Source organism: Cytobacillus dafuensis (assembly GCF_007995155.1).
GTDB lineage: Bacteria > Bacillota > Bacilli > Bacillales > Cytobacillaceae > Cytobacillus > Cytobacillus dafuensis.
This window is the reverse complement of sequence record NZ_CP042593.1, coordinates 4610078-4667748: the sequence shown is the minus strand read 5'-3', so window position 1 is coordinate 4667748 and position 57671 is coordinate 4610078. Positions and strand designations below refer to the sequence as shown.

General features: G+C 39.9%; 57 protein-coding genes (2 of these 57 running past the window's edge). 55 read left to right on the top strand and 2 right to left on the bottom strand.

The genetic code is table 11. The features are described from left to right. Positions 1-260 carry the beginning of a DUF2529 domain-containing protein gene (locus FSZ17_RS22110; protein WP_057772792.1) on the bottom strand. 268 nt of this gene lie to the left of the window's left edge, so only the first 260 of its 528 coding nucleotides appear in the window; the start codon lies at positions 258-260; its stop codon lies off the left edge, out of view. Between the two features lie 227 nt (positions 261-487). On the opposite strand from FSZ17_RS22110, the gene FSZ17_RS22105 reads away from it, so the two are divergent. From FSZ17_RS22105 to FSZ17_RS21850, 51 genes are all read left to right on the top strand, one after another. Continuing rightward, positions 488-862, top strand: coding sequence for a response regulator (locus FSZ17_RS22105; RefSeq protein WP_057772793.1), 375 nt, complete (start codon positions 488-490; stop codon positions 860-862). A gap of 312 nt (positions 863-1174) precedes the next feature. Next, positions 1175-2032: a class II fructose-bisphosphate aldolase gene (locus FSZ17_RS22100; RefSeq protein WP_057772794.1), complete on the top strand. Its 858-nt coding sequence runs from the start codon at positions 1175-1177 to the stop codon at positions 2030-2032. 425 nt (positions 2033-2457) lie between these two features. Beyond that, positions 2458-3102, top strand: coding sequence for a fructose-6-phosphate aldolase (gene fsa / locus FSZ17_RS22095; RefSeq protein ID WP_057772799.1), 645 nt, complete (start codon positions 2458-2460; stop codon positions 3100-3102). Between the two features lie 339 nt (positions 3103-3441). Beyond that, positions 3442-4728 (top strand): UDP-N-acetylglucosamine 1-carboxyvinyltransferase, encoded by a 1287-nt coding sequence (locus tag FSZ17_RS22090; RefSeq protein ID WP_057772801.1) that lies wholly within the window; start codon positions 3442-3444, stop codon positions 4726-4728. A gap of 121 nt (positions 4729-4849) precedes the next feature. Further along, positions 4850-5812 (top strand): class II fructose-bisphosphatase, encoded by a 963-nt coding sequence (gene glpX, locus FSZ17_RS22085; protein WP_057772803.1) that lies wholly within the window; start codon positions 4850-4852, stop codon positions 5810-5812. Between the two features lie 563 nt (positions 5813-6375). Next, positions 6376-7644, top strand: coding sequence for a transcription termination factor Rho (gene rho / locus FSZ17_RS22080; RefSeq protein ID WP_057772805.1), 1269 nt, complete (start codon positions 6376-6378; stop codon positions 7642-7644). A gap of 215 nt (positions 7645-7859) precedes the next feature. Next, on the top strand, positions 7860-8069 hold the full coding sequence (rpmE, locus tag FSZ17_RS22075; protein WP_057772807.1) for a 50S ribosomal protein L31: 210 nt from the start codon (positions 7860-7862) through the stop codon (positions 8067-8069). Between the two features lie 69 nt (positions 8070-8138). Then, positions 8139-8756, top strand: a complete 618-nt coding sequence (locus FSZ17_RS22070) for a thymidine kinase (RefSeq protein WP_057772809.1) — start codon at positions 8139-8141, stop codon at positions 8754-8756. 259 nt (positions 8757-9015) lie between these two features. After that, on the top strand, positions 9016-9453 hold the full coding sequence (locus FSZ17_RS22060; RefSeq protein WP_057772812.1) for a hypothetical protein: 438 nt from the start codon (positions 9016-9018) through the stop codon (positions 9451-9453). 127 nt (positions 9454-9580) lie between these two features. After that, positions 9581-10618 carry a DMT family transporter gene (locus tag FSZ17_RS22055; protein ID WP_057772814.1) on the top strand — a complete coding sequence of 346 codons (1038 nt, stop codon included), beginning with the start codon at positions 9581-9583 and terminating at the stop codon, positions 10616-10618. Positions 10619-10659: 41 nt separating this feature from the next. Beyond that, entirely contained in the window at positions 10660-11322 is a 663-nt protein-coding gene (locus tag FSZ17_RS22050; protein ID WP_057772816.1) for a GntR family transcriptional regulator, read from the top strand. Positions 11323-11648: 326 nt separating this feature from the next. Next, the gene (gene prfA / locus FSZ17_RS22045) at positions 11649-12722 is read left to right on the top strand and encodes a peptide chain release factor 1 (RefSeq protein WP_057772819.1); all 1074 of its coding nucleotides are present in this window, start codon (positions 11649-11651) and stop codon (positions 12720-12722) included. Beyond that, on the top strand, positions 12715-13590 hold the full coding sequence (prmC, locus tag FSZ17_RS22040) for a peptide chain release factor N(5)-glutamine methyltransferase (RefSeq protein ID WP_322107592.1): 876 nt from the start codon (positions 12715-12717) through the stop codon (positions 13588-13590). Before prfA ends, prmC begins: the two co-directional genes overlap by 8 nt. Before the next feature lie 344 nt (positions 13591-13934). Further along, entirely contained in the window at positions 13935-14486 is a 552-nt protein-coding gene (locus tag FSZ17_RS22035; RefSeq protein ID WP_057772821.1) for a manganese efflux pump MntP, read from the top strand. A 467-nt stretch (positions 14487-14953) separates the two neighbouring features. After that, on the top strand, positions 14954-15682 hold the full coding sequence (gene spoIIR / locus FSZ17_RS22030) for a stage II sporulation protein R (protein ID WP_146846570.1): 729 nt from the start codon (positions 14954-14956) through the stop codon (positions 15680-15682). Between the two features lie 128 nt (positions 15683-15810). Next, positions 15811-16251, top strand: coding sequence for a GNAT family N-acetyltransferase (locus tag FSZ17_RS22025; RefSeq protein WP_057772822.1), 441 nt, complete (start codon positions 15811-15813; stop codon positions 16249-16251). A gap of 176 nt (positions 16252-16427) precedes the next feature. Beyond that, positions 16428-17474: an L-threonylcarbamoyladenylate synthase gene (locus FSZ17_RS22020; protein ID WP_057772825.1), complete on the top strand. Its 1047-nt coding sequence runs from the start codon at positions 16428-16430 to the stop codon at positions 17472-17474. Between the two features lie 301 nt (positions 17475-17775). Continuing rightward, positions 17776-18225, top strand: a complete 450-nt coding sequence (locus tag FSZ17_RS22015; RefSeq protein WP_057772827.1) for a low molecular weight protein arginine phosphatase — start codon at positions 17776-17778, stop codon at positions 18223-18225. 14 nt (positions 18226-18239) lie between these two features. Beyond that, positions 18240-19535 carry a methyl-accepting chemotaxis protein gene (locus tag FSZ17_RS22010; RefSeq protein WP_057772829.1) on the top strand — a complete coding sequence of 432 codons (1296 nt, stop codon included), beginning with the start codon at positions 18240-18242 and terminating at the stop codon, positions 19533-19535. A gap of 248 nt (positions 19536-19783) precedes the next feature. Further along, a complete protein-coding gene (gene rpiB / locus FSZ17_RS22005; protein ID WP_057772831.1) occupies positions 19784-20224 on the top strand; it encodes a ribose 5-phosphate isomerase B in 441 nt (146 codons plus the stop codon). Between the two features lie 143 nt (positions 20225-20367). After that, positions 20368-20901, top strand: a complete 534-nt coding sequence (locus tag FSZ17_RS22000; protein ID WP_057773195.1) for a TIGR01440 family protein — start codon at positions 20368-20370, stop codon at positions 20899-20901. Between the two features lie 163 nt (positions 20902-21064). Further along, on the top strand, positions 21065-22306 hold the full coding sequence (locus FSZ17_RS21995) for a serine hydroxymethyltransferase (RefSeq protein ID WP_057772833.1): 1242 nt from the start codon (positions 21065-21067) through the stop codon (positions 22304-22306). Between the two features lie 487 nt (positions 22307-22793). Further along, positions 22794-23423 (top strand): uracil phosphoribosyltransferase, encoded by a 630-nt coding sequence (gene upp / locus FSZ17_RS21990; protein WP_057772835.1) that lies wholly within the window; start codon positions 22794-22796, stop codon positions 23421-23423. Positions 23424-23948: 525 nt separating this feature from the next. Beyond that, the gene (locus FSZ17_RS21985) at positions 23949-26189 is read left to right on the top strand and encodes a S8 family serine peptidase (RefSeq protein WP_057772837.1); all 2241 of its coding nucleotides are present in this window, start codon (positions 23949-23951) and stop codon (positions 26187-26189) included. A gap of 570 nt (positions 26190-26759) precedes the next feature. Next, positions 26760-26981 (top strand): AtpZ/AtpI family protein, encoded by a 222-nt coding sequence (locus tag FSZ17_RS21980; protein WP_057772839.1) that lies wholly within the window; start codon positions 26760-26762, stop codon positions 26979-26981. A 6-nt stretch (positions 26982-26987) separates the two neighbouring features. Beyond that, the gene (locus tag FSZ17_RS21975; protein ID WP_057772841.1) at positions 26988-27359 is read left to right on the top strand and encodes an ATP synthase subunit I; all 372 of its coding nucleotides are present in this window, start codon (positions 26988-26990) and stop codon (positions 27357-27359) included. A 20-nt stretch (positions 27360-27379) separates the two neighbouring features. Beyond that, positions 27380-28093, top strand: a complete 714-nt coding sequence (atpB, locus tag FSZ17_RS21970) for a F0F1 ATP synthase subunit A (RefSeq protein WP_057772842.1) — start codon at positions 27380-27382, stop codon at positions 28091-28093. 77 nt (positions 28094-28170) lie between these two features. Then, the gene (gene atpE / locus FSZ17_RS21965) at positions 28171-28383 is read left to right on the top strand and encodes a F0F1 ATP synthase subunit C (protein WP_057773197.1); all 213 of its coding nucleotides are present in this window, start codon (positions 28171-28173) and stop codon (positions 28381-28383) included. A gap of 138 nt (positions 28384-28521) precedes the next feature. Beyond that, positions 28522-29040 (top strand): F0F1 ATP synthase subunit B, encoded by a 519-nt coding sequence (locus FSZ17_RS21960; RefSeq protein ID WP_057772844.1) that lies wholly within the window; start codon positions 28522-28524, stop codon positions 29038-29040. Continuing rightward, positions 29037-29573, top strand: coding sequence for a F0F1 ATP synthase subunit delta (locus FSZ17_RS21955; RefSeq protein WP_057772846.1), 537 nt, complete (start codon positions 29037-29039; stop codon positions 29571-29573). Before FSZ17_RS21960 ends, FSZ17_RS21955 begins: the two co-directional genes overlap by 4 nt. 24 nt (positions 29574-29597) lie before the next feature. Next, complete coding sequence (atpA, locus tag FSZ17_RS21950; RefSeq protein ID WP_057772848.1) at positions 29598-31109, top strand: F0F1 ATP synthase subunit alpha; 1512 nt, start codon at positions 29598-29600, stop codon at positions 31107-31109. Between the two features lie 193 nt (positions 31110-31302). Then, positions 31303-32160 (top strand): F0F1 ATP synthase subunit gamma, encoded by an 858-nt coding sequence (locus FSZ17_RS21945; protein ID WP_057772850.1) that lies wholly within the window; start codon positions 31303-31305, stop codon positions 32158-32160. Positions 32161-32346: 186 nt separating this feature from the next. Then, complete coding sequence (gene atpD / locus FSZ17_RS21940) at positions 32347-33768, top strand: F0F1 ATP synthase subunit beta (protein WP_057772852.1); 1422 nt, start codon at positions 32347-32349, stop codon at positions 33766-33768. Positions 33769-33790: 22 nt separating this feature from the next. Next, positions 33791-34198, top strand: coding sequence for a F0F1 ATP synthase subunit epsilon (locus FSZ17_RS21935; protein ID WP_057772854.1), 408 nt, complete (start codon positions 33791-33793; stop codon positions 34196-34198). A gap of 458 nt (positions 34199-34656) precedes the next feature. After that, a complete protein-coding gene (locus tag FSZ17_RS21930) occupies positions 34657-35364 on the top strand; it encodes a DNA alkylation repair protein (RefSeq protein ID WP_057772856.1) in 708 nt (235 codons plus the stop codon). Between the two features lie 415 nt (positions 35365-35779). Continuing rightward, entirely contained in the window at positions 35780-36154 is a 375-nt protein-coding gene (locus tag FSZ17_RS21925) for an NADH-quinone oxidoreductase subunit A (protein WP_057772858.1), read from the top strand. Continuing rightward, a complete protein-coding gene (locus tag FSZ17_RS21920; protein ID WP_057772860.1) occupies positions 36145-36657 on the top strand; it encodes a NuoB/complex I 20 kDa subunit family protein in 513 nt (170 codons plus the stop codon). The genes FSZ17_RS21925 and FSZ17_RS21920 overlap by 10 nt, the downstream gene beginning before the upstream one ends. Before the next feature lie 3 nt (positions 36658-36660). Next, entirely contained in the window at positions 36661-37935 is a 1275-nt protein-coding gene (locus FSZ17_RS21915) for an NADH-quinone oxidoreductase subunit C (RefSeq protein WP_146846564.1), read from the top strand. 2 nt (positions 37936-37937) lie between these two features. Next, a complete protein-coding gene (locus FSZ17_RS21910; RefSeq protein WP_057772862.1) occupies positions 37938-39038 on the top strand; it encodes an NADH-quinone oxidoreductase subunit D in 1101 nt (366 codons plus the stop codon). Further along, positions 39038-40045 carry an NADH-quinone oxidoreductase subunit NuoH gene (gene nuoH, locus FSZ17_RS21905; RefSeq protein WP_057772864.1) on the top strand — a complete coding sequence of 336 codons (1008 nt, stop codon included), beginning with the start codon at positions 39038-39040 and terminating at the stop codon, positions 40043-40045. Before FSZ17_RS21910 ends, nuoH begins: the two co-directional genes overlap by 1 nt. A 40-nt stretch (positions 40046-40085) precedes the next feature. Beyond that, positions 40086-40505 carry an NADH-quinone oxidoreductase subunit NuoI gene (nuoI, locus tag FSZ17_RS21900; RefSeq protein WP_057772866.1) on the top strand — a complete coding sequence of 140 codons (420 nt, stop codon included), beginning with the start codon at positions 40086-40088 and terminating at the stop codon, positions 40503-40505. Next, entirely contained in the window at positions 40502-41023 is a 522-nt protein-coding gene (locus FSZ17_RS21895) for an NADH-quinone oxidoreductase subunit J (RefSeq protein WP_057772868.1), read from the top strand. The genes nuoI and FSZ17_RS21895 overlap by 4 nt, the downstream gene beginning before the upstream one ends. Then, complete coding sequence (gene nuoK / locus FSZ17_RS21890) at positions 41020-41334, top strand: NADH-quinone oxidoreductase subunit NuoK (RefSeq protein WP_057772869.1); 315 nt, start codon at positions 41020-41022, stop codon at positions 41332-41334. The genes FSZ17_RS21895 and nuoK overlap by 4 nt, the downstream gene beginning before the upstream one ends. 88 nt (positions 41335-41422) lie before the next feature. Beyond that, the gene (nuoL, locus tag FSZ17_RS21885; protein ID WP_057772871.1) at positions 41423-43285 is read left to right on the top strand and encodes an NADH-quinone oxidoreductase subunit L; all 1863 of its coding nucleotides are present in this window, start codon (positions 41423-41425) and stop codon (positions 43283-43285) included. Continuing rightward, positions 43282-44793 (top strand): complex I subunit 4 family protein, encoded by a 1512-nt coding sequence (locus FSZ17_RS21880; protein ID WP_057772873.1) that lies wholly within the window; start codon positions 43282-43284, stop codon positions 44791-44793. The genes nuoL and FSZ17_RS21880 overlap by 4 nt, the downstream gene beginning before the upstream one ends. A 6-nt stretch (positions 44794-44799) precedes the next feature. After that, positions 44800-46317 carry an NADH-quinone oxidoreductase subunit NuoN gene (gene nuoN / locus FSZ17_RS21875; protein ID WP_057772875.1) on the top strand — a complete coding sequence of 506 codons (1518 nt, stop codon included), beginning with the start codon at positions 44800-44802 and terminating at the stop codon, positions 46315-46317. Between the two features lie 942 nt (positions 46318-47259). Further along, complete coding sequence (locus tag FSZ17_RS21870) at positions 47260-47505, top strand: DUF1146 family protein (RefSeq protein ID WP_057772877.1); 246 nt, start codon at positions 47260-47262, stop codon at positions 47503-47505. Between the two features lie 315 nt (positions 47506-47820). Then, entirely contained in the window at positions 47821-48564 is a 744-nt protein-coding gene (locus FSZ17_RS21865) for a YwmB family TATA-box binding protein (protein WP_057772879.1), read from the top strand. A 33-nt stretch (positions 48565-48597) separates the two neighbouring features. Next, on the top strand, positions 48598-49911 hold the full coding sequence (murA, locus tag FSZ17_RS21860; protein ID WP_057772881.1) for a UDP-N-acetylglucosamine 1-carboxyvinyltransferase: 1314 nt from the start codon (positions 48598-48600) through the stop codon (positions 49909-49911). 273 nt (positions 49912-50184) lie between these two features. Further along, on the top strand, positions 50185-51216 hold the full coding sequence (gene spoIID, locus FSZ17_RS21855) for a stage II sporulation protein D (protein ID WP_057772883.1): 1032 nt from the start codon (positions 50185-50187) through the stop codon (positions 51214-51216). Positions 51217-51680: 464 nt separating this feature from the next. Next, positions 51681-52568: a stage II sporulation protein SpoIIQ gene (locus FSZ17_RS21850; protein ID WP_057772885.1), complete on the top strand. Its 888-nt coding sequence runs from the start codon at positions 51681-51683 to the stop codon at positions 52566-52568. Positions 52569-52812: 244 nt separating this feature from the next. Here FSZ17_RS21850 and FSZ17_RS21845 read toward each other — a convergent pair whose 3' ends face one another. Beyond that, positions 52813-53457 (bottom strand): LysM peptidoglycan-binding domain-containing protein, encoded by a 645-nt coding sequence (locus FSZ17_RS21845; protein WP_228460254.1) that lies wholly within the window; start codon positions 53455-53457, stop codon positions 52813-52815. A gap of 762 nt (positions 53458-54219) precedes the next feature. Between FSZ17_RS21845 and spoIIID the strand changes: the two genes are divergently transcribed. The 4 genes from spoIIID to FSZ17_RS21825 all read left to right on the top strand — a co-directional run. After that, complete coding sequence (spoIIID, locus tag FSZ17_RS21840) at positions 54220-54492, top strand: sporulation transcriptional regulator SpoIIID (protein ID WP_057772888.1); 273 nt, start codon at positions 54220-54222, stop codon at positions 54490-54492. Between the two features lie 420 nt (positions 54493-54912). Further along, positions 54913-55914, top strand: coding sequence for a rod shape-determining protein (gene mreB / locus FSZ17_RS21835; protein ID WP_057772890.1), 1002 nt, complete (start codon positions 54913-54915; stop codon positions 55912-55914). Positions 55915-56122: 208 nt separating this feature from the next. Next, positions 56123-56944, top strand: coding sequence for a flagellar hook-basal body protein (locus tag FSZ17_RS21830; RefSeq protein WP_057772892.1), 822 nt, complete (start codon positions 56123-56125; stop codon positions 56942-56944). 54 nt (positions 56945-56998) lie between these two features. Beyond that, positions 56999-57671 carry the 5' portion of a flagellar hook-basal body protein gene (locus FSZ17_RS21825; protein WP_057772894.1) on the top strand. Its footprint extends 170 nt past the window's final position, so 673 of the gene's 843 nt are visible here — the first part of the coding sequence; the start codon lies at positions 56999-57001; the stop codon falls past the right edge of the window.

Here is a 57671-nt window from a genome sequence, read left to right as displayed (position 1 = left end):
ACAATAAGAAATCGGTCTGTTTCAGATATTTCTTCCAGTGGTTTATCAATCGACCAAATGGAGGCGTTTTTTAAGGGCTCTTGACTTTCTGTTGCTTCATATCCAACAGCCTTCATTTCCTTTGTTGCAAAAATGTAGATCCTTCCACTTCCGATAGCAGCCTGTGCAAGAAGCCTAGCCCCATCCTCCATCGCAAAATCTTCTTTTTCCTGTATGCGATTAAATAGCCCAGTTAGCTGAGTTGAAAACATTTTTAACATCATTCTTCCCCTTTACTAGATTCTAAAATAATTAGCAATGTTAATGATCATCGTTTAACACTTCCTAATAATTAACTCAATTATATGGAAAGTGGACAAAAAGGTAAAATTAAGGATAGCAAATTTAAATGACGGCAGGATTTTATAGGTGGAAAATAGAATTAATGAGAGGGGGAAAAATAAAAATATGATTGAATTTTTTTATACGAAGGGAAGAGGTGGGTCGATTGAAGGGGAAAATTTTAATTGTAGATGATCAGTTCGGAATCCGTATTTTACTTAATGAAGTGTTACAGAAAGAAGGGTACGAAACATACCAGGCTGCTAATGGCGTCCAGGCGCTTGAAATTGTCTCCAAACATTCACCTGATTTAGTTCTGCTCGATATGAAAATCCCAGGCATGGACGGGATTGAAATATTAAAAAGAATGAGAGTGATTGATAAGGAAATTCGTGTCATCATTATGACAGCTTATGGAGAACTAGATATGATTCAGGAGGCTCGGGATTTAGGAGCATTAACACATTTTGCGAAACCTTTTGATATTGATGATATCCGAGCGGCTGTGAAGAAGTATTTGCCGTTAACAAACTCCTATTAATCGTCATTTATATTGAAAAAAAGCTAATGGATAATGGCATTTCTTTTTTCATTTTGGTATGATACAAATGAATTCCAAAGGATCGATTTCGTTTGAACAGGATGGTACATATTCAAATTTATAAAAGGAAAGACTTTAATTGAAACAATTTCAGTCTTTCAAATCTCTGAAAAGAAGGTATATTGGACCGCCATATTAAATAGATGGCGGAACGGATGCTTCTTTAGCTTTTTTGCTAAAGAGAATTATCCATATCCTTCACAAAAGAATCCTGTGAGAATAAGAAACGATGATGATTAAGGAGGAAGAAAGATGCCTTTAGTTTCAATGACTGAAATGCTTAATAAAGGAAAATCCGAAGGCTATGCGGTAGGTCAATTCAACTTAAATAACCTTGAGTTCACTCAGGCCATTCTTCAAGCAGCAGAGGAGGAGAAATCCCCTGTTATTCTTGGTGTGTCCGAAGGTGCTGCCCGTTATATGGGTGGATTTAAAACGGTTGTAAAAATGGTAGAAGGCCTGCTTGAAGATTATAAAATTACAGTACCAGTTGCGATTCATTTAGATCATGGGTCTAGCTTTGATAAATGTAAAGAAGCAATAGATGCCGGCTTTACTTCCGTTATGATTGATGCTTCACATGATCCTTTTGAAGAAAATGTGGCTATCACTTCAAAGGTAGTCGAATATGCACATGCAAAAGGAGTATCTGTTGAAGCGGAATTAGGAACTGTTGGTGGACAGGAAGATGATGTTGTCGCTGATGGGGTTATTTATGCAGATGCAAAAGAATGCGATGAGCTTGTCAAACGTACGAAAATTGACTGTTTAGCTCCTGCTTTAGGTTCTGTACATGGTCCATACAAAGGGGAGCCAAAACTTGGCTTTGCTGAAATGGAAGAGATCGGAAAGCTTACAGGGGTGCCACTTGTTCTTCATGGCGGCACTGGAATTCCAACAAAGGATATTCAAAGAGCAGTTTCTTTAGGAACTGCAAAAATTAATGTAAATACGGAGAACCAAATTGCTTCTGCCAAGCGTGTGCGTGAAGTATTAGCGGAAAATCCAAATATGTACGATCCACGCAAATACCTAGGTCCTGCTAGGGATGCCATTAAAGAAACAGTCATTGGCAAAATGCGTGAGTTTGGTTCTTCTGGTAAAGCTTAATAAGAGCAAATATTTTAAGGAAACCGCCTTCGATCACAGAGGCGGTTTCCATTCATTATTAGAAAAGTGGAAGCGCCTTGATCACCCCCGACAAGCACAAGACGAGCCTCCCGGAAAGGTGTTCTTTACCTTTTTGGGAGGATTGGCTTGTGACCTCGAGGGGGTAGGCGCTGGAACTAGACATTTCTCAAACTTAGAAGAGTTATACATTATTTTTAAACAAACAAACCGGAAATAACGAATTATTGTTACCGATCAAATGAAGGCCTTTTAAAATAATGAAGCCAAACCCATACTATATGGTGGCACGAGCAGAGCAAAGCATTATCACATATTTACACAAACTAAATATGTTCATCCATTAATTTTGAATATAAATGAACTTTGCGGCGCTCCGACCCCATTTCCACAAGGAGGAAATCATTATGAAATTTTTTATTGATACAGCAAATATGGAAGAAATTAAAGAAGCATATTCATTAGGCATTGTGGCAGGGGTAACAACAAACCCATCTTTAGTTGCTAAAGAAAAAAATGTTTCTTTCCCCGATCGTCTTCGTGAAATCACGGATCTAGTCCCTGGTTCTGTAAGTGCGGAAGTTATCGCTCTTGATGCAGAAGGCATGATTAAAGAAGGTAAAGAATTAGCAGCGATTGCTCCAAATATAACAATTAAAGTTCCAATGACACCTGATGGTTTGAAAGCTGTCCATGCTTTTTCAAAAGAAGGTATCAAAACAAATGTCACTTTAATTTTTAGTGCTAATCAAGCATTGCTTGCAGCAAGAGCTGGTGCAACGTATGTATCTCCTTTCTTAGGAAGACTAGATGATATTGGCCATAATGGGCTTGATTTAATTTCAACCATTGCAGAAATATTTGCGATTCATGATATCAAAACTGAAATTATTGCTGCATCCATTCGCCATCCGCAGCATGTGACGGATTCAGCATTACGAGGAGCTCATATTGCTACGATTCCGTTCAAAGTTATTAAGCAGTTATTCAATCACCCGCTTACAGATAAGGGAATTGAAGCCTTTCTTGCTGACTGGAATTCACGTTCATAAAAAAACCTCATCGTTCTTCGTGCCTATTACTAAAAAAATAAATTAGTTTAAAAAGGTTTTATACAAGTTTGAGTTTTACTCATCGTCTATTTAGGGTAAAGTGTTAATGAGTAAATATTGGAATTCTGACTTAATTTTAACTTTTTCTAATATCATGACATGAGAATTGTTTTTTCGTGTAAACTAGAAGATAAGGATTATAGTCGGAATTTTTATGAGTGTTTAATAAAAGGACAAGCTTATGACCAGAAATGGCAATCTCGTCGATTTCTACTATTTAAATATCTAACAAGCACGCATTGTTTTCTTATTTTTTTACGGCGTAGAAGGGAGAAAAAAATGGAAAAGCTTATGATTGCAGGCGGTTACCCTTTAAAAGGAACTGTTCGAATTAGCGGGGCAAAAAATAGTGCAGTGGCATTGATTCCGGCTACAATTCTGGCTGATTCGCCTGTTATAATTGAGGGACTGCCAAATATTTCGGATGTTCAAATTTTAAAAGGACTGCTTGAAGAACTTGGAGGAACGGTTCATTTTGATGGAAATGATATGAACGTTGATCCGTCCTCTATGATTTCCATGCCTATGCCGAATGGAAAAGTGAAAAAACTGCGTGCCTCTTATTATTTAATGGGTGCCATGCTAGGAAGGTTCAAAAAAGCAGTCATTGGCCTGCCAGGAGGTTGTCATCTTGGTCCAAGACCTATTGATCAGCATATTAAAGGCTTCGAGGCCCTTGGTGCAAGTGTGACAAATGAACAAGGTGCGATTTACCTTCGAGCAGATGAGCTTATAGGAGCTCGAATATATCTTGATGTTGTCAGTGTCGGAGCTACAATCAACATAATGCTCGCTGCTGTAAAAGCAAAGGGAAGAACGATTATTGAGAATGCGGCGAAGGAACCGGAGATCATAGATGTTGCAACTTTGCTCACAAATATGGGAGCAAAGATCAAAGGAGCGGGAACGGATGTAATTCGAATTGATGGTGTCGAGAATCTTCATGGATGCCAGCATACGATTATTCCGGACCGAATCGAGGCGGGAACTTATATGCTTCTAGGCGCCGCAGCAGGAGAAGGAATTACGATTGATAATGTTATCCCTCAGCATTTAGAATCCCTTATTGCTAAGCTGAGAGAAATGGGTGCTCATATTGAAGATGGGGATGATCAAATATATATTAAGCCAGCTGACAAAATGAAATCAGTTGATATTAAAACACTTGTTTACCCAGGGTTCCCAACAGACCTTCAGCAGCCGTTTACTTCTTTATTAACTAGTGCGGTCGGGACCAGTATGGTGACAGACACTATTTATGGTGCCCGATTTAAACATATTGATGAATTACGAAGAATGAATGCTAATATTAAAGTTGAGGGCCGTTCAGCCATTATTAATGGCCCTGTCAAACTCCAAGGTGCTAAAGTAAAAGCAAGTGACTTACGTGCAGGTGCAGCATTAGTGATTGCTGGCTTAATGGCTGAGGGTATTACAGAAGTTACCGGGCTAGAGCATATTGACCGGGGATATAGCCACCTTGTCGAAAAACTAAATGGACTAGGTGCAACGGTTTGGCGTGAAAATTTAACAAAAGAAGAACTAGAACAAATGAAAAATGCTTAGTTGAAAGAAATTATTGGATTTTTTTGGAATCTAAAAAATGGTTTCCTATCCACTTAAACATTCAACAAATGACATTCAAGCATGAAATCTAAACAGCATAGAATTAGAGGGGGAAGTTAGGATGGAACGAAGTCTAACAATGGAGCTTGTCCGTGTAACAGAAGGAGCAGCATTGGCATCTGCCCGCTGGATGGGAAGAGGAAAAAAGGACGAGGCAGATGATGCGGCAACAACTGCTATGCGAAATGTGTTTGATACTGTGCCAATGAAAGGAACAGTCGTTATTGGCGAAGGTGAAATGGATGAAGCACCAATGCTTTACATAGGCGAAAAGCTTGGTACAGGCTACGGTCCACGAGTAGATGTGGCGGTTGACCCACTCGAAGGAACGAATATCGTTGCATCAGGCAGCTGGAATGCATTGGCGGTACTTGCTGTTGCAGATCATGGCAATTTGCTTCATGCTCCGGATATGTATATGGATAAAATCGCCGTTGGCCCAGAAGCCGTTGGCAAAATTGATATTAATGCATCCGTATTAGATAATTTGAAAGCAGTGGCAAAAGCGAAAAATAAAGATATCGCTGATGTTGTGGCAACCGTATTGAATCGCGACAGACATGAACATATTATTCGTCAGCTTCGAGAAGCCGGAGCAAGAATTAAACTAATTAATGACGGTGATGTTGCAGGTGCAATCAATACGGCATTTGATCATACTGGAGTCGATATTTTATTCGGATCTGGTGGTGCGCCAGAAGGAGTTATAGCTGCTGTTGCACTTAAGTGCCTTGGGGGAGAACTACAAGGAAAGCTTATACCTCAGAATGATGCTGAAATCGAGCGTTGCAAAAAGATGGGATTAGATGTAAACAAAATTCTTCTAATGGAAGACTTAGTTAAAGGTGATGACGCTATTTTTGCAGCTACTGGTGTGACGGACGGTGAACTTCTTCGCGGTGTGCAATTTAAAGGATCATATGGTTCCACACATTCAGTCGTTATGCGAGCGAAGTCAGGAACAGTACGCTTCATTGATGGTCGCCATAGTCTTCAGAAAAAACCAAATCTAGTCATTGGTTAACTTTTTTCAAAGTCTATTGGAAAATGGATTCTAAGAACAATAATAAGAGGATCATAAATAGATAAGAGGTTGTCCCAAAGCAAAGGTGTCAGGCACCACGAACAATATCTAGTGTCAATAAGCGAGCGAGATTCTAGATATTATGAATAATGTGGATGCCAGACAGCTTATGGGACACCCTCAACCCACTTCTTCCTGCCAAAAATACTTGTTTCCGATGTAAAAAAATCTAGTTGATTAAAACTTCTATTAAAGGGTAAAATAGAGATTGTTTTTGATTAGAAAAGATCGGCGTTCGTAAGCATTCTTGGCGAATGCCTTAGTTTTAGTATGCTAATATACTTTAATATTCCGATTAGATAAGAAAGGAAACCTCGATTACTAACCATTCAAATGGTTGGATTAGAAGTATGGCTCCTTATTACTTATCCTCAGGTTATATGTAAATATATAATAATAGTTTTGCCTCAAAAATTTATTTTCCTGTTTTTGTATTTATTAGTAAGTCTGAGTATTAGTGTAAATAAAAAAGATGTTTGAAAATTCAAAAGTGTGGTGTCAATATGGGATTAAATATTTCAAGTTTAGAAAATATGAAATTAAAAGAGCTTTACGAGCTTGCCCGCGAATATAAAGTTTCTTATTACAGTAAATTAACAAAGAAAGAATTGATTTTTTCCATTTTAAAGGCGAGAGCTGAAAAAGAAGGATATTTCTTTATGGAGGGTGTTCTCGAGATCATCCAATCAGAGGGCTTTGGCTTCCTCAGACCAATTAATTATTCTCCTAGCTCAGAAGATATTTATATTTCCGCTTCCCAAATTCGTCGTTTTGACTTAAGGAATGGAGATAAAGTTTCTGGTAAGGTTCGCCCTCCAAAGGAAAATGAACGCTATTTTGGCCTGCTGCAAGTCGAAGCCGTGAATGGGGATGACCCAGAATCTGCAAAGGAACGGGTGCATTTCCCTGGCTTAACACCTTTATATCCAGATAGCCAGATGAAATTAGAAACAACACAAAAGCATCTTTCCACTCGAATTATGGATGTGCTTGCTCCCGTTGGCTTTGGCCAGCGTGGTTTAATTGTTGCCCCGCCAAAAGCAGGTAAAACAATGCTTTTAAAGGAAATTGCGAATAGCATTACAACGAATCACCCTGAAGTAGAGCTTATCGTTCTATTAATTGATGAGCGTCCAGAAGAGGTAACAGATATTGAGCGATCTGTTGCAGGAGATGTTGTCAGCTCAACCTTTGACGAGGTTCCTGAAAATCATATTAAGGTGGCAGAGCTTGTTCTGGAGCGTGCGATGCGTTTAGTTGAGCATAAGCGTGATGTTGTCATCTTAATGGATAGCATAACAAGATTAGCGAGAGCCTATAACCTTGTCATTCCACCGAGCGGCAGAACATTGTCAGGGGGGATTGACCCAGCTGCATTCCATCGTCCAAAGCGCTTCTTCGGTGCAGCTCGTAATATTGAAGAGGGCGGCAGCTTGACGATTCTAGCTACTGCTCTAGTGGATACAGGTTCACGGATGGATGACGTCATTTACGAGGAATTCAAAGGAACGGGAAATATGGAGCTTCACCTTGACCGTTCACTTGCTGAGAGAAGAATCTTCCCAGCGATTGATATCCGTCGCTCAGGTACGCGTAAAGAAGAGCTTCTTATTCAGAAGGAGCAGCTTGATATGCTTTGGGCAATTCGAAAATCAATGTCTGATTCACCTGATTTTGCGGAGAAGTTTTTGCGTAAACTAAGACAAACAAAATCAAATGAGGATTTCTTTGCTAATCTTGCAGAGGAAATGAAGGCAAAGCGATCGCACTAAAAAATTGGAAGCAAAGGCGATCTCGATTCTATAAAAGCTAAGTTAGGGAAAACAAGAAATTTCCTTTTCTAGAATTGAATCAAATATTGCAAAATGGGATTTGCCTTGTTATAATAATTCCAGTGTGTTTTTATAATTATACGGTTATCAATTTTGATTACCGGTAATAGATAACTCTGTTTCAGAATGATTCAGGGCGGAAGGAGATGAAAAGAATGAAAGCAGGAATTCATCCAAATTATAATAGAGCAATGGTGAAATGTGCATGTGGTAATGAGTTTGAAACGGGTTCTGTTCAACAAGAAATCCGTGTTGAAACTTGCTCTGAGTGCCATCCATTCTATACAGGACGTCAAAAATTCGCTGAAGCTGGCGGACGTGTTGATCGTTTCAACAAAAAATACGGCCTTAAGCAACAACAATAATAAAAACCAAGACAGGCAAGTTTACTTTCTTGCCTGTTTTTTATTGTCTAAAAGGAGGACAGGCCTTCTATGTATGTTATGAAACATCACGGGTGGGTAGAGGTTATTTGCGGAAGTATGTTTTCGGGTAAATCTGAAGAATTAATTCGTCGTGTGCGCAGAGCACAATTTGCGAAGCAGCAAATGGTTGTTTTTAAACCACAAATTGATAATCGATATAGTGATGAAGAGGTTGTTTCTCATAATGGAACCGCCTTTACTGCTATACCTATTTCACAATCCACAGAGATTTTTGAACATATTCATTCTGAAATTGATGTCATTGCGATTGACGAGGTTCAATTTTTTGACTCTGAAATCGTTAAGGTAATTCAGCATCTTGCTGATAGTGGTCATCGCGTTATTGCCGCGGGACTTGATCAGGATTTTCGCGGAGAACCGTTTAGTCATATGCCTGATTTAATGGCGATCGCGGAATTAGTTACTAAGCTTCAGGCTGTTTGCGCGGTTTGTGGGTCACCTGCCAGCCGTACACAAAGATTAATTAATGGGGAGCCTGCGTCATATGATGATCCAGTCATATTAGTTGGAGCTTCAGAAGCATATGAGCCTCGCTGCCGCCACCATCATGAAGTGCCAAAATCACCAAATATTTTAGATGGAAAAAAGAAAACTCAATCTTTATAATTTCCACCTATATTCCTTGAAAAATCTGTCTGAAATTATTCAGGCAGTTTTTTTATTTTTTGATGAAGTGGCGGATATATTACTAAAACTCGCGGAAATAGTCATAGTATTGGCGGATAAAACACCTGAAGTGGCGGATATATTCTCAGAACTAGCGGATAAACCTTTTAAAATGGGCACAGAAGAGATCCGTTGGTTGAAATTGGTAGGAACAAACTCCTGTTATAGCGGAAAAGCTATATAAAGGAGGTGTTTAGAAATGAAAAGATTTGGTGTTTTTATTCTGCTTCTTGCTTTTTTGGCAGGCTGTACTAACTTTAATCGTGGAGTTGAAGAGTTTTCTGGCACAAATGAGGACAATGACGGGATGACCAATGTTACTAATCGGCTTGACAGAGAAGATACACAGGAATGGACGATGGATTCACAAAATCCGAATTTCCTTCCATTAGATAGAAAAGATAATGTTAATAACCAATCAGATATTAATAAAGCTCGTCAGGTTATCGAGGAAACGGGTGCCTATCGTGCTGGCCAAGTGTGGATAAATGGGGATGATATGTGGGTAACTGCTTATAAAAAAGGAATGATGACTGAAAGTGAAAAAGTAGATGCTGCCTCCAAGCTCCGAAAACAATTACTAAAAGCCTTGCCGCGTTATCATATCGAAGTAAAAATTCAAGAAGACCGTACGTAAAACGCCTTGCGCTATAGCAGGGCGTTTTTTCTTAGGCTAAAGAAAAAATTGTTGATAAAAAACCGAAATGCGATATATTAGTTATATGAATTAACACAATTTTTACACAATTAAGGGAGTGAACAATATGCGCCCGATCATTATTGGTATATTTGCGGCCTTCTTTTTTGCTTTTACATTCGTACTCAATCGATTTATGGAGCTTTCCGGGGGAAGCTGGATTTGGAGCGCTTCATTACGCTATATATTTATGATTCCCTTTTTGTTTGTACTTGTTCTAGGCAGGCGCAACTTAAAACCCCTTTTGATAGAAATGAAAAGGAATCCAGGAAAATGGTTTTTATGGAGTTTTGTCGGATTTGGCTTGTTCTATGCTCCTTTATGCTTTGCAGCAGCTTATGGTCCCGGATGGCTGATTGCTGGAACATGGCAAGTGACAATTATATCTGGGTCGCTTCTTGCTCCATTATTTTTTGAGACAAAACAAACAGTGAAAGGACCTATTAAAGTTAAAGGGAAAATTCCATTAATGGGCCTCGCGATGTCCCTGATTATTCTCCTTGGTGTAGGGCTAATGCAGCTCGAGCAAGCAAACGTATTATCCATAAAAACATTTATGTTAGGAGTTTTACCAGTGCTCCTTGCGTCCTTTGCGTATCCGTTAGGAAATCGTAAAATGATGGAGATTTGCGATAATCGGTTAGATGCCTATCAACGAGTACTTGGTATGACAATGGCAAGTTTTCCATTTTGGCTTCTTCTAGCTTTTTATGGTGTAGCTACGGTTGGGCTTCCTAGCACTGGCCAAACGGTGCAATCTCTCTTTGTCGCGCTTTTCTCTGGGGTGATTGCAACGGTACTCTTTTTTAAAGCAACTGATTTAGTAAAAGGGGATATGCAAAAGTTAGCAGCTGTGGAAGCTACTCAATCCTTTGAGGTTTTATTTGCGGTATTGGGAGAGCTGCTCATTCTATCAGCGCCTGCACCAACCTACGTAGCGTGGATTGGCATTCTTTTAGTCATCGTGGGAATGGTACTGCATAGCTATGTTTCAAATAAAGAAAAAGGTGAATGGAAAAAAAGCCGATATACTGCTGAAAGTGACCGATATACTGAAAAGGAAGCTGATAATATGCTAAAAGTAGCGGATACACCGAAAAAATAGAGCGAATTGACAGTCTTAATCAATATCGATATATTGGTTTTATGAAAATTATAAAAACGATTGCGCGTCCAGCGTTAAGAGATCAAGTATATGAATCATTGAAGAAAGCAATCATTACATTGGAGCTAGAACCTGGCCAACGGATTATGGATAAAGACTTGGCATCTGAATTTGGTGTCAGCAGGACCCCAGTAAGGGAAGCTCTTAAAAGGCTTGAAGATGAGGGGCTTGTTGAGTCTTTACCAGGTTCACAAACCCGAATTACTCAAATCCATTTAGAGGAGGCGAAAAATGCATTCACGGTTGTCGCTGCATTACATAGATTAGCAGCACGACTTGCCGTACCAATTATTTTAGAGGAACATATTCATCTAATGGAAGAAATGAATGCAAAATTAAAGAAAGCATTAGATAATAAGGATGTCTTCGGTGCGGTAGAAGCTGATGATCAATTTCATGAAATCCTATTATCTGCCTCTGGCAATCAAGAGATCCGTTTAGCCTTGGAACGGATTATGTCAAAGGTACGCAGACTTGAATTTTCAAAATTTAGTTCTCTTGATGGGATGAAATCAGTTGATCAGCATAACGAAATCATTTCGGCCTGCAGGAAGAAAGACGCCAGCTTAGCATGCTCCCTCGTAGAGGAAAACTGGCTAAGCTTAGGGAGGATTTTAGTCGGAGATTCAGAATCAAATAAATAAATTATCTAATCGTACGGTTTATTAAAAAATCCATTATGACATCGTCTAAGTATTCAAGCGTAAAGCCTTCTGAATCAAATCAGGAGGCTTTTTTCGTTCTCACTATCTGCAATAAAAACAGAACATCCAACATTTATAAATATTTGGGAGCACATCCTTTCACAACTATTTTTGTTTTTAAACTCCTAATTTATTTTGACTGAGCTTTACACCTATACTATAATTATAATGTTATGGACATGAATGATTAATATTTGTTTTACTTGGCGATCGCCAAGTTTTTCTAATATATATAGCTCGGAAAAAATAATTAGAGGTGAACTGCTGTGTTTGATCGTCTTCAATCTGTAGAAGATCGCTATGAAAGATTAAATGAGCTTTTGAGTGATCCAGATATCGTAAATGACCCAAAAAAGCTGAGAGAATATTCGAAGGAACAATCAGATATACAAGAGACTGTTGATACGTATCGTGAGTATAAGGATGTTCGTGAACAACATCAAGACGCGAAAGCGATGCTTGAGGAAAAATTAGATCCAGATATGCGTGAAATGGTAAAAGAAGAGCTTGAAGAGCTTGGAGAAAAAGTAGAGGAACTAGAAGATCGCTTAAAGGTTCTTCTCATTCCGAAAGACCCGAATGATGACAAAAACGTTATTATGGAGATCCGCGGGGCTGCTGGCGGTGATGAAGCTGCTCTTTTTGCTGGTGACTTATATCGTATGTACAGCCGCTTTGCTGAGACGCAAGGCTGGAAGACGGAAGTCATGGATGCTAGTACAACTGGAGTCGGCGGATATAAAGAAATTATTTTCATGATCAACGGAAAAGGTGCTTATTCAAAGCTGAAATTTGAAAATGGTGCCCATCGTGTTCAGCGTGTACCAGAAACAGAATCTGGCGGTCGTATTCATACGTCAACGTCGACGGTTGCTGTTTTGCCTGAATCGGAAGAAGTGGAAATTGATATCCATGAAAAAGATATTCGTGTCGATACATTTGCTTCAAGCGGACCAGGTGGACAGAGCGTTAACACGACAATGTCGGCAGTTCGTTTAACACATCTTCCAACAGGTATAGTTGCATCCTGTCAGGATGAAAAGTCGCAAATTAAGAATAAAGAAAAAGCAATGAAGGTTTTACGTGCTCGTATCTATGATAAGTTCCAACAGGAAGCTCAGGCAGAATATGATCAAGCGCGTAAATCTGCTGTTGGTACAGGTGACCGCTCTGAACGAATTCGTACGTATAACTTCCCGCAAAATCGTGTAACAGATCACCGAATTGGTTTAACAATTCAAAAGCTTGATCAAATTCTCTCTGGAAAACTAGATGAGGTTATCGATGCTTTAATTCTTGAAGAACAATCTGCAAAGCTAGAAAGTGCTTCAAATGAGTAATCCTAAACTGAAAGTATATGAAGCCCTCCAGTGGGCTTCTTCTTTTTTAAAGGAAAAAGAACGTGACGATAATGCGGGCGAGTTATTATTACGACATTTAATGGGAATAGATAGGGCAAAATTTTTAGCAAGTTTGCGTGAGGAACTTGAAGCTGCTACTTTTGAAGCTTTTCAAAAAGCAGTCATTCTTCATGCGGATGGGAAGCCAGTCCAATATATTATTGGGTTCGAATCCTTCTACGGGCGCGATTTCAAAGTGAATGAGGACGTTCTTATTCCACGTCAGGAAACAGAGGAATTGGTCTATCATGTTTTGCAGCGGATCGATCAGCTTTTTGGAAAAGGGGACCGGCTCGAGCTAGCAGATATAGGAACGGGAAGCGGGGCCATTGCGATTACGCTCAAGCTAGAGAAGCCAGATTTAAATGTAACAGCAACAGATATTTATAAACCGACGCTTCTTTTAGCACAGGAAAATGCACGAACACTTGGAGCGTCGATTCAGTTTGTACATGGCGACCTGTTAAAGCCGTTTATCGAGGGCGGCAAACAATTTGATGTCGTTATCTCGAATCCACCATATATACCTGATGGAGATATGGAGTGGATGTCAGAGGTCGTGACAGAGCACGAACCGCACCGGGCACTGTTCGCAGGTGTAGATGGTTTAGCCATTTATAGAAGACTTGCAGAAGAACTGTCATTCGTTATAAGGGATCAGGCTTTAATCGGTTTTGAAGTAGGAGCAGGCCAAAGCGGTGCAGTGGCAAGGCTCCTTGAACAAGCATTTCCTCATGCGAAAATTGATATTGCTTATGATATAAATGGGAAGGATCGAATGGTATTTGCCGAAATTGGTTTTGAATAAGTAAAAAGGTCAAACGTAAGAAGCCGCATTCGCGGCTTTCTTTTTACACGTTAAGAAAGTATAAATTGCCAGCGCAGAAGATGACCCGACGTATTTGCCAATTTTAGGAATTAAGTACGAAGGACAGGACAAGGAAGGCTTCGAAAGCGATTAACATCGCACGACCAAAAGAGAAGCTTTTGGGAGGACGTGGTATGTAAGAGCGCGATAAGTGCAACTACGCCTTTGTCTTCGTCTTCCAAGGCTCACCAATCGGCGAGTTTTCTTTATTTTGCAAATGTGTCCCATTCTAAAACTTCTTGGACGTGCATATGTTGAAATAGCAAGTCCAAGGAGGAGAAAAAATGGAAGCTATGTTCGGAGAGATATTAACATTATCATTAATGGCATTCGCCTTAGCTATGGATGCCTTTTCAGTAGGATTAGGTATGGGTATGTTTAAGCTCCGCCTTAGACAAATCTTTAAAATTGGAGTTACAATCGGTTTTTTTCATATTTGGATGCCTCTTCTCGGTATCATTGCAGGAAGATTTTTATCGGAAAAATTTGGTGAGATCGCTACCTATGTGGGTGGTGGATTGCTTCTAATATTAGGGATTCAAATGTTTTTGTCAGGATTTCGCAAGGAAAGAGGGTATATGATTACCCCTGTTGGTACGGGATTAATGCTATTTGGCTTTAGTGTGAGCTTAGATAGCTTTTCAGTTAGTCTGACTTTGGGGATTTATGGAGCAAAGACGATATTGGTTTTATCATGCTTTGGTATTATGGCTACCATCTTAACTTGGTTCGGTTTACTCATTGGCCGAAAAGTTCAAGGCTGGCTTGGCCCTTACAGTGAAGCCCTCGGTGGCAGCATCCTCCTTGCATTCGGGCTCAAACTCCTTTTTGGGTAAAAATTCATCCCCCTCTCCATACATATTTCCGATTTTTTTAATATGAATCTATTCTTTTTAGCGTATAAGAATCCCACCTCTAAGCGTTGACGGTGGGATTTATTAATTTTATTTGCTAGATTTATCCCGCATTAACGGGCAGTAAGATCCCCACCTCAAGATTGAGAGAGAAGCGAGGAAGATAGGTGGGGGAAACTGCCCGTAAAAGCCCGTAAAATGAACACAGACTAAAAGCGCCACATCGTGTGGCAACGTCTGCGTGACCCACTTCCTGTGGGCCGCAACTAACCATCCATCAGTGGGGGATGAAAGCCGACTAAGAACGCCACGTCCTGTGGCAACGTCGGCACTAGCACGTCCTGTGCGTCGAAAAAACCCCACTGATGGAAGTTTCACTTTATATGATTTTAATAGTTTAAGATTCTGCTTCTTTGTCCACAATGAGTTAGTGAAGGGGCGTGGCGGAATTGAAAACAAAAACAATTGTAAGATTATATATAATGATGTTAAGTATAGGAACGATTTTGAGTTTATATATACCGAAAACGGAAGTGGTGGCAAATGAACCACTTATTATTCCGAGTGAAGCGATTAGACTGCGAATTCTAGCTAATAGTGATAGAGAAGCTGATCAGGAATTAAAAAGGCGTATAAGGGATGCCGTAAATGCTGAAATTACCGAGTGGGTGGCAGAATTAACATCAATTGAAGAGGCAAGAAGATTGATTCGCTCTAGGCTACCGGAAATACAGAAAATAGCTGAGAATATTGTAGAGAAAGAAAAATTAACGCAAGCAGTGAAAATAGATTTTGGTAAAGTAGATTTTCCAACAAAGCTATACGGTGAATTCCTTTATCCTGCAGGGGAATATGAAGCAATTCTTATTACGCTTGGTGAAGGGAAAGGGGCGAACTGGTGGTGTGTATTATTCCCGCCACTATGCTTTCTAGATTTTTCAAACGGAGTAGCTGTAAGTGACGGATTTGAAGAAGATGACCAAACGTCCCAAACACAAACAATAAAAAGCCCAGCGGAAGTGAACGAGGATATCGATATAGTTGAAACAAAACAAGAAAAAAAGCCATCTAATCAAGAAACGATAAAGAAAGAAGCACCAGTTTTTGTTGATAACGATGAACAAGAGGTTGAAGTAAAGTTCTTCTTTAAAGAGCTTTGGGATAAAATATTTGAATAAATGATATTAGATAAAAATCTATTAAATGGCCCTCATAATGAAATAGATAATAGAAGAGTGAAAAATAGTTCTACTTTCCTTATTTCCTCATATTCATAGAATAGAATATAAAAAATGAGGTGGGATTGATGGAAGCTATCATTAAATGTGCAGGGCCAGAGGATGTTACAAGATTAGAATTGTTTTTGCAGAAGGCGAATTTAAGCACAGAGGGCATCCAGGAATCAATTGAATATTTTTTGATTATGGAAAATAATATGTCGGATTTGAAAGCGACAATTGGGATTGAGCCAATTGGGAAAATAGGTTTGCTTCGATCACTAGCAATAACGAAGGATGCATCTGAAAAGGAATTAATTCTTCTTTTTGAACAAATCCTAAAGTTGGCAAGAGATAAACAGCTAGAGACCTTATACCTTGCTTCTAATAAAAAGAACTCCATTGAGTTTTTTCAATTGCTTGGCTTTGTGCAGGAAACGTCAGACTTGCCTGCAGCACTCTATGAGTCAGAACATGTAAAGTATATTTTGACTGTGGATAACTCCTATTTCTTGAAATTATCCATCTGAATTGTGGGTATCTTGGCAAAGTTATTCACAATAAAGCTTTATCTATCCACAAATTGTGGATAATACTTGAGTTATCCTCCATCTTCTTTTATACTTTCAAAAGTAAATAACATAAAAATCGCGGGAATAAAGGACTAGGTTAAATTTTCCTAACGTGATTAATGAAGGTGGACAAAATGAACACGAAAAGATGGTCGGTGGATAAATATGTGGATGAACTCGAAAGATATCCACAAATTACACAAGCTGCTAACCTATTAATAAACAATGAAGTTGTTGCATTTCCAACCGAGACGGTATACGGATTAGGCGGAAATGCCGAAAATGATGACGCAGTTGCAAAAATTTTCACGGCAAAAGGAAGACCGAGCGATAATCCACTGATTATCCACATAGCTGAAGAAGTGCAGCTGCAGGATTTTGTCGAAGAAATACCTGAAAAGGCGAAACGATTAATGAAAGAATTCTGGCCTGGGCCGTTAACCCTTATTTTTAAAAAGAAAAACGGCAAGCTTTCAGATAAAGCAACAGCTGGATTATCTACAGTAGCTGTTCGAATGCCAGACCACCCGATAGCCCTTGCCGTTATTAAGCAAGCAGGTCTTCCGATTGCGGCTCCAAGTGCGAACCGCTCAGGAAGACCGAGCCCTACAACGGCAGAGCATGTATGGGAGGATCTAAATGAGAGAATTGGCGGGCTTATTGACGGAGGGCCTACTGGAGTTGGTGTGGAATCTACCGTATTGGATTGTACCGTAATGGTCCCAACCATATTAAGACCAGGTGGAATTACAAGGGAACAGCTTGAAGCAGTAATAGGGGCGGTAAATGTTGATCCAGCGCTTGTTGACACGGAGAAGGCACCAAAATCACCTGGGATGAAGTATCGCCATTACGCTCCCGACGCACCCCTTTATTTAGTAGAAGGATCGAAGGAATTCATTCAAAAGCTCGTGAATGAAAAAAGAAAAGAAGGTCTTTCCGTCGGAGTCTTAACAACGGAAGAAAATAGGGACTATTATAAAAGTGATTTTGTGTTTGCTTGTGGAAAACGTGCTGAGCTTGATACCGTTGCAAGTTCTTTATATGAAGCATTGAGGTATTTTAATAGTACGAAAGCCGATGTTATTTTTAGCGAAATGTTTTCAAATGATGGTGTCGGAAATGCAATTATGAACCGTCTGATGAAAGCAGCAGGACATCGTGTGATTAAAGGCTCATAAGGTGTCAGGCACCGCCAAAAGACATTTTGATCATATTGTTCGCGTGATGTGGACAAAGGTGTTGTATGAATATTATTTTTTTTATGTGGAAAGGGTCAAAATACCCTTTCTTTTTTTTCTAATTCCAGGTCTCAACTCTTAACTCTAAAAAATGATAATTGTTTTCTTACTAGATTTCATATTATTGTATAAAAACAAGTTGAACTTTGTAGAATTGTTGATAAAAAAGGAATAATTTTTCATATAGAGACTATTGTATCTAGGAGATATGTCTTATAATGAATAGGAAGGAGGCGCAGCTATGACTCATGTTTTATTTGTGTGTACAGGGAATACATGTCGGAGCCCGATGGCTGAAGCCATATTGAAAAGCAAGAAAATCCCTGGAGTTGAAGTGAAATCTGCAGGTGTATATGCATTTGATGGAAATGAAGCGTCTGTTAATACAAGAAGAGCATTAGAGGAACAAGGGTTAACTCTTAATCATCAGGCTACATTATTAAATGATAGTTTGGTGAATTGGACGACGTTTATTTTGACAATGACAAGGAGCCATAAGGAAGCGGTTATTAGCATGTTTCCAAGCGCCACAATGAAAACATTTACTTTGAAGGAATTTGCGGGAAAGAGCGGAAACGGCGATATTATCGATCCTTTTGGTGGGCCAATTGAGGTCTACAGAAATACCTTTAAGGATTTGAGTGAAACAATTTCTGATATCATGAATCGATTACAAAGCGAAAAGCCATAACTAGGGGGATAGCAATGGGAGAGAAGCATCGGTATAAATTTGGTTTGAGGAAGAAGCTTGTTCTTTTTATCACGATCTTAGCATTCATTACATACACAACAAGTGCATTCTTTATTTATATTCTATATCCGCTAATTAAGAAATCTTGGCCTGTTGACGAAGTTCTATTTACGATTATTACATTAAGTCTCGGGATTATTTGGTCGGGAATTTTAGCCTTTTTCGCGGCTGGCTTTATTATCAAGCCTTTACAAAAGCTAGAGAAAATGGCTTTAAAGGCGGCGCAGGGAGATATTCATGAAGATGTAGAATTGGCGAAAACGGATGATGAAATCCGCTCGCTTGGCGTTGCCTTCAATGATATGTTATCGAATTTAAGGCAAATGGTTCATCAAATTGACGAAAACTTCAGAGAGACAAATGATAAAGTCATTGCTATTTCAAAGGAATCTGCTATTGCAGCTGAACAAGCAGATTCCATTGCAAGAACGATTAACGAGATTTCCATAGGGGCTGACAATTCCGCTATTTCTATTCAGTCTACTGCTGAATCTGTAGAGGATGTCATTAGAATTGCGGAGGAAGTTCAGGAAAAGGCAAACGCTTCTGAAGTTGTGTCGAGAGAAATGGTTCAGGATCTTCATGAATCAAAGAAAATCATTCATTCTCTTGTTTCAGGAATCGAGAAACTTGCACAAGAAAATCAGGAGTCACTTCAAACTGTCATGCGTCTAGAGGAGAATGCGACAAAGGTTGAGCAAATCATCCAGCTTGTCGGTGATATTGCGGCCCAGACGAATCTTTTAGCCTTGAATGCATCCATTGAAGCAGCTCGAGCAGGGGAGCATGGAAAAGGCTTTGCTGTTGTAGCAGAGGAAGTAAGAAAGCTTGCTGACGAAAGTGCGAAGGCTGTACAAGGCATTTCGGAATTAATTGCAAACATCCAAGCTGAGGTTCAAAATGTTGTTAAGCAAATTTCCGAACAAGTAGAAACGGCTAACAGTGAGGCGAAAAAAGGAACAGAAACGAATACTGTGATCGAAGAGATGACGAAAACGGTCAATGAAATGGCATCATTCGTTTCTACCATTACGATTTTAGTAGATCGCCAAATGGAAAGCATTCAGCATACTTCTACGCAATCCCAAGAAGTGGCTGCTATTGCAGAGGAGACATCTGCTGGTGCACAAGAAGTTGCAACCGCAACAGATCAGCAAACGGCAGTAATGGCAAATGTTGAAAACCTTGCAATTGAATTAAAAGAGCAGGCTGAAAAATTAAAAAATACCATCACTAGATTTCAGATTTAATAGAGAGGAGGGCCTTCGATTTTTCGGAGGCTCTTTTCTGTATAAAAATGAAATCGACGACATTTTACATACAAGGTTGAGAGTAGATACTGATGATTGTTAATAAGAAGGTTTGAGTTTATTTTAGTACTAAAGTAAAATTGAAATATAGATGAAGTCTCTGCTAAGGAGATCGCATAAGAAAAACTAAGCTTAATGTCAAAATAATAGCAGGTGCTAGAAAGTTTACTTCATAGGAGGATTATGGAATGAAAGTTGCAATTGCTTCAGATCATGGCGGCGTTAATATTCGCGAAGAAATAAAGAATTTAATGAATGAAATGGGAATTGAATTTGAAGATTTTGGCTGTGAATGTGGAACTTCTGTCGATTATCCTGATTATGCATTGCCAGTCGCTCAAAAGGTAGCGAACGGTGAATTTGATAAAGGCATTCTCATTTGCGGTACTGGAATTGGCATGAGCATCGCGGCCAATAAGGTGAAAGGCATCCGCTGTGCGCTCGTGCATGATGTATTTAGTGCGAAAGCAACTCGTGAACATAATGACAGCAATATGCTCGCGATGGGTGAGCGTGTGATTGGTCCAGGTTTGGCACGCGAAATCGCGAAAGTATGGCTGACGACTGATTATGAAGGCGGACGTCACGAAAATCGTGTTGGGAAAATAAAAGCTTACGAAAATCAATAAAGTGAAACTTCCATCAGTGGGGGTCTTACTGCCCGTTAATCTGCGATAAAGTGAAATTTTTATCCGATAAAAGAGGAAGCTTCCGGAAAGGGTGAGCTTTTTTGAAAGAGTTAATCGAAACATGGGAAATACAGTTATCCAGCATGATTAGTGAATTTAGTGAACTGGTTCCTCTAAATGATAGGCATATTCTTGTCATTGGCTGCAGCACGAGTGAAGTGGCAGGGAAGAAAATCGGCACTGCTGGCACAGAGCAGGTGGCTGAGATGATTTTTTCCCAACTAAGGATACTAAGCGAGAAGACAGGTGTCGCACTTGCTTTCCAATGCTGTGAACATTTAAATCGTGCATTGGTTGTTGAAAGAAAAACAGCCTTGGAAAAACATTTAGATGAAGTCAGTGTTGTTCCTGTTCGTACCGCAGGCGGTGCAATGGCAACATATGCTTTTGAACATATGGCAGATCCCATTCTAGTTGAGCATATTAAGGCAGATGCAGGGATAGACATCGGCGATACTTTTATAGGCATGCATTTAAAGCATGTGGCAGTTCCGATTAGAGTTACACAGAAATCGTTAGGTGAGGCTCATGTCACGCTGGCAATGACAAGACCTAAGCTAATCGGCGGAGCTAGAGCTGTTTACGAAAGAAAAATGGAAAATAAAACCTGCAACTAAAAAAGTCTTTGTGTAATGCAAAGGCTTTTCTCTTTTAAATCATTAAAGCTAATTCAATCTCTTCTTTTCCCTAGTAAAACATGATAAGATATAGTGGAATTTTCAAAATAGAACCTTTATATATCTATTTGATATAGTTCGAGGAAAAAGGGAGGCTTTTAGGATGAAGCATTTAGCGAAACAAGATGAGCTAGTTTTCAACTCAATTCAAGATGAATTAGGGCGCCAAAGAGCAAAGATAGAATTAATTGCTTCTGAGAACTTTGTCAGTGAAGCAGTAATGGAAGCACAAGGTTCTGTACTTACGAATAAATATGCAGAGGGCTACCCAGCTAGACGCTATTACGGTGGCTGTGAGCATGTTGACGTAGTGGAGGATTTAGCTCGTGATCGAGCAAAAGAAATTTTTGGTGCAGATCATGTCAATGTTCAGCCGCACTCTGGTGCACAGGCAAATATGGCTGTGTATTACACGATCTTGGAGCATGGGGATACGGTTCTAGGTATGAATCTTTCTCATGGTGGCCACTTAACACATGGAAGCCCGGTCAATTTTAGTGGAGTTCAATATAACTTCGTTGAATATGGCGTTGATGAAAAGACTCATATGATCGATTATGATGTCGTCCTTGAAAAAGCACGCGAGCATAAACCGAAGTTAATCGTTGCAGGTGCAAGTGCTTATCCACGTGCGATTGATTTTAAACGCTTCCGTGAAATCGCTGATGAAGTCGGTGCTTATTTAATGGTAGACATGGCTCATATTGCTGGACTTGTTGCAGCTGGATTACATCAAAGCCCAGTCCCTTATGCAGACTTCGTTACGACTACAACACATAAAACTCTACGTGGTCCACGCGGAGGAATGATTCTTTGTAAAGAAGAATTTGCGAAGAAAATTGATAAATCTATTTTCCCTGGAATTCAAGGCGGTCCGTTAATGCATGTTATTGCAGCAAAAGCCGTTGCACTTGGTGAAGCTCTTCAAGAGGACTTCAAGACCTATGCGAGCAATGTCATTTCAAATGCAAAGCATTTAGCAGAAGGCTTGCAAAAAGAAGGACTTGATCTTGTTTCAGGTGGTACAGATAATCATCTTTTACTTGTTGACCTGCGCTCCCTTGGTTTAACAGGTAAAATTGCTGAAAAGGTTCTTGACGAAGTAGGCATTACTGTGAATAAAAATACAATTCCATACGATCCAGAAAGCCCATTCGTTACTAGCGGCGTTCGTATTGGTACTGCTGCAGTCACTTCCCGTGGCTTCGGTGAAAAGGAAATGGAAGAAATTGCATCCATCATTGCTTTCACACTTAAAAATTACGAAGACGAAGGCAAGCTTGAGGAAGCAAGAAATCGTGTAGTATCACTAACTAGCAACTTTACTTTATATCCTGAATATTAATACTAAAGGGTCTGACTTAGGTCAGATCCTTTTTTTAGCTAATCGGAAAGTTTAAGTTTATTAACGTATTAAAGTAAAGTGTGTTTTCAATAAAATATCTGCTAATAAGATCGCATAAGAAAAACTAAGGCATTCACCAAAAAGGACTTGGCGAACGCCAAGTTTTTCTAATGGAGGTTGCGGAAATAATGAGCAATGTGGCGGAAATAATAATGAAACTAGCGGATATATTTAAATTGTAGCGGATATTCTAGCAAAACTAGCGGATATCCGGGAGCTAAGAGATATTAAAGCAATAAATTTCCTTCATTAGCGCCTTAAACAAGACTTCTTTGACGATTCTTTTACAATTCAAATTGAAAGTTGCTCTGTTAAAATTTTTTCTGTAAAATTAGACGAAGTGCAAGTTAAGAAAATTGTCGAAGGAAGTATTTCTTTACTTATTAATATTGGGAAAATGAGTAAAATTGAAAAGGGGAGATTTTTCATGGCAAAGGTATACGTATTTGATCATCCATTAATTCAGCATAAGCTTACATACATTCGTGATAAGTCTACAGGAACGAAGGATTTTCGTGAATTGGTCGATGAAGTAGCAACTTTAATGGCATTTGAAATTACAAGGGATATGTCATTGGAAGAGGTTGAAATCGAAACACCGGTTAGCCCAATGAAATCTAAAGTTCTTTCTGGCAAAAAGATCGGGATTATCCCGATTTTACGAGCTGGAATTGGAATGGTTGATGGGATTTTGAAACTGATCCCTGCGGCAAAGGTAGGTCATATCGGTTTATACCGTGATCCGAAAACATTAAAGCCTATTGAATATTATGTGAAGCTCCCTAGCGATGTGGAAGAAAGAGATTTTATCGTTGTTGATCCGATGCTTGCAACAGGTGGATCTGCGGTGGAAGCGATCAATTCTTTGAAAAAGCGCGGTGCTAAACATATTAAATTTATGTGCTTAGTAGCTGCTCCAGAAGGAGTCGAGGTATTAAAGGAAGCTCATCCTGATGTAGATATCTTTATCGCAGCTCTAGACGAAAAGTTAAATGATCATGGCTATATTGTACCTGGTCTAGGTGACGCAGGAGACCGTTTATTTGGTACAAAATAAAGTGAAACTTCCATAAGTGGGGGTTTTTCGAAGCACAGGACGTGCTAGTGCCGACGTTGCCACAGGACGTGGCGTTCTTAGTCGGTATTCATCCCCCACTTATGGTTAGTTGCGGCCCACAGGAAGTGGGTCACGCAGACGTTGCCACACGATGTGGCGCTTTTAGTCTGTGTTCATTTTATGTGCCTTTACGGGCAGTTGATCCCCCACTTAGGTTTCATTGATTCTCTCGCAACCTTGTAGTGGGGGTCTTACTGCCCGTTAATCTGCGATAATTTTAGAATATAGAAATCAAACTGGTCCTATTTTTTAAGGGCCAGTTTTTTTCTTAAGTCTAGCTTTTCCTGTGTACAAATGAAATTGTCGTCGGATTCGTTGAGCAAACCTTGATGTACGAAGTAATCACCAGCGCAGCGAAATGAAACCGACGACATTTTACAACTAGGTTGAGAGCAATACTCATAATTGTTTCTTATGTATAAATATCCTCCATTAAGACACCCTAAGCCAAAAAGGGTGATTTTTATGCAAAAACTTATCACAATCTCAACACTCTTCCTACTATTGTTACTTCAGCCATCTGCACATGCACGAACCCTTCATCACCCTCCCCTTCCAAAAGAATCCGCAGATATCGAAAAAGTATCGATTATTCTATTAAATAAAGAAAAAAGCGAACAAGAAATTAGACAATTCATTCGTTCCACTCCTAATCTAGAATTAAGGCATATTTACAAATACGCGATTAATGGCTTTTCAGTGAAAGGCAAGCAATCTGACATTGATAAGCTTTCTAATCTTGCAGGAGCAACAGATTCTCCTGTTCATACATATCAAGTTCACGCTGAAGAAAGCATCAAAATGATCGGAGCTGAAGAAGTTAGAGGTTTATTTGATGCGAAAAACCAAAGATTAACGGGTAAAGGAATAAAGGTGGGAGTGATCGACACAGGAATTGACTACACACATCCAGATTTAAGAATCAATTACGGGGGAGGACATGATTTAGTAAACGGGGATAATGACCCGATGGAGACAACTGAGAGAGAGGGAGAGAGCACGCTTCATGGAACACATGTTGCTGGTATTATAGCGGCAAACGGCAAAATCAAAGGGGTAGCTCCTGAAGCTACCATAATTGCTTACCGGGCACTTGGTCCAGGTGGAAACGGAACGACAGAGCAAGTGATTGCCGCGATTGATCAAGCAATAAAGGATCAAGTGGATATTTTGAATCTATCGCTTGGAAATAATGTGAACGGACCGGATCTTCCGATAAGTATGGCTTTAAATAAAGCAGTAGAAAAGGGAATTACCGCCGTAACTTCTTCAGGAAATTCTGGACCAAATACCTGGACGGTTGGATCACCAGGCACGGCCTCTAAAGCGATCTCGGTAGGTGCTTCCACTCCTACGCTGAACATTGCCTATTTAGAAGCAGCTGGGAAGAAGTTTAGGCTTGAACCGCTCCAAGGATCAGTCGAATGGGATTTCAATAAATCATATGAAATCATGTTCGCTGGTTTAGGAAGTAAAGAGGAATTGAAGGATGCTAATGGAAAAATTGTGTTGCTTGAAAGAGGCGAGCTAACGTTTACCGAAAAGGCGATAAATGCTTACGAGGCGGGAGCAATTGCCGTTATTATCTACAATAATACGAAAGGGGCATTTTTCGGTAATTTAGAGAAGGGGGTTTCGATTCCTGTTACGGCCGTGTCTAAAGCAAATGGGGAGAAGCTAAAAAAGGAATTGACCAATAAGATGCAGTTTGCAAGGACTTATATAATAGAAGAAAAGGATGTTCTTGCAGATTTTAGCTCCCGAGGTCCTGTCACCTCTACATGGGAGATTAAACCTGATGTCCTAGCTCCTGGAGTCGCGATTAACAGTACTGTTCCAGGAGGGTACTTACCTTTGCAGGGAACAAGCATGGCCGCACCACATGTTGCAGGTGCATGTGCTCTCATTAAGCAAGCTCATCCTGATTGGGGTCCCGAAAAAATTAAAGCTGCCCTTATGAACACTGCAAAGCCGCTGTTAAACAAAAAAGGAGAGCCTTATCGAACCTTTGAGCAGGGTGCCGGCAGGATCCAAATCGAGAAAGCTTTAAAGACAAACACGCTTGTGTTGCCGGCCTCTCTTCAATTTGGAAAGTTTCAGCTTTCTGACCGGCTTCATGAGCATAGTGGATTTGTTACAATTGAAAATATCGGGTTAAAAGCACAGAACTACGCATTCTCCATTCCGCGTGCAGAGAAAGGATTAAGCTGGAGACTGCCTCTCCCCCTTTATTTAAAACCGGGGGAGAAAAAAAGAGTTGAAATCAAATTATCCGTAGATCCCCATCTATTAGACAAAAAAATTTATGATGGCACACTTATTCTGAATGCAGGCGCAGAGAAAATAATGCTTCCTTACCTATATGTACTTGAAGAACCAGATTATCCAAGAGTAATGGGATTTGGAATTGGGAAAGGCGATCAAAAGCAAACCTATCGGTACGAGGTTTATTTACCGGGAGGTGCAGAGGAATTCGGAATTGCTATGTTTGACTATGATAGTCTTCGATTTATTGGCTTTCTAGACTGGAAAAGAAATGTTGGTAAAGGAGAGCTAAAGCAAGAGATTAAAAGTGAACAGCTTCCAAGGCCGGGATTGTATGTCATAAAGGTATTCGCAAAAAAGGCCGGAAAGGAAGACGCACTTGAATCGTTTCTGGTTATTCAGTCAAATGGGCAACTGGCTGAACAGCATGACCAAAAATAGATTATCGCAGATTAACGGGCAGTAAGACCCCCACTACAAGGTTGCGAGAGAATCAAAGAAACCTAAGTGGGGGATCAACTGCCCGTAAAATGAGCACAGACTAAAAGCGCCACATCGTGTGGCAACGTCTGCGTGACCCACTTCCTGTGGGCCACAACTAACCATCAGTGGGGGATGAAAGCCGACTAAGAACGCCACGTCCTGTGGCTACGTCAGCACTAGCACGTCCTGTGCGTCGAAAAACCCCCACTAATGGAAGTTTCACTTTATCAGCTATTGAAAATGGGATGAGGCAAAAAGCGCATTCCATTTTCAATAGGTTAGTAAAATTAAATTGTGATCAAACTGTGAACGTACCAAATTTTAGCCTTTTTGTTAGTGACTTTTTTCACTACAAACACATTGACATTGACAAGTCCCTATTGTATGCTTACAAAGGGTATAAGATGATAGGGTTTTCATAATCTTTTTGCAGTTATTATTCCCGAATCTGCATGTTCTAATATTGGAAAAGCAGAACCTCAAAACTCACTTACCATTCTCCTATTTTTTTAGAGAGGATGCGTTATGATGCGTCAAAAAAACCGCAACCTAATCCAAGCTATGGGTTTAATGTCAGCAATTCTTTCACAATTAGTAGGATCCATCCTAATCGGCATTTTCTCAGGAAGATGGCTAGATCGGTATGCGGGTACCGAGCCGCTGTTTCTAATAATCGGCTTACTGCTCGGATTGGCAGTGGGAATATTCGCTATGCTTCGCTTGATTCAACATTTCTTCACAGGAGAATAATTAAAGATGTCAGATTTAAAAACCATGTATGTTCGCCAACGCAAGTACATATTTTTGCTGTTGTCTTTTTATGTTCTCGGCTGGGGATTCACGTCTTACCAATCTATCTTTCTAGGGTTAATACTGGGTACAGTAATGAGCCTCTATAATTTGTGGTTAATGACGAGGAAGACAGAGCAATTTGGAGCAGCAGTAGAAAAGGGAGAAAAGGTTCGTTCTCTTGGAACGGCTTCAAGAATGGCAACGGCAGTGTTAGCTGTTATGATTGCTATGAAATTTCCAGAACATTTTCATCTTATCAGTGTAGTATTTGGATTAATGACATCCTATATCGTCATTATGATAGATTTTTTTCTTCAGACATTTTTACGTAAATAGCAGGAAGAGAGGTGAAAAATATGCAACATGGAGCTCCTATACGTGAGTTTATGGGCTTAACCTTTAACTTAGGGAATATTATGATGATTACAATTGCAAGTGCCATTGTCTTTATCATTGCTGTTCTTTCTACTCGTCGTCTTGCTATGAAGCCAACGGGTATGCAAAACTTTTTCGAATGGGTAATGGACTTTGTCAAAAATATTATTAATAGTGCTATGGATTGGAAAGATGGAGGAAGATTCCATATTCTTGGTATCACATTAATCATGTATATCTTTGTTTCCAACATGCTTGGTCTTCCTTTCTCAATTTCTTACAATGGGGAATTGTGGTGGAAATCGCCAACAGCAGATCCAGCAATAACCTTGACATTATCAGTCATGGTTGTGGCATTAACGCATTTTTATGGTATTAAGGCCAAAGGAGCGGGAGCTTACGGGCGAGAATTCTTGAAGCCTTTCTGGATAATGTCCCCTATTAAAATTATTGAGGAATTTGCAAACGCCCTCACATTAGGCTTGCGTCTTTACGGAAATATTTATGCTGGGGAGATTTTGCTTTCATTATTAGTTGTAGATCTTGCGGGTAGTGGATGGGTTGGCAAAATTTCGGCCATTCTCCCAACAATTGCATGGCAAGGATTTTCAATCTTTATCGGTGCAATCCAAGCGTTTATCTTCTGTATGTTATCTATGGTTTATATGGCACACAAAGTGAGCCGTGACCATTAATATATAACTGTTCATTTACTGAACAAACACAAATTAAAAAATTTATTATACAATTCAAGGAGGAAATTAGAATGAGTTTGGGTGTATTAGCAGCAGCAATCGCAGTTGGTTTAGCAGCACTAGGTGCTGGTATTGGTAACGGTCTTATTATTTCTAAAACAGTTGAAGGTATGGCTCGTCAGCCAGAAGCTCGCGGTATGCTTCAAACAACAATGTTTATTGGTGTAGGTTTAGTTGAGGTATTACCAATCATCGCTGTCGTTATCGCGTTCATGGTAGTTGGACAGTAATTCCTTGATACACAATTTGAAAATGGCGAAGATCATTCCATGAGAACCTTCGCCATTCCTTTATGTATTACAATGAAATGTTTTAAAGAATAGATGATTTTTCTTAAGTGAACGACTCTTGAAGGGAGTGAATCGAGGGTGTTATTGAACAGTTTTGTTTTAGGTTCATCAACCGGTTTTAACGGTGGGGATATGATATACCAGCTAATCGCTTTTATCATATTATTACTTCTTCTTAAAAAATTCGCTTGGGGTCCTCTGATGGGTGTTATGAAACAGCGTGAAGACCATATTGCAGGTGAAATTGAAGCGGCTGAACAAAGTCGTGAAGAAGCGAAAAAGCTTTTAGAAGAGCAAAGAAGCCTTTTAAAAGAAGCCCGTACAGAGGCACAAGGATTAATTGAAGGTGCGAAGAAGCAAGGCGATGTGCAGCGTGAGGAAATCATTGTAGCAGCACGTGCTGAGTCAGAACGCTTAAAGGAATCTGCTAAGCTTGAAATCGAACAGCAAAAGGAAAAAGCTGTTGCGGCCATTCGCGAGCAGGTAGCTTCTCTATCTGTCTTAATTGCTTCGAAGGTTATTGAGAAGGAATTAAGTACAGAGGATCAAGAAAAGCTGATTAACGAATATATTCAAGAGGCAGGAGAAGGCCGATGACAGGCTCTACAGTAGCAAAGCGCTATGCGTTGGCTCTTTTCCAGCTTGCACAGGAACACCAGCTTCTGAACCAAATGGAAGAAGAGCTCCGTGTAGTTAAGGATGTAGTAAATCAAAACTCTGATTTAAATGCAGTATTGAAATCTCCGAAGCTTCCAATTGCGAAGAAAAAAGAGATTTTAAAAGGTGCATTTGAATCTGTTAGCACTTACGTGTTAAATACATTAATGTTATTAATTGATCGCCACCGTGAGGATCATATTTCTGATGTGGCTGATTATTTTATAAGCCTTGCGAATGACGAAAGAGGCATTGCAGAGGCAAAAGTTTATTCCATCCGCCCACTAACAGAGGCGGAGAGTGAAGCATTATCTGCATCATTTGCAGCTAAAGTTGGAAAAAAATCACTTCGTGTTGACAATATTGTTGATTCTAATTTACTGGGCGGCATCAAGCTTCGTATCGGAAACCGAATTTTCGACGGCAGCTTGCGCGGTAAGCTAGATCGTCTAGAACGTCAATTGTTAGGCTAAGATTCGTAGATAGGGGTGAAACTCATGAGCATCAAAGCTGAAGAAATCAGTGCGCTGATAAAAAAGCAAATCGAAAACTATCAGTCGGAAATTCAAGTGAGTGATGTAGGTACGGTTATCTCAGTAGGTGACGGTATCGCTCGTGCTCATGGCCTCGACAATGTCATGGCTGGAGAACTTATTGAATTTTCAAACGGCGTTATGGGTATGGCACAAAACCTTGAAGAAAATAACGTCGGTATCATTATTTTAGGACCATTCACAGAAATTCGTGAAGGCGATGAAGTTCGCCGTACAGGACGCATCATGGAGGTTCCGGTTGGGGAAGAGTTAATCGGACGCGTGGTAAATCCACTTGGACAGCCTGTTGATGGTATGGGTCCAATTAATACAACTAAAACACGTCCTATTGAAGCATTAGCACCAGGTGTTATGGATCGTAAATCTGTACACGAGCCGCTTCAAACGGGAATTAAAGCGATTGACGCATTAGTGCCAATCGGACGCGGACAACGTGAGTTAATCATCGGTGACCGTCAAACAGGTAAAACTTCTGTTGCAATCGATACGATCTTGAACCAAAAGGATCAAGATATGGTTTGTATCTACGTTGCTATCGGACAGAAAGAATCAACTGTTCGTAACGCAGTTGAAATGCTTCGTAAGCATGGTGCATTAGATTACACAATCGTTGTAACTGCTTCTGCATCACAGCCAGCTCCATTATTATTCTTAGCTCCTTATGCTGGGGTAACAATGGGTGAAGAGTTCATGTACAATGGCAAGCACGTTCTTGTTGTGTATGATGACTTAACAAAACAAGCGTCTGCTTATCGTGAGCTTTCATTATTATTACGTCGTCCTCCAGGCCGTGAAGCTTATCCAGGGGATGTATTCTACTTACACAGCCGTCTTTTAGAGCGTGCTGCTAAGTTAAGTGATGCTAAAGGCGCAGGTTCCATTACTGCATTGCCATTTATCGAAACACAAGCAGGTGACGTTTCTGCTTATATCCCAACAAACGTTATTTCCATTACTGATGGACAAATCTTCTTGCAGTCAGATCTTTTCTTCTCCGGTGTTCGTCCGGCGATTAACGCAGGTCTTTCTGTATCACGTGTAGGTGGATCCGCACAAATTAAAGCGATGAAAAGTGTTGCAGGTACATTACGTCTTGACCTTGCTTCTTACCGTGAGCTAGAATCATTTGCCCAATTCGGTTCTGATCTAGATAAAGCAACACAAGCGAAATTAAATCGTGGTGCTCGTACAGTAGAGGTACTTAAACAAGATCTTAATAAGCCGTTAAAAGTAGAGAAGCAAGTTGCCATTCTCTATGCACTTACTCGCGGCTTCTTAGATGATATTCCTGTACAGGATATTCGTCGTTTCGAATCTGAGTTCCTTTCATGGTTAGACCACAACCGCAAAGAGTTGTTAGACCATATCGCTACAACGAAAGTGCTTCCAGCTGATGAGGATATGGGTGCTGCAATTAACGACTTTAAGAAATCATTCGCAGTATCTGAAAAATAAGATAATACTTTATTTAAATAATAGGCCAAGAAAAAAGATTAGAAGAAACAATTTGCAACCTGATTCCTTCTAATCTCCTCTCTGGCTTCTGATATTTAAAATGATCTTATTTTTTGGTCTGACAATAGGAAAGCTAGCAGTTCCTACTAGGTGCTGCGTGCTGACATTCTTTGAAAAAGGGTGGTGAGAACCTGTGGCATCATTACGCGATATAAAATCTCGTATTACTTCTACGAAGAAAACGAGCCAAATTACAAAAGCAATGCAAATGGTATCTGCTGCGAAAATGAGCCGTGCAGAAATAAATGCTAAGTCATTTGTTCCCTACATGGAAAAGATTCAGGAGGTTACTGCTTCTATTGCGTTAGGAAGTAAGGATGTATCCCATCCAATGCTAACGAGCCGTCCAGTTAAAAAGACCGGCTATCTCGTTATCACTTCTGACCGTGGTCTTGCTGGAGCTTTTAACAGTAACGTCTTAAGGCATGTATACCAAACCATTAAAAGTCGCCATAAATCAAATGATGAGTATGCAATCATTGCAATCGGCCGTAATGGACGTGATTTCTTCAGAAAACGTGGCATGAATGTCATTCTTGATATTGTCGCCGTTGCTGATCAACCAGAGTTTGCTGAGATTAAAGACATTTCGAGCAAAACGGTTGGAATGTTTACAGATGAAACATTTGATAAATTATATATGTACTATAACCACTATGTCAGTGCGATTCAACAGGATGTAACGGAGAAGAAGTTGCTTCCGTTAACGGATATCTCCTCTTCTACAAAGCTTACATCTTATGAATTTGAACCGTCTGCTGAAGAAATTCTAGAAGTATTGCTTCCTCAATATGCTGAAAGCTTAATTTACGGAGCACTTTTAGACAGTAAAGCATCTGAGCATGCTGCAAGGATGACGGCTATGAAGAGTGCCACGGATAATGCGAATGAGCTTATTAACTCTCTAAGCCTTAGCTACAACCGTGCTCGTCAGGCAGCCATCACTCAAGAAATTACTGAAATCGTTGGTGGAGCAGCTGCATTAGAATAATTCGAAACATAATTGCTGGATGAGGCTCAGGGCCAACGAAACCCTGTGCTTCTCTTAAGAATATGAAAATCATTTTTACCATGTGGTTGAGACAATAGAGTTGGAAAAAGTGGTCAACACAAAAGCTGATCACTTCAAATCCGATATCTGACCACTCGTCTCTAGAAATTGTTAGGAGGGAAAAAGATGAACAAAGGACGCGTTCTTCAAGTCATGGGTCCAGTTGTTGACGTAAAGTTCGAAAGCGGACAACTTCCTGAGATCTATAATGCATTGACGATCGTTAATAAAGCGCGTAACGAATCTGAAGTTGACATCAACTTAACCCTTGAAGTTGCCCTTCATTTAGGTGATGATACAGTTCGTACCATTGCGATGGCTTCAACTGACGGCTTAACTCGCGGCAGTGAAGTAGTAGACACTGGTGCTCCTATCTCTGTACCTGTTGGGGATGTAACACTTGGTCGTGTATTTAACGTATTAGGTGAAAATATCGACCTTGATGCTCCACTTCCAGCAGATGCTCGTCGTGATTCCATCCACAGAGAAGCACCGAAATTTGAGCAATTATCAACTGAAGTTGAAATTCTTGAAACTGGAATTAAAGTAGTAGACCTTCTTGCTCCATATATTAAAGGTGGAAAAATCGGTCTATTCGGTGGTGCCGGTGTAGGTAAAACCGTTTTAATCCAGGAATTAATTAATAACATCGCTCAAGAGCACGGCGGTATTTCTGTATTCGCTGGTGTAGGTGAGCGTACTCGTGAAGGTAACGACCTTTATCATGAAATGACAGATTCAGGCGTTATTAAGAAAACTGCGATGGTATTCGGTCAGATGAACGAGCCGCCTGGTGCACGTATGCGTGTTGCCCTGACAGGACTAACAATGGCTGAATATTTCCGTGATGAGCAAGGCCAAGACGTATTATTCTTCATGGATAATATCTTCCGTTTCACGCAAGCAGGTTCTGAGGTTTCTGCGTTATTAGGCCGTATGCCTTCAGCGGTAGGTTACCAGCCAACTCTTGCAACGGAAATGGGTAAATTACAAGAGCGTATCACGTCTACAAACGTTGGTTCTGTAACATCGATCCAAGCGATCTACGTACCAGCCGATGACTATACGGATCCGGCTCCTGCAACAACTTTCGCTCACTTAGATGCGACAACAAACCTTGAGCGTAAGCTTTCTGAGATGGGTATCTACCCTGCGGTGGATCCTCTTGCTTCAACTTCTCGTGCGTTATCACCAGAAATCGTTGGAGAAGAGCACTACTCAGTTGCTCGTCAAGTTCAATCAACTTTACAACGATATAAAGAATTACAAGATATTATCGCGATCCTAGGTATGGATGAGCTTTCAGATGATGATAAGCTTATCGTTCACCGTGCGCGTCGTATTCAGTTCTTCTTATCACAAAACTTCCACGTTGCTGAACAGTTCACTGGTCAGCCAGGTTCATACGTACCTGTAAAAGAAACTGTTAATGGTTTCAAAGAAATTCTTGAAGGAAAATATGACCACCTTCCAGAAGATGCATTCCGTCTCGTAGGTAGAATCGAAGAGGTTATCGAGAGTGCAAAGAATATGGGCGTAGAGGTTTAATTTCGGACCAGGAGGGTAAAAAATGAAGACGATTAAAGTCAGTGTTGTTACTCCCGATGGCCCGGTGTATGAATCAGATGTGGAAATGGTAAGCACGAAAGCTCAAAGCGGTGAGCTTGGTATTTTACATGGTCACATTCCAATGGTTGCACCGTTACAAATTGGAGCCGTCCGTTTGAAAAACGGCGGAAAAACAGATTTAGTAGCAGTAAGCGGCGGCTTATTAGAAGTTCGCCCTGACAAAGTAACGATTTTAGCACAATCAGCTGAAAAAGCAGATGACATTGATGTCGATCGTGCGAACCGTGCGAAAGAACGTGCGGAACAGCGCTTGAGTGATCAAAAGCGTGATAACATCGATTTCAAACGAGCAGAACTTGCTCTTCAGCGTGCAGTCAATCGTATCCACGTTTCAGAAAAGCATTTTTAATAAGCGATCAAACACTTCTCAGCGATTTGCTGGGAGGTGTTTTTTATTTTAGATGAAAAAATGATCACTGAATACGATAAAGATGAAAAGTCGAATGATCCTGTATTTGAGGAAAGAGGGAGAAAGCGGTCACATAGAAGAGCCGAATGATCCCGAATTTGAGGAAAGAGAGAGAAAGCGGTCACATAGAAGAGTCGAATGATCCCGAATTTGAGGAAAGAGAGAGAAAGCGGTCACATAGAAGAGCCGAATGATCCCGAATTTGAGGAAAGAGAGAGAAAGTGGTCACATAGAAGAGCCGATTGCACCCATATTTATGAAAAAGAAACGAGTCACCATGATAGAACTTCGGAAGGATTTTAGTCATAATAAAAGAATAATAAGCTAATTACGTTTATTACTTAACAAAAATTGAAATGAATAAAAGAATGAAATATTAATATAGGAGGGAAACACCGATGACATACGATGAAATAATAAAAAATCTGGAGGAACTGGGGACGGAACAAACGAAAAAGACATTCTTGCGCCACGGGGCCAAAGAGCCTTTGTTCGGAGTGAAGGTTGGGGATTTAAAGAAGCTTGTGAAATATGTAAAAAAGGATCAAGAGTTAGCATTAAAGCTTTATGATTCTGGGATTTATGACGCGATGTACTTGGCGGGGATTTCGATAAATCCTAAATTAATGACAAAAGAGGAATTACTGGATTGGGCATATAAAGCAAATTGGCATGCGGTTGCTGAATATACGGTTGCTGGGGTAGCAGCTGAAAGTGAATTTGCTCTTGAATTAGCGAGAGAGTGGATGAAGTCAGAGGAAGAAATGATTGCCGTATGTGGATGGAATACATATGCAAATTATTTATCTATCACTTCCGATGAAGAGCTAGACATGGCTGAAATCAAGTCGCTCCTAAAACAAATAGAGCAAACCATTCATGAAGAAAGAAACCGAGTGCGATACGTGATGAATGGTTTTGTGATATCAGTAGGCTCTTATGTACAAGCTCTATCCGCCGATGCTAAAAAAGTCGCGGATCAGATTGGAAAGGTCCATGTAAATGTAAGAAATACAGCATGTAAAGTTCCTCTTGCTACCGAATATATTAAAAAGATAGAAGACAAAGAGCGCGTAGGAGTAAAAAGAAAAACCTGTATATGTTAATGGTGGACAGCCTTGCTAATAAAGCAGGGCTGTTTTTTGGGATGTCTGTATAATTTGTCAGCCAAATCTTGAATTTTATTAGCTAAATTCACTCATTTATCAGCCAATGCCGAAAATCAGTCATTACAGGAATTAAACAACTTGGTTATTTTTTTGAATTTTTTTAATAAGAGTAGTAATAAGAAAAGTAAATTTGTTGATATATCTCACTGACAAGGAAAGGGTTTTCATTTTAAATATAGTGGGGATGTGTTCACGGATTTGTCACTTAAACGCAGCATTAGACTTGTTCCGTGGACGAGAGAATTTCCATAATTCTCTAGGGTTTATCGACACAAAATGGTAACAATGCTATAATGGTTACGGTTACAAATGTAAAGGTAGGGAAAATTCAATAATATTGGAGGGGATGGACATGGAGATGCTAAATTTATATCAAAATAACTATTTGATTGTTTTTGTGTTCCTATGTCTAGGAATTTTGTTACCTGTGGTGGCCCTGTTTTTAGGGAAACTTTTGCGGCCATATAAACCGTATGAGTCGAAGTACACCACTTATGAGAGCGGGATTGTGCCATTTCATGATTCAAGGGTACAGTTCAATGTCCGCTATTATATTTTTGCACTAATGTTCGTTATTTTTGATGTAGAAACGGTATTTTTATATCCGTGGGCTGTTGCGTACGAAAAACTCGGAATCTTTGCATTAATAGAAATGTTAATTTTTGTGTTCATGCTAGTAATAGGACTTATTTATGCATGGAAGAAGAAGGTGCTGAAATGGACTTAAAACTGGAAAATATTTCACCTGAAGAAATGGAAGAGCTGCAGCGTAATGTATTTATGGCAACATTAGAACAAATAAAAGCTTGGGCGCGGAGTAACTCATTATGGCCAATGACCTTCGGGCTTGCTTGTTGTGCCATCGAAATGATGGGTGTCGGTGGTGCTCACTACGATTTAGACCGTTTTGGGTCGTTTTTCAGAACATCTCCTCGTCAATCAGATGTCATGATTGTTTCAGGTACAGTGACGAAGAAAATGGCACCAATCGTTCGCAGACTGTATGATCAAATGCCAGAACCAAAATGGGTCATTGCGATGGGATCATGTGCGACTGCAGGTGGTCCATATGTAAAATCCTATGCAGTTGTAAAAGGCGTTGATCAGATTGTACCAGTTGATGTTTACATACCTGGATGTCCTCCGAATCCGGCGGCATTAATATATGGGATAAATAAATTAAAGGAAAAAATCCGCTACGAGGCTAAAACTGGGAAGAAGGTGATCTAACCTATGAGCGGGGAGAAGGATCTTGAGCAGTTAAAAAAAGAGGCTGCTGCAAAGGCAAAGGCAGCCGCACTAGCCAAAATGAAGGCGAAGGAACAGGTCGAATCAAAAGAGGAAATACCAGCAGAAGACCTTGATATAGCAAAACAAAAAGCCGCCGCCGCTGCAAAGGCAAAGGCAGCCGCACTAGCCAAAATGAAGGCGAAGGAACAGGTCGGATCAAAAGAGGAAGCACCAGCAGAAGACCTTGATATAGCAAAACAAAAAGCCGCCGCCGCTGCAAAGGCAAAGGCAGCCGCACTAGCCAAAATGAAGGCGAAGGAACAGGTCGAATCAAAAGAGGAAGCACCAGCAGAAGACCTTGATATGGCAAAACAAAAAGCCGCCGCCGCTGCAAAGGCAAAGGCAGCCGCACTAGCCAAAATGAAGGCGAAGGAACAGGTCGAATCAAAAGAGGAAGCACCAGCAGAAGACCTTGATGTAGCGAAACAAAAAGCCGCCGCAGCCGCAAAGGCAAAGGCAGCTGCAGCAGCAAAAGCGAAAGCAGCTGCTCTAGCAAAGCAATCTGACGCAGCTGGAGATGACGAAAAGGCTAAAGCGATTGCTGCCGCGAAAGCAAAGGCTGCAGCCGCTGCAAAGGCAAAAGCCGCCGCAACCGCAAAAGCTGAAGGCGGAGCAGGTGATGACGAAAAAGCAAAAGCGATAGCTGCAGCAAAAGCAAAAGCCGCCGCGGCCGCAGCAGCAAAAGCGAAATTAGCTGGTGGGAAGGTCGAAGCAGAGCCGGCTGAAGAGAGTAAACCATCACCAAACAAGCCTTATCTTGATAAATATGTGAAAGTCATTGAAGAGAATCTCGGACAAGATGTTTTAGAAGATTACTATATCAATAGTCTTTCCAAGGATGTTCCAACCTTGGTAGCTAAGAGAGAGTCATATTTTAAAGTGGCAGAATTTCTAAAATATAATGAACAGTTAGGATTTGATTATTTATCTGAGATCCATGGGACAGACTTCGAAACACATATGGAAGTGTATGTTCACCTTTACTCATATAGAAATAGCCAGTCTGTTGCATTAAAAGTGAAGATTGATCGTAATGAACCAACAATTGAATCATTGCAGCCATTATGGGCAGGAGCAAATTGGCCTGAATGTGAAGCATATGATTTGTTAGGTATTCGCTTTACGGGACACCCGAACCTCCATCGGATTATGCTTGGGGAAGAATGGGTTGGCCATCCGTTGAGAAAAGACTATGAACCGTATGATGTGGAGGTGTAACCATGATACGTACCGAAGAAATGCTCTTAAATGTGGGACCTCAGCATCCAAGTACGCACGGTGTATTTCGTCTCGTCGTTAAAATTGATGGAGAAATAATTACTGAAGCGAAACCAGTCATCGGTTATTTACATCGTGGGACGGAAAAATTGGCTGAAAATCTGCAGTACACACAAATCATTCCTTACACAGATCGGATGGATTATTTATCTGCAATGACGAATAACTATGTCATCTGTCATGCGGTTGAAACGATGATGGGCATCGAGATCCCTGAACGTGCTGAATACTTGCGTGTCATGGCGATGGAGCTTGGAAGGATTGCCAGCCACTTAGTTTCGTGGGGAACATTCTTATTAGACCTTGGTGCAACAAGTCCATTCCTTTATGCATTCAGAGAACGGGAAATGATTATTAATATGCTGAATGAACTTTCAGGTGCTCGTTTGACATTTAACTATATGCGTGTTGGCGGAGTAAAATGGGATGCGCCTGAGGGCTGGGTTGAAAAGGTAAAAGATTTCGTTCCCTATATGCGTGAACAGCTTAAAGGCTACCACCAGCTCGTAACGGGTAATGAAATTTTCATAAATCGTGTTAAAGGCGTCGGTATTTATTCAAAAGAAGATGCCATCAACTACTCATTAAGCGGGCCAACACTTCGCTGTACCGGGGTGAAATGGGACCTTCGTAAGGATGAGCCATACTCAATATATGACCGTTTTGATTTTAACGTCGTGACCAGAGAAGAAGGAGACGCTTGGGCACGCTATCATATTCGCTTGGAAGAAATTGAGGAATCGCTAAAGATTCTAGAACAAGCTGTAGAACAATTTCCTGCAGAAGGAGAAATTTTGGCGAAGGTGCCAAAGATAATTAAAGCACCAAAGGGCGAGGCTTTCGTTAGAATTGAATCTCCACGTGGAGAAATTGGCTGCTATATTGCAAGTGACGGTAAAAAGGAACCATATCGATTAAAGTTTAGAAGACCATCATTTTATAATCTTCAAATTCTCCCAAAATTGCTTGAAGGAGAAAACATGGCAAACATGATTGCGATTCTAGGAGGAATTGATATTGTCCTCGGGGAGGTGGACGGTTAATGGTAGAAGATCTATTACATTCTAGTGCCGGATGGCTTAATTTCGGTATTTTCTTCTTACTGGCCGTCGTATTGCTTTTAGTTGTGTTAGGCTTTGTAACATATGCGATTTTAGCAGAGCGGAAAGTTATGGGATTTATGCAAATGCGCCACGGTCCAAACCAAGTCGGTGGTCGGTGGGGATTATTGCAAACAGTGGCAGACGTCCTAAAGCTTCTATTAAAAGAAGATGTCATTCCGAAGCTAGCTGATCGCCCATTATTTATAATAGCACCGGTCATTGCGTTTGCTCCTGCATTTATGGTATTAGCGACGATTCCTTTTACTGATAAGTTCCAGTTTGCTGACATCGGCGTAGGGCTGCTTTATTATATTGCGGTGTCAGGCATTACGACTGTCGGAATTGTTACAGGCGCATGGGCTTCGAATAATAAATACGCCCTTCTTGGGGGAATGCGTGCAGCTGCACAAATGATTTCTTATGAAATCCCACTCGTTATGTCTGTTGTCGGCGTTGTTCTTTTGACGGGCAGTTTAAATTTAAATGACATTGTCGAGGCACAAAAAAATGGCTGGTTCATCGTATGGCAGCCAATCGGTTTCATTGTCTTTTTCATTGCAGCAGTTGCTGAATTAAATCGTGTACCATTTGACTTGCCGGAAGCAGAATCAGAGCTTATTGCTGGATTCCATGTTGAATACTCGGGTTTCCGCTGGGCATTCTTTATGCTTGCAGAGTATGTTTATTTCTTTGCAATGGCAGCTTTGACGACCGTATTATTCTTAGGCGGCTGGCTACCGCTTCCATTTTTAGACTTTATTCCAGGAGCCGTTTGGTTTGCTCTTAAATTTACAGTTGTTGTATTTATTTTAGCTTGGTTCCGTTCAACATTCCCACGTGTTCGTGCAGACCAATTAATGGAATTTGGTTGGAAGGTGCTTTTACCAATTGCGTTGGCAAATATCTTCTTAACCGCTTTATTAAAGGAACTAGTGAAATTATTCTAAATAAGCAATTTGATCATTTGAAAACAAGGGGTGAAAAAACATGCTTGGATTAGCGAAAGGTTTATCATATACCCTAAAAAACTTAACACGCAAAAAGGTTACTTATGATTACCCGAATGAGCCGCTTCCATTACCAGATCGGTTTCGCGGGATTCAAAAATTTTATCCTGAAAAATGTATTGTATGTAATCAGTGTGCGAATATTTGCCCGACTGAATGCATTCAGTTAACAGGTAAAAAGCATCCAGACCCGAATAAAAAAGGAAAAATTATTGATACGTATGACATTAACTTCGAAATATGTATTTTATGCGATTTATGTACAGAGGTTTGTCCAACAGAAGCGATTATTATGACAAATAACTTCGAATTGGCCGAATACAGCCGTGATGAATTATTTAAAAATCTAGAATGGCTTGACGAAAATGATGAGAATATACGGAAGGTGAATAAAGCATGACGTTATCAGGTGAATTTCTAGCGTTTTTGTCACTTGCAATAGTGGCGGTAATGGGCGGAGTGCTTTTATTGAACCTTACCAAAGTCGTGCATATGGTAGTGGCGCTTGTTTTTACATTTATAAGCATTGCGGGAATTTTTGTTTTACTATCAGCTGAATTCCTTGCAGTTGTCCAAATCTTACTTTATTCCGGTGCCATTACAATTATCATGCTATTTGGAATTATGCTTACCCGCCATGATGATACGAGTGAGCCGAAAGCAGGTAGCTTACGCAAGGTGCTTCTGTTTTTAGGTGTTCTCGGATTTGGATTTGCAGTTTATATCGGAATTTATAACCTCGATTTTGGGCAAGTGCCAAATACATTGCATGAAAATAATACTGAGCAAATTGGAATGGCCCTTTATTCGAAGTATATCATTCCGTTTGAATTAACCTCAGTCTTGTTATTAGCTGCTCTTATCGGAGCGATTGTTTTAGCGAAGAAGGATGATGAGAAGGGAGCGGAGAAGGAATGAGTTCAGTTCCCATTTCAGCCTATCTGGCTCTAGCGTTAATATTATTCTGTATTGGTTTATACGGCGCTTTAACAAAACGAAATACAGTCATTGTCTTAATTTCTATTGAGCTCATGCTAAATGCAGTGAATATTAACTTAGTAGCTTTCAGCAAATACGGTGCTGCGCCTGCGATTACAGGTCAAATCTTCGCCCTTTTTGCCATGACAGTCGCTGCAGCAGAGGCTGCAGTCGGATTAGCGATCTTAATTGCTCTTTATCGTAATCGAAAAACCGTTAATATTGATGAAATGAATTCTATGAAAAACTAGAGGTTCTCTAACTTGGCCTCAATCAAACACGCTGATTCAACAGAATAAAAAAACTAAGGCAGTGTGTTCAAAAAAGGGGATTGTGATATTGATGGAGAATGCATGGATCATACCGCTTTTCCCGCTTTTATCATTTTTATTCCTTATCTTTTTCGGCAAACGGCTTAAAGATGCGAGTGCTTACATAGGAATTTTGCTTTCGCTTGCATCATTTGTCTACTCCTTGTTGGTGTTATTCGAAAGGTTTTCTTCGCCAACGCATAAGACAGAGGCTGTTTGGCTGACGATCGGGGATATTCAGTTAACAGCGGGTTTTGAAGTAAATCAATTAAATGCATTAATGCTTGTAATTGTTTCACTCGTCAGCTTCCTTGTACATACATATTCAAAAGGATATATGCACGGGGATGATCGATTCCATGTTTACTATGCTTATTTAGGTTTATTTACCTTTGCAATGCTAGGGCTTGTTCTATCACCTAATCTATTGCAAACATATATTTTCTGGGAGCTTGTCGGTTTAGGTTCATTCCTATTGATTGGTTTCTACTTTTATAAGGAAGAAGCGAAAAAGGCTGCTAAAAAGGCGTTTATCATGACGCGTATTGGGGATGTGGGCCTTTTAATCGGAATGATTCTCTTATTCTGGCAGGTTGGCAGCTTTGAATATGATGAAATCTTTGCAGCTGTAGCAGCTGGAGCTGTTTCATCAACAATGATTACATTGACAGCTATTTTAATATTTATTGGAGCTGTTGGGAAGTCTGGTCAATTTCCACTACATACATGGTTGCCAGATGCAATGGAGGGACCAACTCCAGTTTCAGCCTTAATCCACGCCGCAACAATGGTTGCAGCTGGGGTTTATTTAGTGGCGGCACTGTTCCCTCTATTCGCAGCTAGTGAAACCGCGTTGATGACAGTTGCGACCATTGGTGCCATTACAGCTATTTTCGCAGCAAGCATTGGTCTAGTCCAAACAGATATTAAAAGAGTACTAGCATACTCAACAGTCAGTCAGCTTGGTTATATGATGCTCGCGCTCGGATCTGCTGGTTATGTAGCTGGTGTGTTCCATTTAATGACACACGCTTTCTTTAAGGCATTGCTATTCCTTGCTGCAGGAAGTGTTATCCATGCTGTTCATACACAGGATATTGAGAAAATGGGCGGATTATGGAAGAAGCTTCGTGTGACAGGTCCATTGTTCTTAATTGGAACATTGGCGATTAGCGGTGTACCTTTATTTTCTGGATTCTTTAGTAAAGATGAAATCTTAATTGCAGCATGGGCACATGGGAATACGGTGTTATTCTGGCTCGCTGTTATCGCAGCATTTTTTACGGCATTTTATATGTTCCGTTTATTCTTTATGGTTTTCTCAGGGGAATCCCGCTCGGATATGAGCCATGTAAAGGAGTCACCAAGCGTGATGACGGTTCCGATGGTTATTCTCGCTATTCTAGCTGTTGTAGCTGGCTACGTGAATACACCATGGTTCGGAACATATCTTGGGGACTGGTTAACAGAAGGCAATGCTGCTCTTGGACACGGTCATATTGAAGGTCCATCATGGATTATGATTGTAGCAACGGCCGTTTCGCTGCTAGGAATCTACCTTGCTTGGCTGATTTATGGCAAGCGTTCTTTATCACGCGACTGGCTTGGCGCACAAACGATGTACAATATTTTATATAACAAATACTATATTGATGAATTTTACGAGCTGACAGTAGTAAAGGTGATGAAATTCTTTAGTTTACTCCTTCACTACATCGAGAGCTTCATTGTTGAAGGGCTTGTAAAAGGGGTATCAGGAGCTGTATCTGGCTTTGGCGGATTAGGTTCGAAGTTCCATGATGGCCAAATTCAAAGATATGGAACGGTTGCTTTTGTCGGCTTAGCCATTTTAATTGTTGTATTTGCCGTAACAGGGGGGTATTTGAAATGAACTTTGACTACTTTCTAACCTTTTTAGTTTTCTCCCCTCTGCTTGGTGTTTTAGTATTATCCTTTATACCGAATACGAAGGAATCTGTCATCAAAACAGTTGGATTCTTAGCGACTCTTCCTGCTTTGATTTTGTCACTTGTAGCCTTTTTTCAGTATCGGTCTGGGGCATCTTTGGAAGAATTAAGTGAAAATGTACGCTGGGTTCAATTCGGTGATCCGAACAGACTAGGAGACTTGTTTTCTATTAATTATGAGCTAGGGGTAGACGGTTTTTCCCTCATCATGATTGTATTAACGGCGATCCTTTCAACTCTAGCAGCCATTGCTTCCATGTATATTAAAAAAGAATGGAAGGGTTATTTCATGTTATTCCTTCTTCTTGAAGTAGGGATGCTTGGAGTATTTACTGCTGAAAATTTAATCTTATTCTTCATCTTTTTCGAAATTACACTTATTCCGACATTCTTCCTTATTGGAAAGTGGGGATATTTTGAAAAGGAAAAGGCTGCATTTAGCTTCTTAATTTATAACGGTTTAGGATCAGCAGTACTTCTGATTGTGATCATGGTGCTATTTGCCCGTACAGGGACATCTAATATTAGCGCACTTGCTTCCATTTTAGCAGCTGACAGTCAAAATATACTCTTTTCTTCAGGGACAAAAATGGGCTTGCTCATTGCAATGTTAATTGCTTTTGGGGTGAAGCTTCCAATTTTCCCATTGCATAGCTGGATGGTCCGAGTTCACGTACAGGCGCCACCATCTGTCGTTATGCTTCACGCAGGGATTTTATTAAAAATTGGTGCTTACGGAATTATCCGTTTCGGAATGGGGATTTTCCCAGAGCAATTCCAGGACTTAGCTGTCATAATTGCAGTCCTAGGGGTCGTGAATTTGCTTTACGGAGCATTCCTTGCATTGATTCAAAAAGATTTCAAAATGGTTCTTGCTTACTCATCCATTTCCCACATGGGGATCGTCTTAATTGGGCTTGGCGCTATGAATGAGGCGGGAATACAAGGAGCTATTTTCCAAGTGGTGTCACATGGTTTGATCGCAGCTCTTCTATTCTTCCTTGTTGGTGTATTTTATGAGCGTCTGGATACATCCAATATTAAGAACCTTGGAGGCTTGGCAAAGGGGATGCCGATTACAGCTGGCTTTTTGCTTGCAGGGGCAATGGCATCACTAGGAATGCCAGGCATGTCAGGGTTTGTTAGTGAATTTATGGCCTTCCTTGGTTTATTTAAGGAAATGCCGATTTTGGCTGCAGTTGGGGCACTGGGTATTATTTTAACAGCTGTTTACCTGCTTCGAGCCGTTTTAGGTATTACGTATGGAAAAGCGCATCGTGAGTTTGACGGTGTAACGGATATTCGCAAGCAGGAATGGGTTCCGGCGGTAGTTTTATTAGGAATCATTGTTTTGATTGGTGTATACCCAAGTGTCTTAAGTGAACCGCTGAATTCAACAATTGAAACTATTATCTTTAAGATTGGAGGGTGATGAAGGATGGATCTCGAAACATTATTATCGTATAAATGGAGCATCATGACACCTGAGTTCATCATCCTAGGTGTAGCAACATTACTTTCTTTATTAGATTTATTTATGCCGAAGTCAGTGAATAGAAAGGTTCTTGGCTGGATCGGTTTTACTGGTATATTGGCAGCCATCGCTTCGTTAATGAGCTTGCTTGGACATGGCCCAGAATCAATCCTATATGATACTTTCAGATTGGATTCATTTGCAAAGGCATTCAAGCTGTTATTGCTAATTGGAGCTGCATTTGTCATGCTTCTTGCGATAAGCTATGAGCCGCAGGAAGGGATAACGGAGTATAGAGGAGAATTCTACTATCTTTTCTTAGCTGCTTTACTTGGCGCGATGATGATGTCTTCTAGCGGCGATTTAATTACACTGTTCGTTGGCCTTGAGCTTCTTTCCATTTCGTCCTATATTCTCGCTGGAATACGGAAGAAAAACCTTCAATCTAATGAAGCATCCATGAAGTATGTCATTAATGGCGGGATTTCGACAGCGATTACCTTATTTGGGATGAGCTATGTTTATGGAATTACAGGAACGACGAATCTACTTGATATGGCTCACGGCTTACTAGCACTTACGAATATTCAGCATATTTATTTGATGGGTCTTGCTTTATTTATGATTCTTGTCGGTTTGTCATTTAAGCTGGCAACGGCACCGTTTCATATGTGGGCACCTGATGTGTATCAAGGGGCACCAACACCTGTTACTGCCTTTTTGAGTGTTGTTTCAAAAACAGCAGGATTTATCATTATTGTTCGTATTATGATGGTCGTTTTCTTCACCACACCATCTTCCGATTTGCCAAATTCAATGCCGCTTTTAATAAAGGTTCAGGATTACATTGCTTTCCTAGCAGCGGCAACGATGATTATCGGGAATGTCATTGCATTAAGGCAGAAAAATATTAAACGATTATTCGCCTATTCAAGTATCGCTCAAGCTGGATACCTTCTCGTTGTATTGGCATCTATGTCCGCATTTATGTTTGATACGCTTTGGTTTTATCTAGGAGCATACTTGTTTATGAACCTTGGCGCATTTGCGATCATTCAGCTGATCACGCAAAAAACAGGCTCTGAGGATATTTCGCAGTTTGCTGGTCTATATCGAAGAGCACCTATTCTTGCGCTCGCGATGGCGATATTCATCCTAAGCTTGGCAGGAATTCCAGGAACAGCGGGCTTTATTGGAAAACTAAATATCTTTATGGGGGCATTAGCTGTACAGCCAGCCCATTATGTATTAGTGTCGATCATGATCGCGACAACAGTCGTATCTTATTTCTACTATTTCGGCATTATGGTCCAAATGTTCTTTAGACCAGCAGCTGAGCAAGAGAAAATTAAACTGCCGATCGGCCTTGGTGTTGTGATTGGTGTCTGTGTATTTGCAACCATTCTCTTTGGGGTAGCACCAAGTATTGCATTTGATTTCTTACACGAAAACTTTCATTCATTTAGTGACTTCTTCCAGTAGGAGGAGTATTACAGGGGAAAAGGCTTTAAAAGGGGTAAGGATAAATAATTTAATCAGGCTCTTTCGATGGGGGAATAAAACGATCTATCCGTGATTACGGATAGGTCGTTTTTTTTAGGAAATAAGTCTTTTAACTGATTCCTTGAAGTTTCAGCTTGCTGAAATGAGCTTTTTATTATTTTTGAGATAAAAAGGGATTGCTTTCTGTACTTGGAGTTTAGTTTCTTACTTTGATATCCTAGGAAGCCATCAACAGCGTATAGAGCCTGGGACTTGTGAAACTGCTGTATTTTTGTCCTTATAGGACTAAAGTAAAACTATTAACTAGTTAAAATCACCTGTCTTCAAAGAACTTTATTAACTCAATCCTGGCCATGTTTTTCATGACGAACAGTTATTAAACAAAGGAATTGGTGTCTGCCCCGCCGAAACTTCGAGGACACCGGTAACCAAACCGGGTTAATGGTGCCCGTCTCGCCGAAATTTCGAGAACCCCGGTAACCAAACCGGGTTATTGATGCCCGTCTCGCCGAGATTTCGAGAACCCCGGTAACCAAACCGGGTTATTGATGCCCGTCTCGCCGAGATTTTGAGAACCCCGGTAATCAAACTGGGTTAATGGTGCCCGTCTCGCCGAAAATTTGAGAACTCCGGTAACCAAACCGGGTTAATGGTGCCCCTCTCACCGAGATTTAGAGATCCTTGGTCATCAATCAGTATTGATGGTTTCCCACCACTCTAATTTCCGAGTACATCAGTTACGAACTTGTGCAATCGAAGTCCGTTAATTCAATTTTACCCTACTCACAGTAATCAATCACAATTTTCTTATCTTTCATCGCTCTTGCAAGAGTAATTCCTATTCTTAAAGGGAAATTAATGCTAATATTAAAGGCGGATTGTAAAAAAATTGGCGGTGATTTATGAAGGGAGTTTGTATTCATGATTTCAGGATTTGGACAGCAGGCCTTACTTAGTATTATTTCACACTTAGTTTTTATTGCACTTTCTTGGTGGGCACTTCAGGCACTGCGTATTGATCAGATTTTGCGTCCTAACCATGTAATTCAAGCAAGGGTACTCTACATATTATTATCGATTGCAATCGGGTCGACAGTAAGTAATTTTTTCCTTGATTACCTTTTATGGTCAAAGCAGCTGCCCCTTATTTTACAAACCATTCTTTAACAATTTAGAAACGGTTTTTCACGAGTTTCAAAAAAACGAGAAAATATCCGAAAACTAGCAAATATAGGTCTTCGTACATGTTTTCATTCACTTGGTAATTGAGTACAATTCTATTTGGTGTGCTTCCAATTAATGAATAGAGATAAATAATCCCAAATATTACGTTTGTGAATATAATAAAGCAGTGAGGGTTATAGTCTGTGTTCAATACTGAGTGACGCCTTGTGTATTTCTTATTGTCAAAAAGTGACGACATTTCCCAAGTATGCTCTTCTTCTCCTTGGTAACAATGGTACTAAGGGAGAGGAAGCAGATATGAAGACCACAAAATTAATTTTGTTAATTATTGGAATAACCGGTTTAGTGATAATAAACATTGGAAATAAAACGACTGTAGCAGAAGGAGAGCTTGACCTCTTGGCGTTAGCCTCCATTTTACAAGACGAAAATATTTTGATCACTGAATGGTCTTTACATGCAAGAGAAAAAATGGAAAATGTCGAAAGCCTTGAGCAGGTTCAGAACTTAACAGAGGATTTAAAACAACAATTTTATAATTGGGAATGGACGAGTAAGTCATACGAGAAACATTTGGAAACAGTGGCTGTTTTAAACTCTAATGCCCAAAGTGAAACAATAAAAATTCTTACGACCCCCATAAACGGTCAAGTTCAGACGTATGTCATTTATGAGGTTAAAGGTAAAGGTTGGCAAGAAAAAGTAGAGCAAAAGATATCAAAGCAATTGGAAAGCAGAATTTCTGACATTTTTCGTGGAAATGCCACATTTTTCTCTTGTTTAAAAGGCGAATTCAATGATAGAATTGAAAAGACTTTGTCTAATGAAATGGAAAATTTATTGACAGCCTTTAATGCAGAAGAAGTTGAAGCTTTAAGTGAGGGGAATTTCATTTCCACATCGGCTTATTCAACCATGTTTGATAAATCCATTGCAACGAAAGGCAAGGATATGAATTTGCAAATTGCAATTAGAAATCAAGGATTGGGCGGGGAGACTACCCTTGTAGTTGGCACACCCATCATAACGATTGAATATTAATATAGAGAAAATGGACGCGGAGGGGAATACATTTTGGAAAAAATCATCGTCCGCGGCGGAAAAAGGCTAAGCGGTATTGTAAAAGTAGAAGGAGCAAAGAACGCTGTCTTACCAGTTATCGCCGCAACACTATTAGCAAGTGATGGCAAAAGCGTAATTCGTGATGTACCGACACTCTCCGATGTATACACCATCAATGAAGTTTTACGCTATTTAAACGCAGAAGTAGAGTTTAAAAATAACGAAGTAACTGTAAATGCATCTCGAGAGTTAAGGGAAGAAGCACCTTTTGAATATGTTCGTAAAATGCGTGCTTCCGTTTTAGTAATGGGGTCACTGCTCGCTAGGAATGGCCGTGCCCGTGTAGCATTGCCTGGCGGTTGTGCTATTGGATCTCGCCCAATTGATCAGCATTTAAAAGGCTTTGAAGCGATGGGTGCTACAGTTAAGGTTGGAAATGGGTTTATTGAAGCTGAGGCAGCTAATGGCCGCTTATATGGGGCAAAAATATATCTTGACTTCCCAAGCGTTGGTGCAACGGAAAATATTATGATGGCTGCTACCCTTGCAAAAGGAACAACCATTTTAGAAAACGTAGCGAAAGAACCTGAAATTGTAGACTTAGCAAATTTCCTAAATAAAATGGGTGCAAAAGTAAAAGGCGCTGGTACAGGTACAATCAAAATAGAAGGTGTCGATCAATTATTTGGAACAGAGCATCATATTATTCCAGACCGAATTGAAGCGGGTACTTTTATGGTTGCAGCTGCTATTACAGGCGGCGATGTACTTGTAAAAGGTGCAGTTCCTGAGCATTCCACTTCCTTAATTGCAAAAATGGAAGAAATGGGTGTTACGTTTATTGAAGAAGCAGATGGGATTCGTGTATTAGGACCTAAGAAGCTAAAGGCAGTTGATATTAAAACGATGCCACATCCAGGCTTCCCGACAGACATGCAATCACAGATGATGGCTTTATTACTGCATGCGAACGGTACGAGTGTCATTACTGAAACTGTATTTGAAAATCGCTTCATGCATGTAGAGGAATTCCGCCGTATGAATGCCGATATTAAGATTGAAGGTCGTTCTGTGATTATGAATGGTCCTTCCAACCTTCAGGGAGCAGAGGTAGGAGCTACAGATTTACGCGCAGCAGCTGCACTCATTCTTTCTGGATTGGTTGCAGACGGAGTGACACGAGTAACAGAATTAAAGCATCTTGACCGCGGATATGTGGACTTCCACGAGAAGCTTGCTGCTTTAGGTGCTGATATTGAACGAATTCATGATATGGATGAAACGGCTGCTCAAGAAAGAAGCTTTGTTTCTGATATGAATGCATAATTTATGGGGATGTATTTCCCTATATATCTGCAATTAAGATACCAATCACGCAAAATTAACCTGTCAGACATCTGACCGGCCGATTTTGCGTTTTTTCTATTTCTGGACTGAATTCCTTTTCAAACCTTAATAGCTTGATCGAATGAAAGGAAATTCATGCACATTTAAGTGAAAAAAACTTGTCATAATAGCCTGTCCAAGACCATAAGAATGAAAAGAGACGAGACTTGAAGGTAAGGGTCTATAGAATACTATCTTATGGAGGCATAAATCATGACAAAATTCAAACCTATCATCGCACTAGCCGCACTGCTGATTTTCATTACACTCTTGATCCCTTCTTTGTTAGTACTCCCTTTTACTGAAGATAAGGTAACCGGCAAGTTAGGGGAGCAACTAAAAAAGGGAGACAGCTCGGTTGAAACAGCATCTTCTTCTACTCAATCTTCCATAGAAGTAGCCGTTTTTCGAATGGAAAAAAAGAAAGTTGAAAAGCTTCCGCTTGAGGAATATGTAGTTGGTGTCGTTGCTTCAGAAATGCCAAGACAATTCGAAAAAGAAGCTTTAAAGGCTCAGGCTTTAGCAGCAAGAACATATATTGTTAATCAAATGCTAAGTAAAAAGAAGTCGGGATTACCTGGTGATGCCCTTGTTACTGATACGGTGGAACATCAGGTATATAAAGATAAAGAAGAAATAAAAAGAACGTTTAAAGCTGATTATAATTGGGCGATTAAAAAAATCACAGAAGCGGTCAACGAAACAAGCGGACAAATCATAACATACGAAGGTACACCGATAGATGCAAGTTTCTTTTCGACAAGTAATGGGTTTACGGAAAATTCCGAGGACATCTGGTTAACTCCAATTCCATATTTAAAAAGTGTAGAAAGCCCATGGGATTTAAAATCTCCTAAGTTCAGCGATCAAAAAGTATTGTCCATTTCAGAATTCGAGTCGAAGCTTGGCGTGAAGCTACCTGATGATAGTACAATTGGTACGGTAACAGAGAGGACTGCTGGCAAGCGTGTAGGCAAGGTTGAAATAAACGGCAAGGTTGTGAAGGGGAAAGATGTAAGGGAAGAGCTCGGGCTCAATTCCACAGACTTTACTTGGAAGCGTAAGGGCGACAATATTGTCATTAACACAAAGGGTTATGGACACGGCGTTGGTATGAGCCAATACGGAGCAAACGGGATGGCTGCAGAAGGAAAAAACTATAAAGACATCATCGCCTATTATTATCAAGGCGTAGAAATCGCCGATTCAGAAAATGTATTAACAAAAGTCCTAGCAAAAAAATAACATTCATCGGTGCCAGGCACCGCTCGTGGACAAATGGATTATTTGTGTTTTTGGGGTGGAGATTAAATCAAAGGAGCTACCATAATGATGGTAGCTTTTTTTGGCTAATAAGAAAGTTTAAGTATATTAACGTACTAAAGTAAAGTGTGTGTTCAATTAAATATCTGCTAACAAGATCGCATAAGAAAACTAAGGCATTCGCCAAAAATGACTTGGCGAACGCCAAGTATTTCTAATGTAAAAATGAAAATGTCGTCGGACTGGTTGAGCAAGCATTGATGTACGAAGTAATCACCAGCTACATACAAGGTTGAAAGTGGGTACTAATGATTTTTATAGAAAAATTTTTAAACAAAAATGTATAATTTCATCGATCATGTCGAAAAATAATCGAAAAAAATATTTTTTATAGAATGTATATAATTCTTCTAAACTGTTCAGAATGATTGCTGAGGTGATGATAAATGAGAGAGGAAGAAAAGAAACGATCTTCTCAAAAATCCAGCTTTAAGCGCTTTTTCAAAAAGCGTTGGGCATTCCCAGCTATCTACATTGCAACAGCAGCAATCATTCTAACCGCGGTCCTTTGGTATCAAAACGCAAATAACAGTGCAACGGATCCGAAAAGCCTAGATAATAAGGCGACAGATGTTCCAGGCAAAAAGTTCAACGATCCTGGAATTGAGGTTAACCGTGCTATGGAAAACTTCACGATGCCTGTAAAAGACGCTGATTCAGCAGTCATTCTAAGAAAATTCTATGATAAGAATGGCAAGGCTGAAGATCAGGAAGCGGCACTGGTGTTTTACCATAATCAATACCATCAAAATACAGGTATTGATATTCAAGTGGGAGAAGGCGAAACATTTGATGTTGTAGCATCACTAAGTGGGACTGTTACAAAAGTGGATGAAGATGTGCTTTTGGGAAATGTCATTGAAATTGATCATGACAATGGAATTGTAACCCAATATCAATCAGTTAATGAGATCGTTGTTGAGGTTGGCGACGAAGTGAAGCAAGGACAAGTTATTGCAAAAGCTGGAGAAAGCATGTTTGACGAAGAAAGCGGTATACATGTACATTTTGAAATTCGCAAGAACAGTGTAGCTGTAAATCCGGAAGATTACTTACAAAAACCGTTAAGCACGTTACAGGAGCTTGAGCAAACTGATAAAACGGAATCAGCTGATGATAAAAAACCAACAGAAGAAAAAGATGCGGTAGAGGACAAGACTCCAGAAGATAAACCTGAAGATGATAAATCAAGCGATGAAGAGAAGGATTCTGGAGAAAAAGAAAATTCTGATGACAAGACAAAAGAAAATACAAAAGAATCCTCAAATGCATAAGAAAACCCGCCAATGGCGGGTTTTTTTATTGCAACGTAAAATTCGAGTTATGAATAAGTTCAGGATACAAAATCGACAAATTTCCCGAGAAATACCGGAGCTTATGTCATTTTTCTTCATAAAATCTGGTATATTAATAAACTGTAACAAAAGACTGATTGGGTTAGTTATATCATTTGGAGTAAATAAAAATGATTATCTACGCAGGTTTTTTCGGGAAGAGGTGAAGAATGATCTCTGTTGATTATTGAATTTGAATTAGTGCTCCATTTTTATAGGAAACAATGACTTCCTTACCAGCGAGTTTTTGATAGGTATGTGCTGTGCCGTATGGGACCATTAAGACAAAATGGTTATTATTAGAGATGAATTCAACTGTCTGTTTATCAACAGCACCAATGACCTTTGCTTTTTTATAAAAAATGTTATCAAGAATGATAAGTTTTTGATCGATAAGAACCATATTTTTCGTCAGATTGTTTTGCTTTTTAAGCTCCTCTACTGAAATACCAAATCTATTTGCGATACTCCAAAGAGTGTCTCCAGGGGCAACAGTATAGACAGCAGCACTCTGTAAAGAATCTCCTGGTGTTTGAAGCTTTACAGGAACCTCTAAGGTTTGTCCGATATAAATTTTGTCGGAAGTAAGCTTATTGATACTTTTTAGCTCTTTAATAGATATTCCATTTTCCTTTGAAATACGGTAAAGAGAATCTCCTTCTTTGACTGTATAAGTGCCACTGAGTGCTTTTGCTTCATTTGTTGTTAATGCAAAAGATGAAGCAGTAATTGCTGCGGCAAGTGTTGCTCCAGCAAACGTAACCTTCCGCTTTCTAGCCTTTGTTCTCCTTTCTGCTATTATTCTCTCTTTACGACTTTGCATGATCATCGAAAACTCCCCTTCTTCTAACAACTAGGAAACAAATGGATAAACATGGTGCTAAAACCATAAATATGAATAGCCATTCAGACTCATTCTATTTGAATCTATTAATGTCGACAATAGGGATAATATCATGATAATTGCAGAATTTTGTCTCCTTCTTATCCACTAGGTAAGTATTCAAGATGCAGGCAAGAAAGACTAGAGATATTGTTGGCATAGGTAATAAATTCCTATAAATATAAAAATAAAGATTCGGAAAGCAATGTTTACATTGTAAAGACATAATTTGTTAATAAAGAAAATGTCGAATGATAAGGAAATAAGACTTAGTTTTGCACAGTGAAAATCTTCCTTAATTAGGTGTTTAGATCTGGTGAATTTGACATTTGTATTAATTTTTTTATGTAGGTCAGAAAAAGTATTTTATTAAATAAGATGGGTTATATTTGGTAAATCGTTAAATTTTCAAAAAACTTTCATAATACCTTGTCCCTATTGAGTTTTTCGTGCATATATCAGCAACCAAGCTAATACACTGATACAAACCTTACAAAGAGAGTGTTTGAGGTGAGGAGTCGTTTAGAAGTAACATTGAATGTGCCTCGGGACATGTTTATTCACCGCAAGTTCAGAAAGTAATAGCTTTCTGCCGCATGAGTAAGATTATTTTAGCAACCTTTTCCATGCGGAATGAAGTATAGGTCAAGGCGAAAAAGCGAGTCTCATTTCACACTTCTCACATCCAATTTAGGGAGGGCGAGTGGTGTGCACGATTACATCAAAGAGAGAACTATCAAGATTGGAAAGTATATCGTGGAGACGAGAAAAACAGTTCGCGTCATTGCGAAAGAGTTTGGCGTATCCAAAAGTACAGTCCATAAAGACTTAACAGAAAGACTTCCTGAAATTAACCCTGAACTGGCGAATGAAGTGAAGGAAATTCTAGATTATCATAAATCAATCCGACATTTACGCGGGGGAGAAGCCACAAAGATGAAATATAAGAAAGAAGAAATGGAAGGAGAGGTCGTTAAGTAAAATAATGCTAAAGCGACTGATCGACTATGATATTTGAAGCGCAAAAGCAATCGGCAATTTCAGCTGGTTGCTTTTTAAATATGCAGCAGGACCTATAAAAAGAAATGAAAATGACCAATATTCACCTAATCTTTTCTGCCTACGACAAATTTCTTCAAAAACTCTCACAATTTCTGACAAAATGTTATTTAAATTTCAATGAGTGTGGTAGAATAATGAATTAGGATAGAACTTAGTTCGTATATCAAAAGTTTATAGATTCATACATGAGAAGAAAATACAAAAAAATAGCGAGGTTCGCTTAACATAGCTGAAAAACATAAGAAATTGTGCCGGGCTTAAGGTTTGGCGCTTGATTATGTCCATAAGTCAAAAATGGCGGACAGTGCTGTCCAGTAATCAAGGAGGAACGAATAAAGGATGTTTGCAAGGGATATTGGAATTGATTTAGGTACGGCAAATGTGCTGATTCACGTTAAAGGCCGTGGAATTGTATTGAATGAACCATCAGTTGTTGCAATTGATAAAAACACGAATAAGGTACTTGCTGTAGGTGAGGAAGCACGTCGTATGGTCGGGCGTACACCTGGAAATATTGCAGCTATTCGCCCTCTTAAAGATGGAGTTATTGCAGACTTTGATGTCACAGAAGCAATGTTAAAGCATTTTATTAACAAATTGAATGTGAAAGGCTTTTTATCAAAGCCTCGCATTTTAATCTGCTGTCCGACAAACATCACAAGTGTCGAGCAAAAAGCAATTAGAGAAGCGGCCGAAAAAAGTGGTGGAAAGAAAATTTATTTAGAAGAAGAGCCGAAAGTGGCAGCTATCGGTGCTGGTATGGATATTTTCCAACCGAGCGGAAATATGGTTGTTGATATTGGTGGAGGAACGACGGATGTAGCCGTCCTTTCCATGGGTGATATCGTTACTTCCTCTTCTATTAAAATGGCTGGGGACGCATTTGACAATGAAATTCTCCAGTATATCAAACGCGAGTACAAGCTTCTAATCGGGGAAAGAACAGCTGAAAATATTAAAACAGGCATCGGTACTGTTTTCCCAGGTTCTAGAACGGAAGAAATGGAAATTCGCGGCCGAGATATGGTTACTGGTCTTCCTAGAACGATTACTGTTCGTTCAGAGGAAATTGAGCATGCACTTAGAGAATCAGTCTCAGTTATCGTTCAAGCAGCGAAAAGTGTATTAGAACGAACACCACCAGAATTGTCAGCTGACATTATTGACCGCGGTGTCATCCTAACAGGTGGAGGAGCGCTTCTCCATGGCATTGACACCCTTCTAGCTGAAGAATTAAAAGTCCCAGTACTTATTGCTGAAAATCCAATGGATTGTGTTGCAATAGGCACAGGAATCATGCTCGATAATATTGATAAGCTTCCTAGAAGAAAGCTTGGTTAATTGTTTTAAAAAGAGCCCGCCAAACTGCTGGCGGGCTCCTTTTTTGAATAACCGTTTTCCTAGTTATAGTAATAAATACTTTTTTCGAAAAATTTAATGTTTATTTCATGGATTTTTTTTATAATAGAAATAGCGTCTAATTCTATGAGAAATTAAGCTTTTTATACATAAATATTTATCCAAGTTTTTACAATGAGGTGAACTTTTTATGTTCAGAGGTTTTTATACAGCTGCTTCCGGTATGATCGCTCAGCAAAGAAGAACTGAAATGTTAACAAATAATATGGCAAATGCCAATACACCTGGCTATAAGGCTGATCAATCCTCTTTGCGTGCATTTCCTGAAATGCTACTTACGCGATTCGATGAGCAATCGAGCTCCACACCAAAGGGAGTTAATCTTCCCTTTAATAAAAAAATTGGTTCCCTAAACACAGGTGTATATATGCAAGAAACGATTCCTGCTTTTATGCAAGGGGATTTAAAGGAAACGGGAAACCAGACAGACATTGCCTTATTGGATGTTTCTTTGCCTGAGAATAGCGGTGTATTTTTTACAGTTGCTGGCCCAAACGGGGAGCAGCAGTATACACGAAACGGGAACTTTACAATTGATGGACAAGGATTCTTAACAACGGCAAGCGGATTATACGTTTTAAATGATGCAGGGAACCGGATCCAGCTAACAAGCGACCATTTTACCGTGAATGAAAATGGTGTTTTAACTGGAGATGCGGGAGAAACAGCAAGACTAGGAATTGCCTTTTCAGATGATCCGAACCGACTAATGAAACAAGGAGACGGTCTGTATCGTACAGAGGATGGCAATGCTCTTGGCAGCGCATACGATGAAGCTGGTGACGGCTTTAAGCTTCAGCAAGGCTTTATCGAGCGGTCTAATGTAGATGTTGGAAGAACGATGACCGATATGATGACAGCTTACCGCGCGTTTGAAGCGAATCAGAAAGTCCTTCAAGCATACGACCGCAGCATGGAAAGAGCTGCAAACGAAATTGGACGAATCGGTTAATTTTTAACATAAGAAAATCACTATAAACATATAACCCGATAAGGGAGATAAAATATGAACAGAACAATGATCACTGCACAAAATACATTAACCCAGCTGCAAAAGCAAATGGACATTGTCAGTAATAATATGGCTAATATTGATACGACTGGCTATAAGCGCAGAGAAGCGAATTTCACCGATTTGCTTGTTCAGCAGTTCAATAATCAGACAAGGCCTAATGCTGAAGGAAATCGGTTAACACCTAATGGGGTTCGTGTAGGAGTTGGGGCTAAGCTTGGTCAATCTCAGCTCGTGATGACGCAAGGAAGCTTAAAAACGACTGACAGGCCTCTTGATCTAGCTTTCACGACTACAGGTCAATATTTTCGTGTTTTAGAGCAAGGAGAGAATGGTTCTGCTGTGCGCTATACAAGAGATGGCGCCTTTTATTTAACACCGTTATCACAAAATGAAACAATGCTTGTAACAGGTGATGGCTATCCTGTTTTAGATGAGAATAATAATCCAATTACCATTACTGGAGATGTGAAGGAATTTAAGGTGACAGAGCAAGGAAGATTGATTGCGACGATGAATAACGGAAGTACAAGCGAATTCAATCTTGGAATATCCCTTATAAAAAAACCTCAATTTCTTGAGCAAAAAGGAGGCAATCTCCTTGGTCTTCCAGAAAATTTCGAGGAATTAAATACGCCTGTAGAGGATATTTTAACCGAAATGAGTG

What these genes read in the sequence shown, in the direction of transcription:
- nuoK (WP_057772869.1), top strand. Translation starts at nt 41,020, where the DNA reads ATGAGTTCAGTTCCCATTTCAGCCTATCTGGCTCTAGCGTTAATATTA.
- FSZ17_RS21955 (WP_057772846.1), top strand. Translation starts at nt 29,037, where the DNA reads ATGACAGGCTCTACAGTAGCAAAGCGCTATGCGTTGGCTCTTTTCCAG.
- nuoI (WP_057772866.1), top strand. Translation starts at nt 40,086, where the DNA reads ATGCTTGGATTAGCGAAAGGTTTATCATATACCCTAAAAAACTTAACA.
- FSZ17_RS21880 (WP_057772873.1), top strand. Translation starts at nt 43,282, where the DNA reads ATGAACTTTGACTACTTTCTAACCTTTTTAGTTTTCTCCCCTCTGCTT.
- FSZ17_RS21930 (WP_057772856.1), top strand. Translation starts at nt 34,657, where the DNA reads ATGACATACGATGAAATAATAAAAAATCTGGAGGAACTGGGGACGGAA.
- fsa (WP_057772799.1), top strand. Translation starts at nt 2,458, where the DNA reads ATGAAATTTTTTATTGATACAGCAAATATGGAAGAAATTAAAGAAGCA.
- FSZ17_RS22055 (WP_057772814.1), top strand. Translation starts at nt 9,581, where the DNA reads ATGCGCCCGATCATTATTGGTATATTTGCGGCCTTCTTTTTTGCTTTT.
- nuoH (WP_057772864.1), top strand. Translation starts at nt 39,038, where the DNA reads ATGGTAGAAGATCTATTACATTCTAGTGCCGGATGGCTTAATTTCGGT.
- mreB (WP_057772890.1), top strand. Translation starts at nt 54,913, where the DNA reads ATGTTTGCAAGGGATATTGGAATTGATTTAGGTACGGCAAATGTGCTG.
- FSZ17_RS21980 (WP_057772839.1), top strand. Translation starts at nt 26,760, where the DNA reads ATGCGTCAAAAAAACCGCAACCTAATCCAAGCTATGGGTTTAATGTCA.
- prmC (WP_322107592.1), top strand. Translation starts at nt 12,715, where the DNA reads ATGAGTAATCCTAAACTGAAAGTATATGAAGCCCTCCAGTGGGCTTCT.
- FSZ17_RS22010 (WP_057772829.1), top strand. Translation starts at nt 18,240, where the DNA reads ATGGGAGAGAAGCATCGGTATAAATTTGGTTTGAGGAAGAAGCTTGTT.
- FSZ17_RS21870 (WP_057772877.1), top strand. Translation starts at nt 47,260, where the DNA reads ATGATTTCAGGATTTGGACAGCAGGCCTTACTTAGTATTATTTCACAC.
- FSZ17_RS22000 (WP_057773195.1), top strand. Translation starts at nt 20,368, where the DNA reads ATGATTAGTGAATTTAGTGAACTGGTTCCTCTAAATGATAGGCATATT.
- FSZ17_RS21865 (WP_057772879.1), top strand. Translation starts at nt 47,821, where the DNA reads ATGAAGACCACAAAATTAATTTTGTTAATTATTGGAATAACCGGTTTA.
- FSZ17_RS21975 (WP_057772841.1), top strand. Translation starts at nt 26,988, where the DNA reads ATGTCAGATTTAAAAACCATGTATGTTCGCCAACGCAAGTACATATTT.
- FSZ17_RS21910 (WP_057772862.1), top strand. Translation starts at nt 37,938, where the DNA reads ATGATACGTACCGAAGAAATGCTCTTAAATGTGGGACCTCAGCATCCA.
- FSZ17_RS21895 (WP_057772868.1), top strand. Translation starts at nt 40,502, where the DNA reads ATGACGTTATCAGGTGAATTTCTAGCGTTTTTGTCACTTGCAATAGTG.
- rpmE (WP_057772807.1), top strand. Translation starts at nt 7,860, where the DNA reads ATGAAAGCAGGAATTCATCCAAATTATAATAGAGCAATGGTGAAATGT.
- spoIID (WP_057772883.1), top strand. Translation starts at nt 50,185, where the DNA reads ATGACAAAATTCAAACCTATCATCGCACTAGCCGCACTGCTGATTTTC.
- nuoN (WP_057772875.1), top strand. Translation starts at nt 44,800, where the DNA reads ATGGATCTCGAAACATTATTATCGTATAAATGGAGCATCATGACACCT.
- FSZ17_RS22015 (WP_057772827.1), top strand. Translation starts at nt 17,776, where the DNA reads ATGACTCATGTTTTATTTGTGTGTACAGGGAATACATGTCGGAGCCCG.
- FSZ17_RS21845 (WP_228460254.1), bottom strand. Translation starts at nt 53,457, where the DNA reads ATGATCATGCAAAGTCGTAAAGAGAGAATAATAGCAGAAAGGAGAACA.
- FSZ17_RS21850 (WP_057772885.1), top strand. Translation starts at nt 51,681, where the DNA reads ATGAGAGAGGAAGAAAAGAAACGATCTTCTCAAAAATCCAGCTTTAAG.
- rho (WP_057772805.1), top strand. Translation starts at nt 6,376, where the DNA reads ATGGGATTAAATATTTCAAGTTTAGAAAATATGAAATTAAAAGAGCTT.
- FSZ17_RS22060 (WP_057772812.1), top strand. Translation starts at nt 9,016, where the DNA reads ATGAAAAGATTTGGTGTTTTTATTCTGCTTCTTGCTTTTTTGGCAGGC.
- atpA (WP_057772848.1), top strand. Translation starts at nt 29,598, where the DNA reads ATGAGCATCAAAGCTGAAGAAATCAGTGCGCTGATAAAAAAGCAAATC.
- upp (WP_057772835.1), top strand. Translation starts at nt 22,794, where the DNA reads ATGGCAAAGGTATACGTATTTGATCATCCATTAATTCAGCATAAGCTT.
- rpiB (WP_057772831.1), top strand. Translation starts at nt 19,784, where the DNA reads ATGAAAGTTGCAATTGCTTCAGATCATGGCGGCGTTAATATTCGCGAA.
- FSZ17_RS21915 (WP_146846564.1), top strand. Translation starts at nt 36,661, where the DNA reads ATGAGCGGGGAGAAGGATCTTGAGCAGTTAAAAAAAGAGGCTGCTGCA.
- FSZ17_RS22025 (WP_057772822.1), top strand. Translation starts at nt 15,811, where the DNA reads ATGGAAGCTATCATTAAATGTGCAGGGCCAGAGGATGTTACAAGATTA.
- FSZ17_RS22035 (WP_057772821.1), top strand. Translation starts at nt 13,935, where the DNA reads ATGGAAGCTATGTTCGGAGAGATATTAACATTATCATTAATGGCATTC.
- FSZ17_RS22100 (WP_057772794.1), top strand. Translation starts at nt 1,175, where the DNA reads ATGCCTTTAGTTTCAATGACTGAAATGCTTAATAAAGGAAAATCCGAA.
- FSZ17_RS21925 (WP_057772858.1), top strand. Translation starts at nt 35,780, where the DNA reads ATGGAGATGCTAAATTTATATCAAAATAACTATTTGATTGTTTTTGTG.
- atpB (WP_057772842.1), top strand. Translation starts at nt 27,380, where the DNA reads ATGCAACATGGAGCTCCTATACGTGAGTTTATGGGCTTAACCTTTAAC.
- FSZ17_RS21985 (WP_057772837.1), top strand. Translation starts at nt 23,949, where the DNA reads ATGCAAAAACTTATCACAATCTCAACACTCTTCCTACTATTGTTACTT.
- glpX (WP_057772803.1), top strand. Translation starts at nt 4,850, where the DNA reads ATGGAACGAAGTCTAACAATGGAGCTTGTCCGTGTAACAGAAGGAGCA.
- FSZ17_RS21995 (WP_057772833.1), top strand. Translation starts at nt 21,065, where the DNA reads ATGAAGCATTTAGCGAAACAAGATGAGCTAGTTTTCAACTCAATTCAA.
- FSZ17_RS21830 (WP_057772892.1), top strand. Translation starts at nt 56,123, where the DNA reads ATGTTCAGAGGTTTTTATACAGCTGCTTCCGGTATGATCGCTCAGCAA.
- FSZ17_RS22090 (WP_057772801.1), top strand. Translation starts at nt 3,442, where the DNA reads ATGGAAAAGCTTATGATTGCAGGCGGTTACCCTTTAAAAGGAACTGTT.
- FSZ17_RS22070 (WP_057772809.1), top strand. Translation starts at nt 8,139, where the DNA reads ATGTATGTTATGAAACATCACGGGTGGGTAGAGGTTATTTGCGGAAGT.
- atpD (WP_057772852.1), top strand. Translation starts at nt 32,347, where the DNA reads ATGAACAAAGGACGCGTTCTTCAAGTCATGGGTCCAGTTGTTGACGTA.
- FSZ17_RS21935 (WP_057772854.1), top strand. Translation starts at nt 33,791, where the DNA reads ATGAAGACGATTAAAGTCAGTGTTGTTACTCCCGATGGCCCGGTGTAT.
- FSZ17_RS21920 (WP_057772860.1), top strand. Translation starts at nt 36,145, where the DNA reads ATGGACTTAAAACTGGAAAATATTTCACCTGAAGAAATGGAAGAGCTG.
- FSZ17_RS22050 (WP_057772816.1), top strand. Translation starts at nt 10,660, where the DNA reads ATGAAAATTATAAAAACGATTGCGCGTCCAGCGTTAAGAGATCAAGTA.
- FSZ17_RS22020 (WP_057772825.1), top strand. Translation starts at nt 16,428, where the DNA reads ATGAACACGAAAAGATGGTCGGTGGATAAATATGTGGATGAACTCGAA.